The sequence below is a fragment of the Bacillus sp. FSL L8-0199 genome (assembly GCF_038005705.1).
GTDB classification, from domain to species: domain Bacteria; phylum Bacillota; class Bacilli; order Bacillales; family Bacillaceae_G; genus Bacillus_A; species Bacillus_A cereus.
Genome location: NZ_JBBOTS010000002.1, coordinates 403,700 through 461,370, shown reverse-complemented (window position 1 = coordinate 461,370; position 57,671 = coordinate 403,700). Strand labels below are relative to the sequence as shown.

Genomic DNA, 57,671 nt, shown 5'->3' with positions numbered 1-57,671 from the left:
TTTAGCGGAAAGGCGTAGAAAAAATGGATGGAGCAAAATTTAATAAAATCGTTAATTAAATAAAAAAAGTGGAGGGTAAATACATAAACATGAGTAATAGTAATATACATAAATTAGGTTATATCATACTTATATATTTTATAATGACTCAATTTGTTGGAATTATAGGTGTACAATTGCTAGCGAAGACGGGCTGGTATGATATTCAGGGAAACCAACAGCAAGCAATTCAACAACTTCTTGTGCATTGGGAACTAATTGGTTTTTCACTTATGCTGATAATCATTTTTCTTATATATAGAAAAGAATTAATAAATGATCCAAAGTTATCGATTAAATTATCAAGAAAATCATTCATATGGATTTTAGTTGGGATCATATTCGTATTTTTTGCGCAGGTGGTTGGTAGTGTATTAGATAAAAGTGTATTTCAGCTAACTACGCAATCAGCAAATACGTCTAATACAGTCGCTGCTGCAGCAATATCTCCTGTGGCACTTATTTCAATTGTTCTTCTTGCACCGTTAGTAGAAGAGTTTGTTTTTCGTTATGCGGCCATAAACATTTTAATGTCTAAGTTTAAGCAAACTTGGAGCATACTAATAAGCGCATTGTTCTTTTCTATCATGCATTTTGATTTTCCGTTTATATTTGGATATTTTTTAATTGGACTTGTACTTGCTGTAGTATATGTGCGTACCAATAGGTTACTAGTATCATTTGTTGTCCATGCTAGTATGAACTTAATTGTTGTTATACTCCAGATTTCTTGATGAAAAAGCAGCGGATTCGCGCAACTTACTAGTGATTTAGTTTTTTAATGTTTATGAATTTAAAATTATGGTAGACTTAATAAGACTATATTTGAAAATGTGGGTTCAAGTTGCTGTATTGACTGAATTGCACCAAAAAACCAATTCCATTACACGGGAATTGGTTTTTTGGTGTGTGTTGTTAGCATAATTATTGACGGCCTAAAGGAGATTTGTTTCTTTGTAGTTTAGTATAACTTAGATAAAAAGAAAATTCAAAAACAAAATGATGAATCTTTACATATTTTTAAATTACAACACAAAAATGTAAAGATATGGTTTATAATGAGTGGTGAAACACCCTCCTATGTTTCTAGTGATTGTATTTTTTATCTGTTTTTGGTGCGAAATCTGTTGATGGATTTTGCACTTTTTTATTTATTGTTTAATAGGTTTAATTTAATTATTTGAAAGGGGGAAATTAGTATGTTTGGGAATAAAGAAAATGAAATTAAAGAATACCTTATACAAGAAGGTTATGAGATTAAAGAATATTTAAGAAAAAATGGAGATTGGTACTATTTTAAAGTACATACTTTTTGGTCTGGAAAACATTTAGTAAAAGTAAAAGATGGAGTATTTGGTTTTAGAATAGAAAAAGCGTAAATAGAGGGATTTATTCTGTATAAGTGCACTTATACAGAATAAATCCCATAATAAAAATACTGTAACTAGCAAAATTAAAGTTTACTTTCATTTCTTTTATCTTTAACCCAATTAGTTCTATAAGGGGTCTTGCAAACAAAACGCGGATTTCGTACGCTAAGGAATTATTCGGTGTCTTTTTTTAATATATCAATTAATAAAATGAGCTATATAAATAATTTGTTATACTTCCGTGTACCCTAGCTGATATAAAGTATAAGGCAATTATTGGTTAATGAATAGCGTACATATATTAGGGAGGTACATAAGTCATGGAGTTAATAGTTTCTTCATTTGTATTAGTGGTAGTATTCTTTATTCTTTCGATAGTTTTAAGTGGTAAAGGTCAGCGAATAGCAAAAGAAGTTTTAAAAGAGCTTATTAATGGTCCTGAGGGGAAAATGTTGGTAGGTTTTTTTGGAACTTTAGCAGTTATAGGAGTAATTTTTGTCATTTGGCTTTTATTGAACTAAGCATTCCGGTTACTCAGGCTGATACAAGGTGCAAGAAAATTACTGGATAATTAAAGGTACATATATATTAGGAGGTACATAAACCATGTTAGAGTAAATTACAGCATTTTTCTTACTAATTCTCCATTCCATTGTTTATCTCTTTTCAAGTGGAGAAACAAAGCAAATAGCAAAAAAACATATAAAAGAAATTCTCAATAGTCCGGATGGAGTAATAATATTAATCGTTGCTGCGGCACTTTTAATCGGGGGGATATATTTATTATCATTATGATTTCAAATACCTTAGCTTAAATCGTATAAAGAAATTAATAGTATACATATAGTAGGGAGTTATAAATAATGATATTTATAATTGTGCTATTTTTCATATTTATAATCTCTATTATTCTTTCATTATTTTCAAAAGGTGAAACTCAGCAAGAAGCAAAAGAAGTTGTAAATGACATTGTTACCGGTCCTAATGGGAAAACACTCTTAATCGTTGCTGTGGTATTTGTAATCGGAGGGGTATTTATTGTTGGTAGTATTGTAAATAATGGCTATGAACCAAATACACATCCAAGTATACGAGACGATCGTAATCCTTTAGGATGTGCTCATTATGGTGGCGAATGGGACACTGGCGGTCTTTTTGGAGAAGCCAAATGTGTTTATAATAAAACTGATGAATCGGATAATAAATAATATACATAAAGAAAAGGCTCCCATATAAGGGTGCCTTTTCTAATAGTTTTTTAGCAGAAGCAAGCAGCTCCAACTATGATTAATAAAATAAATAATACGACTAATATGGTGACCCCTGGTAATTTGGGCTTTTATAGGTTGTTTACTTAATTATGTATGGACAATTCTCTAAATATGTTAGTTTTAAATATACTCTTAAGATAACAGAGCAAAATTGGAATTGATCAATTTTGTATTTAGAGAGGTGATAATTTATGCCAGGATATACAACTCAGGAGGATGTTATTGATTTTAAAATTTGTAATGAATGTTCACTAGCTAATACTCCATTTTATACTTATCCAGGAGTTCCTTTATTGGGAAGAATAAAACAAAGTACAGGATGTGGGGCTGCACATCCTGGAGCACTTGATTTGGAGGTTCCAAATATTAAAATAGGTACTCCTGTATATGCTGCAGAAGCAGGGTATATTAATGTGTTATCATCTGGTAATGAACCATGTGGATGTAAAAACGAGTGTAATAAGGGTAATTTAGTTTCGATAAGAAGTTTTAGTGATAAATTTATTACTCAATATGTTCATGTAACTCCGCTTCCTGGTCTTAAATTAAAGGATCAGGTATATGTAGGTCAACAAATTGGTACAGTTGATCAGTCAGGTAGTTCTTGTAATCCTCATGTTCATATGGCTAGGTATACTCCTACTGGCATTCCTACTTGTAATTGGCAATTAGGTGTAACGGCTCATACTGTTCCATCTCATCTTTATCCTTATCCTCATTTCCATCCTACTCATCCTAGCATGCCAACCAATCCAGGGGGAGTAACAGCTCATCCTTATTTGCCCCCTGCAGGGCCAGGTGGTTATCATCCTAGAGTTTATCTGATTCCTTCTCCGTATTTATATTGGTAAAGAATTTATATATGTAGTTATAATACATTTTTTGTTCTCTGCACATGGTGTAGGGATTTTTTTTATAAAGAAAGAGCACCTTTACAAGTGTTCTTAAAATAATGCTGTAATATATTCAGGGTTTTTAATTGCTATAACGATAAATGCAAATAGCAGTACCATAAAAACCAGTTGAATATATTGTCTAGTTTGATTAGGAATTATACTTCGAATCCAGTCTGAGAAAATCGCAAGTCCAACACATAACGCGATAAAAATCATTAAAATAATCCCTGCAATCTCAGGAACTCCTTGGAATGGATTAGGTATATTTATTTGGAAATCCATATTACTTTCCTTTCTAATAAAAATCATTTTATATTAATAATACATTATATCTTTTATAAAGAAAAGTCATCCCAAGGTGCCTTCCTCCGACTTGAACCACTTTAATTTTAATAATAGGGGTAGCACGCAGATTTTAACTTTTTTATACGTTAAGAAGTTTATAAAGATTTCAGATGTTTACAAAGGTATACGTTTATAAACAATCATAAAAATGCTTAGAGTAGTAAAATTAACGTTTTTTATGTCGAAATTTGTTTAGCGTATATTTTCGTTAAAATGTGGTCGGTACCCCATACAGAGAATGTTATAAAGAACCCTTCCATTTTACTAGAAGGGTTCTTCTGATGTTTTTTTGTTTTACCATCTACAATATTTAGGTGGTATGGAACCATGATATTCTACAGGTGCACTTAGATCTAATGGTGAAAAGTCTTCAGAAACTTCCATTTCGCAACTTCCGGGACTAAAAAAGTTTGCAGCTATTGTACTTTGGGTTGGATCTGTTGCATGACAATAAATATCTAAAGGTTGAAAAAGGAGTTTCCCCATATCTTTATGATGAACACGAAACCATTTATATTTTCTGCCATGCCATGGAGCGCAAGATGTACCACCAAAACCGTCTGCATCGCGATAATAAAAATCATATGGATTATGGTGGTAATATGGCGAGTAATACTGATTGTTTGGATTATAGGTATTGCTTGAATATGCCCGATAGTAGTTTGGAGTATTCGGAGGATATGGATTATACAATTAGCTCACCCTTTCATAAAATAGTTATTTAACTAAATTCATATTCATGGTATGTGTCTTTCATTTTGAACGTATAGACAAAACACTACCAGGAAGAGCCTTAATTGAGAACAATTATCGACAAAAACATTAAAATTTTATCTCTGGAGAATCTAAGGATATTTTTTCAAAAAGAAAAGACACCCAAAGGTGCCTTCTCTCGTTGTAGTAAATAAGAAGTAAGGTTTCCATTTTAATTGAAAAAAATAGAACAGGTGCTTAGATTTTATCACGATTTTTTGCTGAATGAACATGCATTATTACATATCATCATAAATTCCTCTATTTTCTATTTGATAAAGTATATTACCAAAATTTAAATGAATATTTCTAAAAATTCAAAATATTTACAAAAATCTCAAAAGTGATACATTTAAGGTGCAAGTTATAAAAACTATTTGAGGGGGATTTATTATGTTCAAGAAATTAGTAGTTGGAACATTAGCGGCTGGTATTGCATTGATTGGAGGAATTGGTGCTGCATCAGCACATTCAGAGACTTATGAACGTTGTTATAAACCGTTAGAAGACATTACATATAAAAATGGTATATACTACAAACAGGAATTTAATACCGAAAATGTATTCAGAAATGCATACACTGATAATGAAGGTATCACATGGTATTTTAAAAAATATGAAATTTCAAGGTACTGCGGAGGATATTTTGCCTATTATGAAGGTAGAAAATACTAAAAAGCCTCAATATTTGAGGCTTTTTTGTTTATTTATAATTATTTTTCATAAAGAAAAGACACCTTAAGGTGCCTTCCTCCGTCTTGGACTATCCTGTATTAATGTCGTATCTATTAATAAATTAAATTATAAAAATAATTCGTTATACTTCTATGTACCCTAGCTGATATAATGCATAAGGAAATTATTGGTTAATTAAAGGTACATAAGTAATGATAGATATAATATTCTCATTCTTCTTAGTGGTTACTTATTTCATTATTTATCTCTTTTCAAGCGGAAAAAAGAAACAACAAGCAAAAGAAAATCTAAAAGAAGTTATTACAGGTGCGGATGGTAAACTCCTATTAGTTACTGTTATGGGAATTCTAATCATGGTAATCTGGTTATATTTTTATGGTTTAGGTTTATGAATATAAACTAAAATCATATCCAAGTATACGAGATAATGGTTCACCTGGGAAGTATGCGTATTATGGTGGCGAATGGGACACAGGTGGTCTTTTTGGAGAAGCTAAATGTGTTTATAATAAAATTGATGAATCGGATAATAGGTAGTATATAAAGGTCTTATCTTTTTTATAGGAAGATAACGCTTTTTTATGCATAAAGAAAAGACACCCAAAGGTGCCTTTCTCTGACTTGAACCATTTTAAATTTAGTAACATTATTTTACGATCACAAATATATCTTTAATCATTCATATAATATTTTATCAATTTTTTCAGTTAATTGCATGTACTGATGAAAAATAGTCTATTTCTTGTAAACTCCTTTTCTCCATAACCACTCAATAGGACCATAGCGGAAATACTTACTCCAAATTTTGCTGAATATAATTTGTACAAATATAATTAAAAGCCCGAAGGTACATAGTTGCCAGTAATATACGTGTGAGACATCTTTCAAGTACAACGAAAGAATGACAAGAGTTATTATACTTTGGCTAATGTAATTCGTTAAAGCATATTTACCTACGTTCATAAAGGGCTGCAGCCACTCTCTATATTTTTTATTCTCACAAACTCTAAGTAGGGTACAAATATAGAATATGGCTAGCGTTTTCCCTCCAAATAGAATCCATAGTTGTATATCCTGAGAGTAATAGACATTCGTTTTTATAAAGTAGTAGATAATAGGATACGAGAGAAGACATGAAATACATAACGAACTCCACTGTAAAAATCTAATTTGCTGTATTAATTCTGGTACCCTTTTAAAAATATTTTTCTTGCCAGCCCATAAACCAATTAAAAATAACCCTATATATTCCGGAATTCCTATTAGTAGTTGCTGAAATTCCTGGGTCATTAGAAAGAAAAGACGTGTTTTTACTTGATGTGAATAATGTGTAAATAGATTTACCGTGTGATTGGTAGTGTTGCCTGTAAACATATATTGATAGTAGTTTGGCACTTCTAGAATAGAAGAACTTGTTCGTAAAAATACAATAATATGTAATACATAACTAACTAGTAGGAAACTAAAACCAGCTATAAAAATAAGCTTAGTAGATCGCTTATAAAAGAATAATAGAATAAATCCAGCTAAAGCATACGCATGTAAAATATCTCCGTACCATAGAAAGGTGAAGTGGAGTAAACCGAAGACTAGTAAGATACACAGTCTCCGTATAAATAGTCTATACATGGGATACCCTTTTGCTTCTGTATTTTTCATAAAGATGTAAAATCCTACTCCAAATAAGAATGCGAAAATAGTATAGAACTTTGATTGAATAAATAAATCTACTAAAAAGCGAATTACTTTATCTATACCAATATAACCCGCTTGATTAAAGGGATCTAGTCCCGTCATAGTGGGTAGATTCGCAAACAGGATACATAGTATGGCTATACCTCTTATTATGTCTAAAGAATGAATACGGGCGTTTTGTTGCATGTTAATTCTCCTTTCTTACAAAGAAAAACGAGCACTATACTAGCTAGCGCTCGAATTACGTCTTGCAAAGAATCCATCATATGTAGCAGCTGAAACGGCTCCTTCTAGACGTTCAACTTCTTCACCTCTGTTATAAGCTACAACAACTGGAGTACCTGGAATGTCGAACTCTTGAAAGGCACTTTGATTTTCTGGTGTAGAGATATCAATACGATAAATGGTTCTATCATGCTTTTTCGACATACTATTGATGTCTGGCGCAGCCTTTTTACAATAATGACAGGTTGGTTGATAGTAATACGCAATGAATTCTTCATGGGATTGTATTTTTTGCTTTAATTCATCTTTTGAAATATCTTTTATAATCTCAGGTGATACTTTTGCGTCTGCAGCATATACAATTGTTTTTTCTGGTGTTATAGTTTCTGTTTGGACTGATTCATTCTTAGTTAAAGTAAAAATCGCGATACAAGCAACGCATAAAGTTGTGATAACGGCTCCGATTTTATAGACTTTTTTCATAGTAAATTCCTCCTTGAAATAAAAAAGGACAAACCTCGCCCGAGTTAACAGGGCGTAAGGTTTGTCCTTCACGCTACGTACAATAGAGTATAAACAATGGAAACAAATTTTCTATCTATATAATACCATAAAATTTATATAGAATGCTATAAGAATTTTAAAAGAAAAACAAAGGAACAACTTAATCGTAAAATTTCATGTACCAGATTACATATTAAAAACAATAAACAGCACAACAAGGGGATTCTCTGTGGTGTATCCAACTGATAGGGACATCCAATAAGCATAAAATCATTCAACAAACACATCTCAAAAAGTGTGTGTACTTATGAAGTGTGTCTTAAGTACATTTTGATACCTTTTGAAGTAGTTTAAGCTGCATAGAATATACTATATCTAAAGGTGTACCTTTTGTTGCGTACGTTTTCTTTAAAATGTTGGCCGTACGCCTAATAAAAAAGAATGCACATTAAATGGAAGAAGGTCGTATTTCCTTTCAGCAAGGGTTTAAAGAATTTCTTATAATGATGCTCTGTTTTTGATTCATTATGTTTCTCGTGTATGGTGAAAGCCTGTTACAATAGTAAAGAATAACTTGGTTACAAATTGATAATGAAATGGGGAAATATGCTGGATGAAAGCAACCGGAGTAACTAGAAAAGTGGATGAATTAGGGCGTATAGTAATTCCAAAGGAACTTAGAAATACGCTTGGGATTAAAGAAAAATCACCATTAGAGATTTTTGTAGAAGGGGAAGACATCATTTTACAGAAGTATCAGCCTGGTGCTGTTTGTGTATTAACAGGAGAAGTGTCAAATCGTAACATAGCATTAGCAAATGGTAAGATCACATTAAGCCCAGAAGGTGCAGAACTATTAATAAAAGAAATAGAACAGTATCTTGTAAAATAAGTGCTCCTTTCAAGGGGCTTTTTTAGTAGAGATATTTAAAATTTCACGTACCGTAATATTTAATAAAAAACAAGATACATAATCAATAGTCTACATTGAATCTTATGTTGAACTCATCTGCTAAATGGAGTCCCTTCTCTTTTGTCCAGAATCCTGTAGACGTTTTTTTTAATTCCCACTCTTTAAAACGATTTGGATATAATTCATTCAACATATGATAAGGACGACTACCCAAAAATTATAGCGCATTTAACATAGCAAATGGACTTTATTTCCATAACTTTATACAAGGAGTTTGGAGTCGATGTTTTAACAACCATTTTTGTGAATATACATCATTAACTCTTCACGAGACAAGTAAACGGACCTTTATTTAATACTTAAATTATCATTCCGATTTTTACCACAAATTCTTTTTAATTGTATAGCAGGTGAGAATTTTCTGTACTTATTTCGTTTTAGCTTCCATACTTTATGTATGTAGTGCATTCTTATCAATTTTCCCCATTACTTTAACTCGTAGGGGCATTAACTTTAGAACTCTACTAATGGATAAGCAAGTTAATAATTATACTTGAAAATGGAGTGATACGATGAATAAGACGTATGATGTCATCATTACCGGTGCTAGATGTGCCGGCTCTACCCTTGCAATTTATCTTGCTAAGGCAGGTTTCCATGTGTTGTTAGTGGACCGAGCGAATTTTCCAAGGGACACATTATCAACTCATACCTTTTTCAATAATACTGTCGCTCTTCTTCGAGAAACCGGTGTCCTGGACAAGTTATTGGAAACAAAAGCACCGCCGGTACGGGATATTAAATTTCAATTTGAGGATACCGTGATAGAAGGTCTCATCCCTGAGGTTTACGGAGAGGAAAGTTGTTATTGTATTAGAAGAACTTATCTCGATCATATTCTACTTGAACAAGCCAAATCCCAAATGAATGTAACTGTTTTAGAAGGATTTCGTGTGACGGATGTCATCCGTGATGACGAAACAGTGATAGGCGTGAAAGGTTTAGACGGCGACAACGAGAAACAAGAATTTTTAGCTCGCCTGGTAGTCGGGGCAGACGGCCGATCCTCTATTATTCGCAAGCTGGTAAAAAGTGAACTCAAAATAAGTATTCCGGCAACAGTCGGCATCTATTTCGGGTATTTCTCTGGATTTCGCCACGATAATGTCCCTAAATTTGAAGTATACAAGATAAAAGATAACACAGCCATTCTCTTTCCGACGAATGATGATTTATATGTAATTGTCGGCATTTTCCCATTAGAAAATAAGGAATTGATAGAACGGTTGAAATTAAATCCGGAAAGCTGTTTACGCAATTTCTTTACAGATAACTTTCCGAATACAACAATTGGGGCGCGCTTGAAAAATGCAGAACTAGTAGAACCGGTCAAAGGCATTCTCGGATATGATAATTACTGGTATAAAGGAATGGGAAAAGGATGGGCGTTGGTTGGAGATGCAGTTTGTTTTAAAGATCCTGGCATGGCGCAGGGTATTCATGATGCTATATGTGGAGCACGTATATTATCCAATATTCTATCAAAATATAAGGGACAATCCGATCAATCAAATCAAATGTCTGAAGAATATCAAAAGGCAATAGAAGATGAGTTTATGGTTCGGTTTCACATGGGATGCCAAATTTCGAAGAATGAACGCATATCTGAACAACAGGATGCTGTCAACAAGCTAATCAGTTCCCATCCAGAGGCTATAGAGAAGTTTTTAGGGATTTACAATTATGCAAACGAGCCCGCTGCTTTAGAAAAAGAACTCGCACGAATTATGCAATCGATCTAGCAATGATTTTAGAGATTAAGTAATTTAAGTACAAAAATAATTCACTATGAACCTCCCCCACTTACTCGCTTCCGCTTGAAGTGGGGATTTCTTAGCATCAACAAAGACAAGGTCCCATGAGAAGCGGATTTTCCATCTCCTCTCTGCACCTATGCAGGGACTCCTTTTCTTCATTTGACTAAGCAACTTCTGCACATGCAGAAGGGTGGGACCACACCGTCTACTACTTTTTGCTTACGCAATCCACAAATACTTTCTCTTCGTTTCTTCCGGGATATGACACATCTTTCCGTACAGTTCTTTTACCAAAATGTTGCGGGCACCGTGAATGTCCCAGTGTTCTTCGTAGCCGCACACACAAACGTAGTTACGTGTCCACACTTTCTTCTTTGGCAACAAGGGCATGTTTGAGAAGTATATGCTTCGTCTACGAGAAACAATAGAGGTACCTTTAGCAATCTAACCTATTTCGATGCTGGAGCCAGAGTGACTTCGGGTGATGCTACAAAAGCCCTCAATAACCACCGTTTGGTAAATATTGTATCGCTGTGACCCATTTTTACACGTATCTCGGCTGAACCCCTATAGGGGTAGCTTCAGGAAAATGCAGATGCTTTGTGGGACTGTTTAACTGGATTTATAGGTCTTCCTATAACAATAGAATGGGAATTTTTCGAGAGTACTCAAAAAATGTTAGGACCTTATGCGGATTTAATTTTAAAAATATTTCAAGATGCACAAAATGAAATGCCAGGTAAGTTCTATATTGTTGTAAAATAATTAAAAGGATCTTAGGTAAAAATAAAAACCGTGGAAATATTTAATTTCTACGGTTTTTATTGTATCAATTAGGTTTTCTTTCATAGTGGCCCCTCATACCTCGAATCGTTTCCGTACCCCTACAATGTAAAACCAGAATCAATAACAAAAAAGCCATGCAAATGCATGACTTTGATTAATCAATATGTATCTCTGTTAAATCAAGACATTACGATTCTACGGGCACCGTATATACCTTCCCTAAGTTTCGTTAATAACATCGAATACAAACAAAAAGGTATATAGCTATAATTGATGAGAGGTCTGCTGAATAAACAGACCTTTTCATTTGAATTCTGCAAAAAATTTTGTGTCTATAATTCCGAATGCAACTTTACAGGGAAACGGATTTTTTCCTACTGAAGCAGCACGCATACAAGAAAGTACCCAATGTTCTAGTTCTAAAGGTAAGCGATATAATTGAATACTACCATCATTGTTTTTTACTGTTATAACAGGCGCAGTTACCCTGGTTGTAGCAAAACCATCCGTTGTTATCATTGCTACTGCATCATTAGCTTGAAAACCAGCGTTTAACACCTCATAAATGATCCCATCTTCCTTATTAATAATCATAGGTATATTTAGAATGTGATAGTTATTAATATTATTATGAATAATTGCTCCTGCGGCGTTCTTTCTTAACTGATTTCCTTGCATTTTTACACTCCTTTTTAATAATCCAAACGTAATTACGTTAATTCACTTCATTTAACATCTATTATATTAGAAAATTGCAGTTTCATCTTATTATAAAAAGCATCCGTACATATAACAGCGCTATTTGAAGGATCAATATCAACAACGGTCATATAACTAGTGAGTAAATAACCATCCTCATAATATGTAATCATTATTTCTTCTTCAGATACTAAGGAACATAATAACATGTTTTCAATTCGTTCTTTTTCCTCAGTTGTTAAGATCGGACGGGGTAATTTGTTTTGTTCCTTAATCATTTCACGTATCCCATCAAATTGAGATGTTAATGCAGCGAATGGAGTCCACTTGACCATTTTTCTTCCTTTTGGCATATTAGCGTTATTCATGATTTGTGTCCCCCTATTAGTGTATTTCTGTATCTAGCTGTGGCGCTATGCATGTAGGAAATTCCCCGCAATATACTGTTCTTCCCATACCTTGTGCGTATTTCATCCATTACTTTTGTTAGTTTTACTTCTTGTTCTCGTTGCAGGACATTATCGAAAAGAGAAATTTGTTCCTCCCCTTCTCGAATTAGATTCGTTAGAGAAATGTTTATGCTGCGAATGGGTTCTCCAGTATATTGCTGATGTAAAAAGTATGTACAGATCCTATAAATATCCATTGTTAGGTTAGTTGGACGACTTAAAGTATGTGTTTTTCTAATACCACCGTTATAAGTCTTGCTATAACCGACTGAAAAATGAACGGTTTGAGCAAGCTTATTTTGTCTTCTAAGCCGATAACAAACTTCTTCAATATGTTCCAGTAGAATAATCGAAAATTCCTCTATTGTGTAATCGCGCATGAGTATTTGGCTTTTCCCAACAGAAGTTGTGGCAGGAACATATTTTTCTGAAATGCGACTAAAGTCAATTCCGTAGCTATGTAAGTGTAATTCTTCTCCAATCTTACCGAAGCTCTGTTTTAAGTATTTAAGAGGGTAATTGGATAAATCTCCTATAGAATGCACTCCTTTTCGATTCAACTTTTCTTCCGTTTTGTACGAAATGCCCCAAAATGTATTAAGCGGTCGTATGCTCCATAATTTTGTTGGGACATCTTCATATTTCCAATAAGCAATGCCGTTTTGATTCTTCTTTGCTTCAATATCTAAAGCTACTTTGCTCATTAAAGGGTTAGGGCCAATTCCTATTGTGCATTCGATCCGTGTTTTCACATATATTTCACGTTTAAATTTCAACGCAAACTCATAGGGATCATTAGCAAATAAATGAATACTATCCGTAATATCCATGAAGAACTCGTCGATGGAATATTGGTGAAAATCCTCAATAGGAACGTACTGTAAAGCTAGCTTTGTTATGTAATTGGAGCAATTTATGTAAGTACCCATAATTGGATTTACAACAAGAATGTCTTTTCTGCGAGGAATCTCGTATAATCTGGCCATCTTTTTTACACCTAATGCTTTTAATGGTGAAGTGGCAGCTAAAACGATTGAACCGTTTCTATTTACATCACCGACTACTGCCAATTTTGTATACATAGGATCTAACCCCATTTTGATGCAACTTACTGAAGCGTAAAAGCTTCGTAAGTCCACACATAAGATGATTCTATTCGGTAAGATAGAATAGTCATACACTGTTATTCCTCCTTAAATGAAAAGAACGTTTGTTCTTATTATATACGAACTTGTGTTCTTTTATAAAGGGTTTTTTGTTTGAAAATATTTTTTTGCATAAAGAAAAGACACTCGTATACGAGTGTCTTTCCAGAGTGTTGGGAAACCCTTTAGGGGTTCCCAACACTCTGGAATCATTTTGATTTTAGCGAATAAAAACAACATAAAATAATAGAGTTTCAAAAAAATAGCCCTCCACCAGACCTTTTTTGGTCAGATGGAGGGCTATTTTTTTCATGTTTTGACAAGCTGCAGTGAGATAAGCCTGCATTTGGACAGACTTCAGCCCTCGAAATCGAGCATATCGATAGCCATGTAGTTCTTTGGCGTCTGCAAAGCTTCGCTCTATAGTTGAACAGCGTACTTTGTACAACTTTTTCCCTGTAACTGTTAGTTTGTTTTTTCTAGCGATATCCTTATATTTCTCCCATATATGATGAGTGATAACTTTTTGTTTTTGTTTCTTTGAAAAACATACCTCACGTAGCGGACAAACAGCGCAGTCTTCTGGCTTCGATTTATATTGACGATATCCTTCACGATCCGTTGTCGCATACTCTAAAATACACCCCATCGGACAAGCGAATGCATTCATTTCTTCTACATATTTAAATTGGCTTTTTGGTACTTCTTTATTTCTTTTTCCAAATCGGCGATACCCCATCACCATAAATATATTTCTCTCCGATAATTTCTTACAGATATAGCTCGTAAAATAGCCTGCATCAAGAGCTACAGCTTCTACTTTGAACCCGAATTTATCAATTTGAGCTTGGAGGCGTGCTAAATATGGCTCGGAATCTGCCATATTTCCAGCCGTTACATAGGTATCTGTAATAATATTGTACTTCGCATCAGTCGTACGATGGTCTAAGAAATGAAAACCGTTCGGTTTTCCATCTCTCATTAAAAATCCACTATCTGGATCCGTTGTACTTATACGAGTTTTTTTGGTAGGGGTATCACTTTCCTCTCTAGGTTTTAATTCTTTTTTCCATGTACCTTACGATCTTCGATTACCGAAGCTTCTAGCTCATCTATATAAAACTTTGCTTTTTCTTTTTTATATTTATGTACAAATTTATTTTTATTGGCATTGGCCTTAATGTGCGTAGAATCTGTCATTAGCGCACGTCCTCCCATCATCTGGTGCTCTGTCGCTTGCCTCACGATCTCATCAAAAATTTCTTCGAAAATATTTGTATGAATAAAGCGGGTACGGCGATTCCAACTGATTGTAGAATGATCTGGAATAGTATCTGATAGAGAAAATCCTAAAAACCAACGGTAGGCGATATTCGTTTTAATCTCTTTTTCCAATTGACGCTCCGAACGAATACCGTAAAAATATCCAATAAACATCATTTTAAATAAAACGATAGGATGGATTGACGGACGTCCATTGTTTTCACAGTAATAAGGGCGTAATTTCTCTTCAATAAAATCAAAACTAATTGTCGCTTCAATCGCACGAAGGAAATGATCTTGTGGAACCAACTCTTCTACAGAAACAGATACACGTTCATCACGATGATTTTTTAAAGCACCCATCATAAAAACTCTCTCCTTTTCCTCTTTTTTATCAGTGTTGACACATAAAAAGAGGTTCAGACACAAAAACAGGCTGTGGAGAAGACTTTCTCCACAGCCTGAAAAGACACTCGTATACGAGTGTCTTTCAGATATTCTGTAAATCATGTAAGTCAATATAGCCTAAACCTCGTATATACAAGTCTTTTGGTCGAATGGTTTGTAGGCTTGTTGAACCAAAGGTTTTATCATTTTCTCTTCCTTCTCCTACATAAACGTGCAGGAACTTCCCACTCAATAAGTCATACTCTAATTGAATTTTAACTCCTGCCGTATGGATACTTCCCCCCGCGCCTTGATAATGTAAAGAAAACTTATCTGGAAACTGAAATGTTGTAGACTCTAGAATCCGAATGTGCTTAAAGGTCGTGGTGTATTGATGAATTATTTCTTGTGTTGAATGAATTCTTTGAGTTAGAAGGTTAGCAAGAACTTGTTCAAGAAACTTGTACTGCGGAAGCATTAAATCGTTGGTTAAGCCCTTCATGGCTGATAAGAACACCTGTAGATACTTCAAGACAGCTACATAATTGTGTGAGTGATGTACTTACAACCTGTTGGCTAAGCCTTACATATAAATCAACTAATTCCTTTGCTTGATATTTACTCTTTCGATGAACAAATCCCATTTCTTTAGCTAAGTGCTCTAGAACATAGGAACACATATGTCGTTGTAATTCTTCAGCAATTAGTTGAAGTTCTTCAAGAATCGGAAAATCCATAATAAAACTCCATCCTTTCCTATAATTCTACAGAGAGATTAGCATATTTTTTCATTTTAGGAAGGGGACCTTGTTTTGTTAGGTTGATATGGATAGGACGGGACCTCCTTCTAGTTTTGGATACTCATTTGCTTTATCTATTGTAAATAATTTTGAGTCTGATGGATCTCTTATTCTTGACGTAAAATTAAATCCTAATAAATGAGTAAATCCGAAAATCTATTTTGTGTAACCGACTGTGTCTATATACAGAAATATGACTTTACTTGGTGTAATAGGTATGATAGGCTCGTTATTCAGAAAAGATTCCAATTGAAAAAAAGCACATCCATAGAGGAGGATTGGTAAACATGAGTGATAAAGTACTTATTGTGGAAGATGAACGCGAAATTGCGGATTTGGTTGAGCTATATTTGAAAAACGAGAATTATACGGTTTTCAAATACTATACCGCCAAAGAAGCATTGGAATGTATAGATAAGAATGTGCTTGACCTTGCAATATTGGATATCATGCTTCCCGACGTAAGTGGTCTCACTATCTGTCAAAAAATAAGGGACAAGCACACCTATCCAATTATCATGTTGACGGCGAAAGATACGGAAGTAGATAAAATTACAGGGCTAACAATTGGTGCGGACGATTATATTACAAAACCCTTTCGCCCACTAGAGTTAATTGCGCGAGTCAAGGCGCAGTTACGCCGATATAAAAAATACAATGGAGTAATGGCACAGAACGAGAATGTTATCGTTCACTCTGGTCTTGTCATTAATATAAGCACGCATGAGTGTTCTCTGAACGAGAAGCCGTTATCTCTCACTCCCACCGAGTTTTCAATCCTGCGTATCCTCTGTGAAAACAAGGGGAATGTGGTTAGCTCTGAGCAGCTGTTTCATGAGATATGGGGTGACGAATATTTCAGCAAGAGCAATAACACTATCACCGTGCATATCCGACATCTGCGAGAAAAGATGAACGACACGGTTGATAATCCGAAGTATATAAAAACGGTATGGGGGATCGGCTATAAAATTGAAAAATAAAAATAAAAAAATCGATTATTCAAAATTAAAACGAAAACTCTACCAATATATCCTTACGATTGTCATGGCAGCAGTTGTATTTGTGCTGTTTGTGCGTCTATTTATCCAAGGGACACTTGGGGAGTGGATCGTACGTTTTTTGGAAAACAGTTATCATTTAGAGCGTTGGGACGCAATGATAATATATCAGTATACTGTACGGAACAATATAGAAATTTTTATTTATGTGGCGGTTGCCATTAGTATTCTTATTCTATGCCGAGTTATGCTTTTAAAATTTGTAAAATACTTTGAAGAGATAAATACCGGTATTGATATACTTATTCAGAACGAAGATAAACAAATTGAGCTTTCTGCGGAAATGGAGTTCATAGAACAGAAGCTCAACACATTAAAGCGAACCCTTGAAAAGCGAGAGCATGATGCAAAGGTGGCCGAACAAAGGAAAAATGAAGTTGTTATGTACTTGGCACACGATATTAAAACACCCCTTACATCAGTTATCGGTTATCTGATCCTGCTTGACGAGGCACCAGACATGCCAAGAGAGCAAAAGGCAAAGTACGTGCATATCACGTTAGACAAAGCGTATCGCCTGGAACAGCTAATCGACGAGTTTTTTGAGATTACGCGATATAACCTTCAAACGATTACGCTCACGAAAAAGCACATAGACCTATACTATATGCTGGTGCAAATGACTGATGAATTTTATCCCCAGCTTGCTGCGAAGGGGAAACAGGTGGTACTCCATGCTTCTGAAGATTTGTCCGTATTTGGTGACCCTGATAAGCTAGCGAGGGTCTTTAACAATATTTTGAAAAATGCCGCTGCATACAGCGAGAACGACAGTGTAATTGACATTACGGCGGACCTCTCCGAGGATATGGTATCCATCGTTTTTGAGAACGCCGGAAACATCCCGAAAGATAAACTCGCTACCATATTTGAAAAGTTTTACAGATTGGATGATGCCCGTTCTTCTGATACGGGCGGCGTGGGACTTGGATTAGCGATTGCAAAAGAAATCATTGTTCAGCATGGCGGACAGATTTACGCGGAAAGTAATGATAACTCTACGACTTTCACGGTAGAACTTCCAGTCTTCCAAGACTCGGTTGATAAAGGGGATCCTTAGAAAATAATCATTATTTCTTAAGAAATTCTTAAGGTTATCTCTACTTTTTCTTAGGAAATTAACAATTTAATATTAAAAAATGGTTCGTTCTTATGCGGTAGACTTAAACCATAAGAACGAGCTTTTTTTATTTCGTCAAAGAAAGATATGATAACTTATGCGTGGATTAAAATAGCTCAAATGTTTAGAAAAAGAGTGACACAATATTTCTTTTCCTTTTAGCGAATTGTGCCAAATGAGCAATCTACTGTTTTGGATGTTCCTGCACACCACTGAACAGAGTATACACATCTAGATATAGCATCGCTTTGCAGAAAGTAATCGTTAAGAGTTTCATATCCGAAATCTTCAGCGTTTGAATCAGCGTGACATTATCATCAAGTCATTTACCTAAGGAGGAAGCTGAAAATGAAGAAGTGGTGTTTTTTTATTGTTATTTTTCTTAGGTTTTGCTTTCATGAATAAAGCACTGTTTTTGCAGAATAAAGTAGAGGTTCAAAAATATGATCAAAATCACAAAGATAACATAGATAATACAGGGACTACCTCAATTATTCAAAAGAAAGAGATTGTAAAAGAACACATCTATCAAGGGAATCTGCTCTTAATTAACAGTAAATATCCTATGCGCCAAGAGAGTGTGAAATCAGATATCGTAAATTTATCTAAACATAATGAATTGATAAACAGATACGGGTTGCTTAATACAAATATTTATTTATCAAAAGAAATAGTAAAAAATTTTTCAGAGATGATTAATAATGTTGTAAAGGAAGGCGTTAATCAATTGTTAATTAATAGTGGTTAATGTGACTTTGATGAGCAAAGTGGAGTTTACCATGAGATGGGGGCTGATTATGCCTTACCAGCAGGTTATAGTGAACATAATTCAGGTTTATCACTTGATATAGGATCAGGCTTAACGCAAATGGATCGAGCACCTGAAGGGAAGTGGATAGAAAAAAATGCTTGGAAATACGGCTTTATCTTACGCTATCCCTCGGATAAAATGGATGTTACAGGTATTCAATATGAACCTTGGCATATTCGCTATGCCGGTTTGCCTCACAGTACGATTATGCAAAAAATGAATTTAGCCTTGGAAGAATACCTGGATTATTTAAAAGAAGAAGAGAGCATTTCAGCAACAAGTATTGAGGGGGGAAAATATACGATGTCATATTATCCCTTTTTTCAAAGCAAGACAATTGACGTTGAAATACCTGTAAAAGATATGGGTGGGGTGATTATGACCACCCGTTCTTGAATTATATTCTAAAATGACAAAGTTATAGATTACAATGTAAAGTTAGGAGATTTTAAATGCATTCAGGAGTTTTGATTAATTATTTATATACTTATTTTTTTACTATTATTTTTTGTATAATGTTTCAAATTGGATTTTATTTTAAAACGAAAAAAAATATATCTATTCAGCATTTTCTATGGGTGTATGTTTTTCTATTCTACCTTTCACTAGTGTATAAGGTGACGCAGATAGGGACTATATGGGACATAGGTAGATACGAAACATTAATTCGTGCAAATCAAATTAACTTGATTCCATTTGCTTCTGAAGGTATGACTACTTATGTCTTAAACATTTTACTGTTTATGCCATTAGGTTTTTTATTGCCGGCTATTTGGCCGCAGTTTAGAAGAGTGAAAAGTACTGCCTATGCTGGATTCGGTTTTTCATTGGCTATTGAGTTAGGTCAATTGCTAGATAATAGAATTACAGATATTGATGATTTATCTATGAACACCCTGGGAGCAATTATTGGGTATTTATTATATAAAGTATTATTCAAAATGTTATATAAAAGAGATGAAAAAAAGATTGATAATAATATTTCTCTAGTAATAAAATACGAGGCTATTTTTTATTTGGTTTGCTCATTTGTAGGTATGATGTTAATTTATTATCCAGTTATATTTAGACGGCCTCTAATCCTTCAATAAGGTTATTAAGATGCTGTTAGATAATTATATACATATAGTAAATTGATTCTTAAATAATAGGATATTACAAATACTCATTTATATTAAATTCTCATAGAAATCTTTCAAAACTACTCTTATTGAAGGTTGGGTGGTTATTGAATTGATTTCTATTGCTCCCGTTTTATATCATAGTACCAGCCTTTAATTAACAATTATATCCATTGCGAAAAAATAAGATAGGCTTTAATATTTACCAGTATTTAAATGCTGAAAATTGTTTAAGGCATTTCAACCAAAATTTAAGAGGAGCATACAATGAACAAACTAAAAAGGTTATTGAAACGTAAAACGACTTGGATAATCCTTATCCTATTCGTATTTGTTTATGTAAATAACAGTTCTTTTTTTGCTAAGAGGGACGATGGAACTCCTCTTCTTCTTGCTCACCGAGGACTTTCGCAAACATTTAGCATGGAAGAGATTGAGAGCGATACATGTACAGCAGAACGTATAAATAAACCTGAACATTCTTATTTAGAAAATACAATCCCATCTATGGAAGCGGCATTTCAAGCTGGAGCTGATCTAGTAGAGTTTGATGTTCAACCAACTAAAGATAATAATTTTGTTATTTTTCATGACTGGACGCTTGATTGCCGTACTAATGGTAAAGGCGTTACAAGAGATTTTACAACAAAAGAATTACAAGCACTTGATATTGGTTACGGTTATACAGCTGATGGAGGTAAAACATTCCCGTTTCGTGGTAAAGGGATTAATCTTATGCCAACACTTGATGAAGTACTTAACCATTTTCCAGATCGTTCTTTTCTTATTCATATTAAAAGTGATGATAAAAATGAAGGAATCCAATTGGCTGCTCACCTTAAGAAATTACCAGCGAAACGCCTTGATCAACTAACTATATATGGTGGCGATAAACCAATTGCTGCGATAAAAGAGCGCATCCCTAGTTTACGAACAATGTCAAAAGCGACCATGAAAAAAGATCTTATTACTTATATGGTATTAGGGTGGACTGGCTACATACCTTCAAGCCTGAAGCATGGAGAGTTACATATACCAGACAAAGTAGCTCCTTGGCTTTGGGGATGGCCAAATCGTTTTCTTAATCGAATGGATAAAGCAGATACTCGAGTTATCGTTGTAGGAGGAAATGGGTTTGGATTTTCAAGTGGATTTGACTCATCTGAAGATATAAAACGCCTTCCTGACGATTATACAGGTGGAATTTGGACAAATCAAATTGATAAAGTAGCACCTTTATTTAAGAAATAAGGGAAAATATAACAATCGAAGTTTTTCATCTGTTTAACCATCTATATTTTAAAAGAAGACTTATTATTAATGTTGAAGTTTTATATACTGGAAAATGCCCTTAATTTCCTATACATAATGGAAATCAGGGGTGTTTTTGGATAAGTGGGACTTACTTTATTTATATTCAAACAGAAGTACAAAAACTATCAAAGAATAAACCGCTAGGTGTATAAACTGAGCTGATGCAGATAAGTACATTTTTCGTTTTGGGGTACCTTCAAGATCTTAAGCTTGATGGTGATGGGGTGGCACCACATCGCTATCAAGCTAAGGTTTTGAAGTACCCCCTAAACGAAAATTTCTTTTCTCTACAGGCAGTTACTTTGAGAAGTCAGCTCATTTTTTTCGTTTTAGGGCGTTTATTTTTCTTAAGCTGATGGGCATGTATGGTGATCCACATAATACAAATAGAAATCAAGAAAATGCCAAAAAAGTTGGCATTTTCTTGATTTCTATTTATCTTTTCACAAAACATTTACCATATTCAACAAAATCACAATCTACATAAAAATAATTATTTCCAGACCAAATTTGAACTCGTTGCTTTGCGCTATCAAAAACATAATTATCATATCCTGGATATGCATCTCTAACCCATACATATTCAGTAGCTGCGCTGACAGGTAATGCGGATGTAACTAAAGCAGTTGCTAAAGCAATCCCTCCTATAGCTTTCTTGATTTTAGATTTCATCATAATTTATATCCCCCTTTATTTTTTGCTATTAAACTTTTAATGTTTAATAGATTACTATCAATATAACACTCTTCTGATAATTGTAAATATTTAGGTAGTTTATAAAAAATATGCAGAATATTACAAATATATATATAATTACCATAAGGTAGTGCCCCTTAATATATAGAGGAGGGCGTTTATGAAATCTACGGGAGCCTATCTACATTAGGAAACTACTATTGATTAAAGGAACAAAGCATATAAAAAGACACTGTATAGTGTCTTTTTATATGTGGATATAGCTCTAAAGAAAATGTAGTGATTAATCAAAGAAACTTGGATGCTTATTAGTTAAACTTAGTATAATTTTAATATACATAAATTTTATTTTCCATTCGTTTCACCTGCATATCAAACTGAATTAAAACAATTTAATCATAATAACATGAAGTGTTCATATAATGGATGTTTTTTATTTTACAAAGAGAACCTGCAAACCTGCAGATTCTCCTGATAATGATTTATGGAGCAAGACCCGAAAATATAATACAATAATTCGAAAATGAGTTCAAGTAAATAAAAAGAACCCGCTGGAGTTCGGGTCCTTTCAGAAGTGATGATGTATTCTCGGCTTGGGAACTGAGAAAAACACAAAAATATAATACATCGAGTTTTAGAGAATTTCAATACTAAATTAGAGTAATTTCGGAGGAGGCTGAAGAATGGAGAATCAATGTGCGGTATTAGTGTAAAGAATTGATAAGCTAATTAAAACAGTTGCGGAACAACAAGACCAGATCAATAATTTATCGCGTGAAGTAGGAAATTTAAAGACTCATGTGAATTTTCTAGAAGTGCAGGTGAAATAAAGATGAAACTAAATAAACAAGAACAAACAGTTGTTGTCGGTCATTTAATCAACAAAGTTATTGGGGGTGGAATTAGTTAAACAACACATTGAGCCACAGAAATTAGAGAAGGCTATAGTTTTACATACAATGCTGTAACACATGGTTTCTTCCATAAATATTTTCCAGAAGATGTAGCTGATTTAGCTGCTGAGATCATAGATAAGAATCCGATTGATATATTATGGGAAAACATAACGATTCAATATACGGCTATTATCAGGGCACAGCAATTAATGTTCGTTAAATATCAAGAAGATACGACGAAAGAACTACGTAAGAATAAAGTTACTGAGAGTGGATTCGAAGAAGAATGGAAAATTCAATTCGGTTGGGACAAACATGCTACTTTTTTAAAGCCCAATCAAGGGCGATGAGCACTTTATCTTCTCTTATTAGGGGTACCACCCCATCGCTATCAAGCTAAGAAAATACAACTACCCCCAGAACAAGATTTTGTGCTAATTTGTAATAAAAAAGCTCATTTTTTCGTTTTGGGGATACCTTAAAATTTTAAGTTGATGGGCATGGGATCCCGCCCACATTTTAACGAAAATATACGCTAAGCAAATTCCAACATAAAGCGAGCCGAATTTTCTACTCTTAAGAAAAATTTCGGTTCGTTTTATGGTTTCATGACAAGTTGTTTACTGAACAATAAAGTTCTTTATTGGAACAGGCTACTTTCTTCAACAATCGGGCCAGATTGTTGAAGAAGAAATATAATAAAAATGCTTATGATTGTTTTATTAAACGAATTAAACCGCAAAAAACAAGAAGAATTCCCCCCCCTTTTACTAGTACACTAAATCCTATAAAGGGGGGAGATCATGAACAATAAAGCCATTGGATTATTTCAAGGAATTGCGTTATACATTTCAGCTATTCTAGGATCAGGTGTCCTTTTTTTATCGGGGGTAACGGCCTCAATAGCGGGCCCTGCATCTATTGTATCCTGGTTTATCGTTATTATAATTAGTTTTCCGCTTGCTTATTCCTTTGCTAGTTTGGCACGGATATATCCTGATTCCGGTGGAGCAGCAACCTTTGTTAGAAATTCTTTTGGATATCATCTTGGCAATATCGTTGGGTGGTTTTACTTTGTAACAGCAGCAGTTGGTCAAACGATTGTATCTTTAACTGGTGCTTTTTACGTCAGTCAGGCATTTGGATTTTCGCATTTTGAAACAATTTTAATTGCCGTCTTTATTTTGGTAATTGCAGGTGTTTCCAATTATTACGGCGTAAATGTTAGTGGTAAAGTTGCATTGATTTTAAGTTCCTTATTACTGATTCTTTTAGCGTCAGCTGTATTTGTGGCGTTTCCAAGAATACAATGGGGAAATTTTACTCCCTTTGTTCCAAATGGATGGTTTTCTGTCGGGAACGCTATAACGGTTATCTTTTGGTCATTTTTCGGTTGGGAGGCGATTTGTAATCTGGCTGAGCACTTTAAAAGGCCAGAAAAAGATATTGTCAAAGGAGCAGTTATTAGTGCAGTTGTCATTGGATTATTATTTTTAGCGCTAAGCCTTGTCACTATTGGAACGGCCACGTATGGCAGTCAAGAAAGCAACCTGTCTCCTATTGGTGTTATAATGGGAGATACAGTAGGCGGAGGTGCCAAAGTCGTTACAGCTGTTTTAGCTTTAATTATTTGTACAGGGACAGCGAATGCTTTTGTAGCCAGCCTAACGCAATTAGGATATTCATTAAGCAGAGATGGTGCTTTCCCAAAATTTTTCTCAAGGCTGCATGCAACTACTCAAATTCCAAGACAGATGGTATTGTTTGTTATCTGTTTTTCGGTAGCAGGTGTGTTAGTGACAAAAGCTTTGTCACTAACGTTTGATGATATTTTGTTTATACCGACTTCTCTTGGGATTCTAGTTTATGTTCTTTCAATGGCAGCAGGCGTTAAATTATTTAGGAAGAACACACGGGCATGGTGGGCATCGTTAATCTCTTTCATTTTATGTTTGCTGGTGATTCCATTTTTTCAATTGTATATATTTGTTCCGTTAATTGTCGTGGCTATATATGCGATTTATATGATTTTGAGTAATAAGATTTTCGCCTACAAGGGAGGATTAAATTCTAATGAAGGATCAAAATAACCTTTCCAGAGATACCATGTGGAAAGCAACAGTATCATGTGATTCAGCGTATGACGGGATATTCTTTTACGCAGTCAAGACAACTGGAATTTTCTGCCGGCCTTCTTGCAAGTCTAAGGTTCCTAATTATGAAAATGTATCCTTTTTTTCAAATGCGCACGAAGCTCAAAGGGCAGGCTATCGCCCATGCAAAAGATGCCGATCAGATCTAAATATAAAAATATACGACCCGTTCGAATGCGTTTTGGAAGATACTATGCGATTGATAAAAAATAATTATGTTCAAAACATGTCTTTAAATGAAATTGCATCAAGGGTAGGAGTTAGTCGTTTTCATTTAAATCGGATTTTCAAAGAAAGAACAGGGTATACTCCTCGAATATATTTAGAAAGGATCAGAGTTAAGAAAGCAAAGGAACTTCTCTTGACAACGGTCTTTAATAGTACAGAGATTGGTTATCAAACAGGCTATCAAAGTGTATCTAGCTTTTATAATGCATTTAAAAGAAATACAGGATTTTCACCGAGTCAATTCCGTGCTTTCCATAGTGGAAATACCGTAAACCAAGAACTTGACTGAATTCACGTTCTTTAACAAAAGATAGCATGAATTAACAAGAGTGCTTTGTACTCATCGTATTTTTTGATAAATCATTACTGATTGATTAAAAGTAAACAACTTTGTATTGAACAATAATAAGCCATTTTTTCTCTGTTATAGAATTGTAAGCTTTTTAATTCAATCCTCAACAAACGGGCAGGATTATTGAACAAGTTTTATGAACTTTAGTGGTAGCATCATTAGTGAAATGCTTTATAACAACTAATTAAGGAGGGATAGAATATGAGAAATAACTTTCAAATCGTTGCGTTACAAGAGAAGGAGTTTAATAACCTATTTCTAATGAATGAAGAAGTATTAAAAAGTATCGGGGCAGTCAAAATAATAGCAAACAAAAATCCTGGATATCCTTGCAGGATAAGTTTGAAGGATGCAGAGGTAGGAGAAGAGGTAATTTTACTGAATTACCAATATCATAGTGTTAATTCGCCTTATAAAGCAAGTGGTCCTATATTTATACGAAAGGGAGCAACTACTGCTAAGCTAGATGTAAATGAAATTCCGCATATGTTACATCATAGGTATCTATCTGTACGCGGCTACAATGCTGACTCAATGATTGTAGAAGCAAGGGTTACAGAAGGTGTAAATTTAAGAGAAAATATAGATGAAATTTTTGATAATAAAGAAGTAGAATATATTCACATTCTTAACGCTAAACCAGGATGCTATAACTGCCTTGTTAATAGAGTGTGAAAAAATTGAAAATGCAAACTTCTATTATCCTATAAGGGGTACCACCAATCGCTATCAAGCTAATTCAACAAAATCCCCCCTAAAATGAAAAAATACGCTATTCTTTTTGTAGAATCATAGGAAAGGATGGCGTTTTTGTATGTCTATTTCTGTATCTGATGAATTACAACTATTTGCTCAAGAGATTCAAAGTTTTTTATCTCCAAATACCTTACGGGATCTTGCTAGAGATGTTGGTTTCGTACAACGAACCAGTAAATACCAAGCAAAAGATTTAGTCGCTTTATGTATATGGATGAGTCAAAATATCGCTACAACCTCTTTAGCCCAGTTATCTAGCTGTTTAGAAGCATCCACAGAAGTACTCATCAGTCCGGAAGGACTGAATCAAAGGTTTAATAAATCAGCCGTTCAATTTTTACAACATATATTAGCTGAACTACTAAACCAAAAATTAGCCTCATCTATGCCGATTTCTTCTCCATATACTTCTAATTTCAAATGTATTCGTATTTTAGATTCAGCTTGAGTATGATTTATTAAGTGGACAATTCCTTCATATTCATAAAGGACCAGGTAAACAACATGATCGAACCTACGGTTCCCTGTGTGTCCCAACTGTAATAGCGAATGATTTATCTATCCGAGATTTAGGCTATTTTCATTTGAAAAATTTTTAACATTTACAAGATCAAAAGGCTTATTATATCTCACGTATCAAATCGAATACACGTATTTATCAAAAAATCCTATCCTAATTATTTTTAAGATGGAAGACTTAGGGGTAGCATCACATCGCTATCAAGCTAAGAAAATACAACTTCTCCCGGAATGTAAATTTTATCCATTGTTGAATACTGATAAGATGGTTATGTTAACTGAAGGCAATAGATTTATATAAAAAGAATATTGTAATCGACTTAGCTCGTGAAGAGAAAAAATAAAGTATATGATAAAAAACGCAAACCCCTAATCAAAAGAGGCTTGCGTTTTTTAACTAACGTTTTTCCACTTTTCCTCATTAACCAATAGAAAGCAGACAATTTTTTCGTTTTTGGGTGTTATAAAATCCTTAAGTTGATGGGCATGTATGATGACCACTAACAGACCATTTGAAATGAAAAATTACTAAGTAAAAAAACTAGCGGTTTCTAATTGCGTTTCCTCTTTTTTATTTCAAATCAAGATTCTTAACAGTTTTTAAAGTGAATTACATGCATTCAAAGTTAATTGTATGGTTAAAAAGATTGATTAACAGGTTGATATATAGTAGCTAAAGTTTGCACTTCTGATTCTGGAGCTGTAGATAATGGATAATACCCTTTTTTGACCATATATTGCCATACATCGTATGCATGTCTACCACTATTTAAGAATGCATTTTCTAAGAATGTTCTTAAGTTAGGGTTTGCGCATTCTAATACAGAACCAGCATAATTTAAAGCTGCTGACTTTTGATTTAATAAGTATCCAGTTGCAATTGCTCGGTCATTAGGTGGTGCTCCGCTTACATCCGGAGTAACAGGCGGCAATTCTTCAACAGGTGTTCTTAAGTAAGAAGATAGTACAGGTGTTAACTTAGATGGCTGAAATTTTTCAATATTTGGTTCACTTAGACTCTGTACGAATTCAACTTTTAAATTATAATCCTGCACATGTAATGGAAAATGTTGTTGCAATAATTGTTTTAATTCGGGATCTTGTGCCTGCTTAATGTATGTACTCATCGTATTAATTGTATTGTAACAACCAGCAATTAATTCACTTAAATCACGTAATTCATGTGTAGCTAATTGCATATTTTATTCCTCCTTTTTCATATCAATTCTATGTTTTACTAAAACAATAGAAATTATGATTAAAACAAAAATAAATTTTTATGAATACATATTTTTCATAAATTTAAATTGATAGTAAAAAATCTTAGATTGATAATGATGTGCTCCTAAGGAAACTTGTAGTCTAAATAATAGCCATTCTCATGCGTTATTGAAGTGATTTATAAATGGGGTCGCACCACACATCCATCAACCTAACAGCACAGGTTGCCCCCAAAACGGTAAAAATGAACTTCATTGCTATAAAAGACTCTAATTTTTCGTTTTGGGGGCATTATAAAATTTTAACTTGATGGTGATGGGGTACCGCCACATCGCTATCAAGCTAAGCCCTTACAACGTCAAGTATAGTAGAACTTGTTTCTTTTTTCTAAAAGCTAGGTGTAGAGAATTTAAAGAGTTGCATGCGAAATAAACCCTATCGGGTTTCATTTTTTGAATTAGGCCGCTTGATCATCAGACATGGTACAATTGTAAACGACACCTAATATATCAAAGACGGTTTTTTTCTCATATCTATGGGATTTTCGCCCGTTCTGCTGTAGGAGGTTGAACAGGCGAATGAGAATCTTTGATAGTTCTTGGGTGTCTTTCTGTGTAGCTTGATAAATAAGAAGAAAATAATCTTTAATCATATATATGGCTTTATATTCACTCAGTTCTCGTTTCTTTTTCATAAGAAGTAAGTGTCGCATTTGAAACATAGTAGACGAACAGAGTAGAATGGCAATCAGTTGCCCATACAAATGACATTCCAATCTTTCTCGTTTTATCTTTTTACAATGCTGAATATGAAAGAATGATTTCCATGTTTTAAATAAAATCTCGATTTGCCAACGTAAAGAGTACCAATCATGTACTTGTCCCATCGGGACAATATCTGTAGAGGTATTGGTCATGTATACATTGATACCGCTAAGTCTTTTACTACGAGCAGAGTACTTCATTCCTTTCTTTTTTTCTCTTACAGTTTGATCTTGTAATCGTTTTTGTTGTTGTTCTTTTGTTAGCCGATGAACGATCACACGAGTTGGGATTTTATCAGTCATTCCTACATAAGCATCGGATATTTCATAGGTTTTTCCTGGTTGGAGAGAGTTCATTAATACCTCCATATCTATCTGTATATACTCTGTACCTTTCTTGATGCTTCCATCCTGAAAATAATCAGGTGTGAGATTTTTTTGATAAATACGTGTATTGGATTTAATACGAGAGATATAGTAAGCCTTTTTATCTTGTATATGTTGAAGATCTTTTAAATGAAAATACCCTAAATCACGGATACATAAATCATTTGGTGCTACAGTTGGAACACACAGAGAACCGTAGGTTCGATCATGTTGTTTCCCTGGACCTGTATGGATATGCAGGAATTGTCCGCTTAATAGGTCATATTCAAGTTGAATTTTCATCCCAGCAGTATGGCTACATCCTCCAGCCCCAGGATAAATGGTTGAAAATATATCTGGAAGCTGAAATGCAGTGGAATCTAAAATGCGAATACGCTTGAAAACAGAGGTGTATGGAGAAGAAAGTGGCATAGATGAAGTTAATTTTTTATTTAGAAGGTTAGTCAATATATGTTGTAAAAACTGAACGGCTGATGTATTAAACCGTTGATTCAGTCCTTCTGGACTGATAAGTACTTCTGTGGATGCTTCTAAACAGCTAGATAACTGAGCTAAAGAGGTTGTAGCGATATTTTGACTCATCCATATACATAAAGCGACTAAATCTTTTGCTTGGTATTTACTAGTTCGTTGTACAAAACCAACATCTCTAGCAAGATCCCGTAAGGTATTTGGAGATAAAAAACTTTGAATCTCTTGAGCAAATAGTTGTAATTCATCAGACACAGAAACAGACATAAAAAACGCCATCCTTTCCTATAATTCTACAGAAAGGATAACGCCTTTTTTGCTTTATGGATAGTGCAAAACCTTAGTTTTATATCGATGTAACGGTACCAAATAGCCGTTTAATAATTATTTATATCACCTTTATATATCTATATAATCAAACGTTATTAATTATTTTTAATTGCTCTAAAAGATAATCACAGACATTCACAAAAATACATTGTTTTTTTAAACTTAATAATAAGTATTTCAATTCAAATTCTTGATAAAAAATCTTAGTGATATATAGTTTAAACTCATCTAAATTAGGCTTTTCTGGGCTGTATAGCATATCTAAAGGAAGTTTAAATTTAGAAAATAAATGATCGTTTTGGGCAAAAATCGAAACTTCTTCTCTAGTTAATCGATCATGAAATGCAATTAAAATTTTTCTTAAGGCATTTACTTGTTCTTCTTCAAATTCATGATCTATAACAAATCTATAAAATGGGAATTCATCTGACTGAATCATACTTTGCATAAGTCTAAATTGATATCTTAATAAAGTCACTTCTTTGATTAAATCCATATTTCCCCTCCTTTATTTCCCTAAATTAACCAGTTTATCATAACAATTTATAACTCGAAATACAAATACTTATGATATATCACCCATACAATTTTTATTAACATAACCTATCATTATCAATAGTTAACGATGCATAAAATTTTCGTTATGGGGGTAATTAAAACTATTAGCTTGATGGGGATGGGGTACCGCCAGCATCTCGGAAAAAACCATGCTAAGAGCATGCAAGATTTTATACATTTTTTCGGCTCATTTAGTAACAAAGGAGAACCTGAAAACCGCACCATGATAGAAATATATATAAATATGAATAGGGTATAGAAAAAGGTGAATTCCTCTTGAAAGTAGGGGTTCGCCTTTTTCTTTGCTACCAATAATAGGACGTTATGTTAACTTAACTTGTATACAATATACAAGTTAAATCACAAAACATATTAGTTCTTCTAAATGGTACAATAAGGAAAAAAGGGGTTCTAAATAATGCCTTTAGAAACGACTATTTTTTGCATCATTATTGCAATAATCATTGGTGCACTATTTGGAGGAATTATACGTATAATTCAGCGTAACAGTAATCAAAAGAAACAAAATCAAGTTGAGCAAAAATTAGATAGAGTTATTCAACTGTTAGAAAAACAAAACAAAGATTGACCTTACCTCCAAACAGAAGTGGTTTGCTATAAAAAACATTAATAGGAGCTAAAACATGAATTTTACAGAGAAAGAAATTAAGAAAACCAAACAAAAAGTGTTAATTATATTATTTTGTATAGCTGGTTTGTTCGTATACGGAGTTTATTGGGCATTCTTCAGTATGGATCGACTACCTACAGGTGAAAAGATTGCTGAAAAACAATCTCCTGACGGAACATATACATTTAAAGCTTATGTAACAAATGGCGGAGCAACAACAAGTTTTGCTGTTAGGGGAGAGTTAGTATTTAATCATCGTGAATATTTCAAGACAAAGAATGTGTATTGGAATTACCGAGAAGATACGGCAAAGATTGTATGGAAAGACAATGATACAGTAATCATTAACGGACATATGTTAAATGTTCCTGAGGATACATACGATTTCAGAAACGAATAACTGTAGACTTATAGATACATTGACTACCGTTAACGAATTTTACGTAAACTAGCCTCTCTTGTAGGAGCCAGTTTTTTTTTAGTATGGATTTTTTCCAAAATGCTGGCGATATCCCAACAAGGCTATTAAAAAAAGGGCTTATATGAATATCAATCTCCTTTAATTATGTATAATTATTTCACTGCTTCTTTTAATTCTTTTCCAGCTTTAAAAGTAGATGCCTTTGAAGCGGCGATTTGCATTTCTTCACCTTTTGTGGGTTATGTCCTGTACGTACAGATTGTTCACGTACTTCAAATGTACCAAAACCAAGAATTTGTACTTTTTCTCCATTTGCTAGCGCATTTGTTATTGTATCTAAAACAGTTTGTGTTGCTGCAACTGGATCCTTTTGTATAAGTTCCGTTTTTTCTGCTACTACTTTTGTTATTTCTGTCTTATTTATTTTTTGCACCTCTTCATATGTAATTAGGTGACTATTATAATGTGTGTATAATATTATGCATAGAAAAAGTACTAGCAAGAGATAAGGGACAATTTCTGTATGGTAGTAAGAAGAAAAATCTGTTAATGAAACTTCAGGGTTTTAGCTTGATGGGCATAGGTTAGTGTCAAGAAAATGCGGATTTACAGCGTTAAAGAAATTTCAATATTAAAAAGCCTAACTTCTCAATTTAATATGAAGAAATTAGGCTTTTTTCATTTAGTGGTGAAACCCATTATCACATTTCGTATCATGTGGCATAGGTCCGTCAAGGGAATCCAGAAAGGAAACGGTCTGTTTGAGGTTCCTCAAAAATAAATGTGCAAGATCCATGGAAAATCCATTTCGAACCACAACGCGCATAATCGTCACCGCTTCCATATCTGGAGGCAATGGGTAGGCAGGTACTTGCCAGCCGAACACACGCAATTGTCGAGATAAATCATAAAGATTCCAATTTGATGTGTAACCTTCTTTTAGTCGCCAAGCGAAAACCGGAATATCCGAACCATCGGACAAAAGTTCGAACGGTTCCATCTTCTGAATGGCTTTGCTAAGAAAAAGAGCGACTTTCTGGGAAGCCCTTTGTACATCATAGTACCCACTTTTTCCTAGACGCAGGTAATTGTAATATTGTAGGAGCACTTGTGCACCAGGACGAGAGAAATTCAGGGCAAAGGTCGGCATGTTCCCGCCTAAATAGGAAACACGGAAGATTAGATCCTCAGGGAGATCTTCAGCTTCCCGCCAAATTATCCAACCCAATCCAGGATAGACTAATCCATATTTATGTCCGGATACATTGATGGACTTCACCCTCGGTAATTGAAAATCCCAGACTAAATCTGGTTGAAGAAACGGTGCTATAAATCCTCCCGAAGCTGCATCCACATGCATGGGAATGTCAAGACCCGTCCTCGCCTGTAAATCATCCAACGCTTTCGCAATTGTGGCAACCGGTTCGTAAAGACCGGTATAAGTTTCACCGAGAATCGGTACCACACCAATCGTATTTTCATCCACGGCTGCGAGGACTCCCTGAGGATCCAATTGGGGATGTTCTGGGCTAATCTTCACATAGCGTGGTTCAACCTCCCAATAATTCGCGAATTTTTCCCAAACGACCTGAACAGCCGAACTAAACACAATATTGGGACGATCCACTGGCTTCCCTTCGTTTTTACGTGCATTTTGCCAGCGTCGCTTTAAAGCAAGTCCACCGAGCATACATGCTTCCGACGATCCAGTTGTTGAAACGCCCATAGTTGTAAGGGGGCTGGGCGAATGCCAGAGGTTGGCTAAGATGCGGACACACCGCTCCTCAATTTCAGCTGTCTGTGGATATTCGTCCTTGTCAATCATGTTCTTGTTGAATGATTTTGCATATAATTGCTCTGCGGCAGGCTCCATCCATGTGCTAACGAATGTTGCAAGATTCAGGCGGGCGTTTCCATCAAGAGCAATTTCATCATGGACGATTTGATACGCTGTTTCTGGTAACATACCTTTATCAGGAATATGAAAGCGCGGAACGACGGATTCTCCTTCGCGGGCAAACAGAGGATTTACAGAAAATTCGTGAGGCAGCTCTTTTTGCATGTGACGCGGTAGAGATTGTGAATTATCTGGCATAATCTCTTTTCTTTCATATGCATCCTTTTGAACTTTTGCTTTTCGATCCTGTGGCATACAAGTCCCCCTTAATTAATTTTTTAACAAACATATTATTTACAAAAACTCATTTGTTAAAACAAGGGACAATTCTATTGAATAATTCACCATACTACCTACTTTAGCTTGGTTTTCGCAACTTCAGTAAGTGTGGGGTGATAGAACGTTGAAGATTTTACGGTTGCAACGTTTTTCTGCAACCAACCTCATATCCTCAGTTTTCGAAGAGCAATCTGTACAAGTAAATGATAGCAAACATGTTGGCCTATGCCAACTGACATGAATCTCCCACGTACTCACTTCGCGTTCCTTAAGGAAGGAGTCTTCTTGGCTAAAATGATAAATTATAAAAATATAGGTATAGGTAAATAGAGAAGAATATATCACTCTTTAAGAATGATATATATTTAAAGTTAATTAACTATAAGAAAAAGAATTTCATATTACAACTAAATATAATTAATTTACTTTACCTATGTGATGAAAAGAACAGTTGTAGAAAAATTAAACAATCATTTGTTAAAACATTTTTAGTTATGAATTAATGTTTGGGGATTATAGAGTTTTTTAGTTTTCTATTTAATAAATCTCTCATTTAATATATAAATTTTATACAACAATGAAAAAAGCATCTGCTATGGATACTTCCTCTAAAAATTTATCTCTACAAGTTCCTCTTAAGGATTTTTCTTCCTGAAAAGTAATTAATTCTTAAACTTTTTCTAATATTCGAAACCACTATTTGTAATCCAATCCATATTTTATTGATACCAATGTAGTTACAGGTATGTTAAGATTCACTTGAAACATTGCTTTTGGGAATACAATTGCTATCATAAACGCAATTTATTTTCTACAAACTGATTGGGTTTTAACCCAAATAGCGGTTTTATTCCGCAGTCCTTAATAAATTGTTAAGGACCTTTTTTATTTGTCTTTTAGCTGCGAAAAAATAAAATTTGCAAAGATATAAACTTATTCATAATGGGGGTAATTCATAACTTTATTTTGATAGCGATCTGCTGAGACTCCTTTTTATATGAATATAACAATGATATGATTAATTTTTATTCATAAAAAAACAAAAAAAGAAGAGGGATATCTCCCTCTCCACCAACAAAAATCAAACATATTTACAATTAAGGAAGGGCATACATTCATCAAGTGATGAAAGGAACAATAATAGTTCACCTAGTGAATTATAACATAAAACAACTCCCATTAATAGGCAATATTACCATTAATGTAATTTATGTGACAAATTTGTTAAATATCTTAATATTAAAAGGCTTTATATGTATGTAAATGGAATGTGGATAGTGTAGGGATAAAATATAAGGGGGATATATATTATGTTTAACAAAAAACAAAAATTAGTAACAACGGTAACAGCTTTAACATTAGGATGTGGATTTACCTTCGGATTAACACCAGCCTTTGCAGATTCTACTAAGGTTTCCGCAAACAATACTCATGTTCATTCTATTCAAAACCAAGAACAAGAACAAGAACCTTTTACTGGATATGTCATTTCAATAGAAAACAATTATTTAGTGGTTGCTGCTACTCCTACAAAAGATGAAGCACTTACTTATCAACATGATTGGTGGGATCTAGTTTCCCAAAACAAAATTTTAAGGGTTCCTGTTTCAGATAGTGAAAACTACAAATTAGGTGAAAAATTAAACGTATATGCAGTTGGGTGGACTGCATCATTACCACCAATTGCTGTTATGCCTACAATCGAAAAATTAACCCAATAGGTAATAGTGCTTACAATAATAAAGGGCATCGTTCTAATTAGAATGATGCCCTTTAGTTAATAACAATTCAAACGTGATCACTCAAATCTATTATATTCGAAAATTACAGTGTCAACTTATATAAAAAGCATTGGTACATATGACAACACTATTTAACGGGTCAATATTGAAAACAGTCATATAATTAGAGCGTGTATAACCGTCCTCATGATAGGTAATCATTATTTCTTCTTCAGACAATAAGGAACATACTAGCATGTTTTCAATTCGTTATTTTTTTCAATTGTTAAGATTGGACGGGTTACTTTGTGTTATTCCTTAATCATTTCACGTTTAAATTTCAACGCAAACTTATAGGGATTCTTAGCAAATAAATGAATACTATCCATAATATCCATGAAGAATTCGTCGATAGAATATTGGTGAAAATCCTCAATAGGAACGTACTGCAAAGCTAGCTTTGTTATGTAATTAGAGCATTTTGAATAATTTTATTTCGAGCGATTTTACTATGATATTCAATACTCCCTAACTATATATATTAATTTATTTTGATATAATAACATTATAAAATTGATCTTTGAAATACATATCATACATCTATTAGTTAGTAAAAAAGACTAAATCTTTCTACCTCATTTTCATTATATAAAAGACAGTGAATATCTGCTTTTAAAAATGGTCTAAGCATAAAGAACTACCATAATAGGACAAAAGGTGATAATTTCGGAAAATTGGTAAATAGCCTGAAGAAAGTAAAGGAGAAGTTGAAGGACAACAAGAAAGATTTTAACACAAGGAGTGGAACAAACAGAGATGAGTAAGCAGACATTAAAAGAATTCATGATCTTATTAGGGCTTATAGTTGTTGTTTTAGGTGTCATCATCTACAACGGAATAAGAGAAAGAGAGCGAGATCCATATAAACCATTGTACCGGGAGCAAACAGAGAAGAATCAAACCGAGAAGGACAACCCTTATTTGAACGATAAGAAGCGCCAACAGATTAACGAATTGTACAATTCTAGGGATGAGATTGAAAGTAGAATGAAATAGTATAATTCGGTTAGAAGGTTCTCACATCAATTGTGAGAGCTTTTTCTATTATAGGTATAAACATACATTAGTAGAATTATAGAAATGCTTATACTTATCAGGTATTTGCAATTTGGAGTATTGCCACATCACTATTTTGCTAAAATTTCACAGAATTTAAACCAGAAAAATTGTAGATTTTCAACTTTAGATGTTAATTTTCTTGTTTTGGAGTATTTGCTTTTATTAGCTTGATAGCGATGTAGCTCTACCTCGTTGTACACATTGACAGTATTTCTTGTATTAAAACCTAAGATACTAAAACAAACAAAAGTTTTTTCATTTATTTACAAAAAATTCAGTTAATAGTTTTTTATTCCTTTTAATGTATATATCTATTAAATTCAGTTGTTTATATGCATTTATAATAGTTTTATTCGCATATTTATTAATTTTTAGAGTATTAAAACTTTATTTTTTTTTCAATTAAATCATTTGCCTCTTCTGTATAAGGAATATATACTTTGAGGTGTAAGGATTAATACCTTATAAAAAATTTAAAGGAGGTTTTTTTATGAAAAAAATGAAAAAGTTAGTGAACATTGCTTTAGCCGGAACTATCGGTTTAGGAGGTTTGGGAGCGTTTGCGCCAACAGATGCAAGTGCAGCTGAGGTCTCTCCTGCTAAAACTAATATTCCTACTAATCTATCTACTGAATTACCTACTAATTTTGTAGAGTCTAAGTTACCAAATGCAGCAAAAGCTAGTGCGAATTTAGATGTAAGTATAGATGTATTAGGTATCGCTAATTTGATTAGGAATGCTATTAATAGTCAAACTAATCGTTCAGGATTTGTAAAAGGTGTAATGGAATCAACATTTTATTCTGCAGGTCAACGTTATAATGTTATGGTTTTTAACTTAAACCAAAACTATGAGGATCGTTTTAACGGTGTTAAATTCTTTGGAACAACAGTATATGATGGAATCACTTTTGGAATTTGGGTATTTGAGGATGGGGAATTCACGAATAAAGGTGATGGTGGATGGATTAACTGGGCATTTAGAGGTTGGTTCGATCGTGATGGTGGCCATGTTAAATTTTATCGCCCATAAAAATAAACCACAAAATCAGCCAATTTTGCGGTTTATTAAATAAAAAGTATTATCTAAGCCTAGGAGATCATATTCTAAAATCAACTCCTAGTAAAAACAGTATAGTTGATATTTGTTAAAAAGAAAAGCACTCTCGGGAGTGTTTTTCTTTTTTTATTTAAAAATTAAGATTTTTAGGAATGGAAACAACAAACCCTTTATCTTCTTTATTGACGTAATAAGCTGTAAATAAACAATAAGATTGTTAGTATTTTTTATCATTTTAGTTAAGGAGGCTCCTTCCTCAAGGAGCGTGAAGCGTTCAATTGTATATAAACCCATTTATGTTCAATTAATATTAGAGCATATAAAAAGACACTATATTATACATAGTGTCTTTTTATAAGTTGACTTATTCTGAAAGAAAATGTAGTGATTAATAATAATTTGTTGGATACTTCTTGGTTAATTATATGATAGCACTATCATATAAAAATGTAAATGCATTTATGTGTATATATAATTTTATTGTATTTTAGATGCGTTTGAATTTCATTCCATTTCCAAAAATTCCAGTTTCTTTGTTTTTATAAAAGTGATTTTGAACGTAAGGAATTTGTAAGGAAGAGGTAAGAAAAAAGAGATTTTCATTGTGTATGATTAAAATGTATAGAAGAGTGAGAGGAGGAACAAATACTGTAAATTTATATGAAAAAACAAATCAATTAATAAGACTTGTATGGAAGAAAAGAGACATTGCAAAGATTAACATACATGTAAAAAAGGATAGGCCATTTTCAGGTCAGAAATTTGTTTGTGAAATAATGGGCATAAGAATGATTACAAATTCAATAGCGCTCTTTTGTCTTTGGGTAAGATGTAAGCTGTGTGATTAGTTGAAAAACAGCAAAAAACATCTATACGATATAAATAGGGGAGAGGAATATTTTGATGAAAAAGCACCGTCAAATTACATTTACAGGTTTAGCCCTTTTAATAACTGGAGGTTCCCTGCTATATACAACTCCAACCTCAATTGTAAAAGCAGAGTCCATTCAAAATGTATCTAATTCGTTACAAAAAAACAGTCAAAGGAATCGTAATTCTGTCAAAGAGGCAATGCGGGATACATTGCAACTTGGATATCCAGGGATACTTGTTAAATCTTTTGAGGGTGGAAAAACATGGAGTCATGCAGCTGGGGTAGCAGATCTAAATACTAAGAAACCAATGAAAACAGATTTTCGTTTTCGAATTGGCAGCGTGACAAAAACGTTCACTGCAACAGTTGTACTTCAATTAGCAGGAGAAAGCCGCTTGAATTTAGACGATTCTATTGAAAAATGGTTGCCTGGTGTCATTCAAGGAAATGGATATGATGATAAACAGATTACTATCCGGCAATTATTGAATCACACAAGTGGTATCGCTAATTACACAAGGTCAAAGGATTTTAATATGATGGATACAAAAAGATCCTATACTGCTGAAGAATTAGTAAAGATGGGAATATCCATGCCTCCAGATTTTGCTCCAGGAAAGAGCTGGTCGTATTCAAATACAGGATACGTATTACTAGGGATCCTAATTGAAAAAATAACTGGGAGCAGCTATGCGGAAGAGATTGAAAAACGTATTATTGAACCACTTGAATTATCGAATACATTCTTACCTGGGAATTCAAGTGTGATTCCAGGAACCAAGCATGCCCGTGGATATATCCAATTAGACAGAGCAAGTGAGCCAAAAGATGTTACTTATTATAACCCAAGTATGGGGAGCTCTGCCGGTGACATGATTTCAACAGCTGATGATTTAAACAAATTCTTTTCTTACTTACTTGGGGGGAAATTACTAAAAGAACAGCAACTAAAGCAAATGCTTACAACAGTCCCTACAGGAGTAGATGAACTTGGTGATTCCGGGCTTGGAATTTTTAAAATGAAGCTTTCAAACGGTGAATCGATATGGGGGCATGGAGGAACCATTCCTGGCTTTTTAACTTTTGCTGGGGGCACACTTGGAGGCAAGCATACATTGGCCGTCAATTTAAACAGTATTAAAGCTGATAGTCCTGATCCTTTTAAAAATATTTTACTTGCTGAATTTAGCAAGTAGGTCAAAGGGGAGAATGGATAAAATTTATCATATTTTCATAGTGGAACAAACAAATGATGAAAACGGTCACTTATCTAAGGAGGTAATTCCGTGATGAAAAATAAGCTAACTGGTGTGTTAGCCACTGCATTAGCGGTAACTATGATTCTACCAACAGGAGCGAAAGCATTTTCTGAAAGTGAGACTACAATTGTAGCTGGTGAAGAATTAGCTAGTCAGGAACTGAAGAAGATTGCAGCAGAAAAGGCGGAGCTACTTACAAAGTCCCATGGAGCGAATAGCGTGCAGTATGCGCTAATTGATAATGGAAAACTTATTTTGTCGAGTCAGACTGGCAAGAACGATGTGGAAGGGAGACAGCAGCTAACCAAAGATACTCTATATGGGATTGGTTCAGTCAGTAAAATGTATGCAACAGCGGCTGTAATGAAATTGGTCGACGAAGGAAAAGTTGATTTGGATGCTCCCGTTGCCCGATATATTCCTGATTTTAAGATGAAAGACAGTCGGTACAAGCGTATTACACCGCGAATGTTATTGAATCATTCCTCTGGCTTGCAAGGTTCTACGTTAGGTAATGCATTTTTATTTAACGATAATGATACCTATGCCCATGATGCCTTGTTGCAGCAATTATCCAATCAGAACTTGAAGGCGGACCCTGGTGCTTTCTCGGTATACTGTAACGATGGCTTTACGTTAGCCGAAATTTTGGTGGAAAGAGTTAGTGGTATGGGCTTTACCGAATTTCTACATCAAAGCTTTACAGGACCTTTAAAGATGAATCATACGAAAACGCCGCAGGACAAATGGAGAGACGAAAATCGGGCCGGACTATATTTCCCGGCGTATCAAGGACAACTTCCAATTGAATCAGTGAATGTAATTGGTACGGGAGGCATATCTTCTACGGCAGAAGATATGGTACGATTCTCACAATTATTTATGGGACAGGGAAAAGGTATCCTTTCTGATAAGGTAGTAAAGGCGATGGAGCAAGAGGAATATAAAAAAGGAATGTGGCCGGGGACTGGAGATAATATTTTTAACTATGGTCTTGGCTGGGATAGTGTGAACCTATACCCATTCAGTGAATATGGGATTAAAGCTTTGGCCAAGGGCGGTGATACGGCATTGCAACATGCTATACTCGTCGTGCTTCCGGAACAGAAAATAGCAGCGGCTGTATTGTCATCTGGTGGACGGAGCTCTACAAATCAACTAATGGCAACTGAATTGCTGCTCGCCACGCTTAAAGAAAAAGGTACTATTAAGGACATCAAGCCAAATAAATCCTTTGGCAAGCCGGTCAAAGTCAAAATGCCTCAAGGTGTAGCAAAGAAAGCAGGATTTTATGGCAATAGCGAAACTCATTTTAAAATTGAAATTACGAAGAACGGAGAACTATCCTTACCATCTAGTAGAGAAGAAAAATATGTATATACTGCTGATGGAAGCTTTATTAATGAGAAGGGTACTTCTAAGCTCAATTTCGTAACCGAGAGGAATGGAAGAACTTATTTGAAGGAGAGCGCATATAAATCGTATCCAGGTTTAGGGCAAAATGTGATGACCCACTATTTAGCTGAGAAACTAGAAGACAACGTGCTATCGAAGAAAACCGCTGCTGCATGGGCAAAGAGGGAAGGCGTTAAATTCTATCTTGTAAACGAGAAATTTAGCTCTATTCAATATCTTGTTCAACCGAAACTTCTTACTACACAAATTAATCGTAAGGAAGGCCCAGCAGGCTATTGGGATGGTAGAAAAATTACAGGTCCGAATACCGCAACGCACCAACTCCAAATTCCCGTGATGAATGGCCGTGATACGACGGAAACGAACTTTTATACAGAAGGTGGAAATGAATATATGGAGATGGCTGGGTTGTTATACGTAAGTGAATCTAATGTAAAACCGATTGATATAGGCCAATCATCCAAAGTTACGTTGGGAGAAAATGGGCATGCGAAATGGTTTACAATCCCGCAAGCGGCAACAGAGAAAATGATTACCGTGACGTTGCCGTCAAAAGGTTCATTTGCGGTGTATGATGAGAAGGGAGTTTGCGTCAACTTTACCATCGTGAGTGGCAATAACAAGGTGAAACTGCCGAAGAACGGAACGATTGTATTCGCTGGGGCACCGAAATCAGAATTTGCAATCTCGGTGAAATAGCTATATTGAACTACTCACCACTTAACGTCCTTACGGACTTTTGGAAGTAGGAGATTCTTGCGAACACCGATGTATCCACCGGTTATCTTAGCAGGCTCTACCCGTAGTCCCTACGGTGAGAACATAAGTATCTTGTTACGTTGACGCACCACACTCCCTACTTTAGCTTGGCTTTCGCAACTTCGGCAAGCATGGGGCGATAGAACATTGAAGATTTTACGGTTGCAACGTTTTTCTGCAACCAGCCTCATATCTTCAGTTCTCGAAGAGCAATCTGTACAAGTAGATGATAGCAAACATGTTGGCTTATGCCAACCGACATTCATCTCCCACTTAAAATTGGTGTTTCACACCTTCACATTTTTGAGGAAAGAGTCTTCTGTCGAAAAACGATAAATTTGTGAAAAAAGAGGCATTCTATAGCAGGTATCATACTTGTGTAGAATGCCTCTTTTTTCTCTTGTACAGAAGAATCTATATACAATGATGAGGAAAGAGCAGGTAGGAATAATAAGATGGAATAGGAAGTAAAGTTAATGACAAATGAACCTAAATTCGAATCATGTGAGACGTACGGCACTGGTATAATGTATGGTTTCAGTATACATAATGACTGTTAAGATAAGAAGGAACCTGAATTTGAATAATGGGAGATGTGAGGAGTCGATGTTGTTTAACAAATTATCCGGTAATTGAATAAAAGAATATGAATAGAAAAGAGCCCCCATTAATTTATCGGAGGCTCTTATTTTTTACTTCAGTACAGAAGGAGTCGTCTTTTCTAACCATAGAATGCCATCATATTGTTCTGTCGGAATCATGATTTCTTCTTTTAATTTATTTCCCCAATAACTTGCTGCAGTAGGAGTAAACATCCATGAAGTTTCTGGTCGGTTACTTTCTCCTTTTAAGTTAACGAAAACATGGGGACTTCCTACAGTGCTGATGATTTTTTCAACACTTTGTTCTTCATGTTCATTATGTACAGGAATAACATTTTCATTAACATCATCCCAACTGCTTCCACTATACGCAAATACACCGATTGTGTACATTTGGTCTTTGATACGCTGTGGAAGATAATCCATCATATTTGGGCCAATATAATTGTATTGCTGCACCTTCGTAAAGTCTAATATCATTTTTGAATTTTGTTTTCGAATATGATAATTATGCCCCCACACAATAATTTTTTTATTTTTATATTGCATTTCAGTGAGCCATGCGAAATTTTGTGCCATTTTTTGATCTCGGATATAAAAAGAATAGTCTGTCAGGTTAGGTGAGGAGATGCCACCTCTGACTTTCATATCAGCATCTAGATGCGTTTTAATCGCATCAATCCGTATACTGATTGATTTCTCAAACAAATTCACATCATACGTAGGATGTGGTGCAACTTGAATCAATTCAGATTTATGATTCTGAATAAACATTCTAACCTTTTCAAACTTGTTAATTACGGGCTGTATTTCCATTTTAAATCGATCATAGGGATATGTTTTATTTTTATTGTAATACCTATCCAGTTCAATCAACTCTGACACTGCTGTATCAAATTCACTCGCCACTTCAGGATTTACTTTTTGCAACCATTCTTTTGCATAAGAGCGGAATGAAGATTTATAAAACAAATTCATATCAAAACCAGCTAATGTGAGTGGCTTCCCTTTTTCTTTTTGTTCTTTCATATAGGTAAATAATTGTTCAAGTTCCTCAGTTTTCCATACAGGGTATAAAGATTGTTTCATCGCTTCCGTAGCGGTTAAGTTATCAAAATTTTGCTGAACAGCTGCTGCTTCTCCAAGCCCTGTTTCAAATGCAATCACATCATATCCCATTTCCTCATGTAAGTACTTAATCATACGTATTTTGGATTGATTGATTTCCTTTGCACCATGCGTACTTTCACCAAGTACAACAATACGCTTGTCCTGTACGGCCTCTTTAAGAAATGATAAATCCTCACTTGTTTGGGAAGTTGGTTCATTTAATATTTTTGCATGTCCGTTTAACCATTCCTCCCATTTGGATTGATCGACTGGTTTTTCTGCTGCGAATGCAACAGATGTAAAGGTGGTACAGGCAAGAAGGGTACTCATTAGTCCAAGTTTCCATTTATTACGCACAACAACGCCTCCAAGTATCATAGTTTACAAGCTGGAAAAAATAATACCAAAATTTACTAATATAACATTATTTATAATAATATATATGATAATCTCTAACAATACTAATATTGCGAAAATTTAAAAGTCTCCTTCAGTGTAGTGAAGAAACCCTTCTTTCTATGTCACGTCTTGTAATCAAATATACACATTGCATGTACGTTTTCTGCATTCCTCTTGTGTGGAATCTGGAATGAGTACATGAATTTCAAAGTTCATTTTTATCCAAAAGGATCAAAAATCGCTAATTTACATAATATATTTATAGTAAACTTATTAGTTTGAACAAATGTATTAATCTATATATTAAATATATAGATATATTATGTTATAATGTGAAGTAGAAACTCGCGTGTTTCAAATACAACATTTTTATCTTCTTGATGGCCTCTTATCTTTCCGTAAGAGGTCCTTTTTTTATCCCTCCATATTGCATAGTCGTTAAAATACTATGAAAAGATACTAAAGACTACTACATTACTATATTCTCTAGTATTTTTTCTTTACCTAGATTATCTACTGTTGGGCAAACGATAATTTAAGGGTTTTTTGTATAATTTTCACAAAATTACTTTGATTCATTATTTATTTCACTATAAAATAATAAAAGGATATATATAGCCAAAGATTATAAGAATAGGTATGTCCTTTTTTGCAATGCTAATCCAAATTGAAGCCTAATACTGAAACGGTAAATGAGTAGAATTAGGGCTGAAACAGATAGTGAGGAAAGTAAAACAATAATAGCAAACAATACTTATAATGAAAACTTTCATAATGGACTGTCTATGGATGGAGAAAGAATACGAAAATATAAAGGGGTAAATGAATATGAATAGATCCTTCAAAGGTATTGCATTAGCAGGGTTAAGTGTTAGTTTCATGCTAGTAGGTTGTACATTAAATACATATGGACTTACACAGTCAGAGTATAGAAAAGTAGATAAGTATTATGATGCAGATAAAATGGTATCTGACCTAAAGAAATTGCACTATAGTGATGAACACATTGAAAACCAACTAAGAAACGTATTGTCTAGAATTGAGTATGAACAGGGAAGTAAGGAAGACGAATCAAGTAGTAAAGAAAGTAAATCAAATGTATCAGACACGGAAGGTGAAAAGAAGGTAAAGGTATCTGAAAAAGATTACCCTTATCGTTTGACTGAACTACACTTAGAATTCCAGTATCATTTAAAAAAACTAGAAAAGAAAACTGATAAATTATTTACAGAAGAGGGTGTCTACATAGGTGAGATAGATTCCTTAATTAGTCACATTAGTTTGGATATAAACCGTTTTGAAAAAATCAAGCCACCTAAAAAGTATGAAGATTACCAATTCTTAATACAAGAAGGGGTAGAAGAGATTAGAAAACACCTAATAAAAGTAGAAGATGCAGTTAGACAGTATGATGACCGTAAGTATGATGGTGAATATGATAAGGATAAAGCAAAAGAAATCATACAAAACGGTATGTTTGGGATAGATGATGGTGTTTCTAAATGGGAGACAGTATTTAATGGGATAAACGAAAAATACCCTGATGTAGAGCAAGAGGTAAAGGAAGAGAACCAGAAACATGCGAAAGAGGGTCATCGTGAGGATGATTTAAATGAAAAAGTTAGTGGTTCAGAAGTTGATAAATACAAAGCAGCCATCGTAGGAAATACAAATAAGATGGATGAAGTTATCAGACTGATACAAGATATAGGGCATTCAGATGTAAAGGATTATGAGTCAAAGAAAAGTGAAATCCAACTGAGTTTGGATATAGCAAAAACACACGTAAGAGACATGAAATACCTTGAGGCACCTAAAGAGTTAGAAGTTGAACAGGAAAAGATAAAACAGGCAATGGATAATTACTGGGATGCTCTGCGACTACTTTCAGAAGCATTAGAAGAACAAAATAATAGCAAGTTTGAACAAGCAAATAACAAAGCAGAACAGGCAATGAAACTTTTTAAAAAAGCAACTGACAGTATTGAAAGTAAAACGAACTAATCATGAAAATGGTCATGTGGTGGTATCCCTATTATAAATTAATAAATAAAAAAGATAAGATCGGATAGTAGGATCTTATCTTTTCACAAAGAGAAATATATTGCAAGATATCTTATTGTTCATAGTAGTATATGTAACTTTCGATTTCCATATACATTTCACAATTAACAATAATATCTATATTGAGAAATCGACCATAAAAATTCTAAAAGGGGGATCTTCATTATTCTGGAAAACCCCCACGCTAAGAAAAAAACTAGCCCCCACATGAGAGACTAATTGATGTGAAATTCGTTATTGGAATTTAATTATATTTCTCTACGTACTAAATAAAAAGCTAAGGAACCTATAAATAATAGGCGTAATCAAACTAGACGAATATGACCTAGTAATAGTAAAAAGAGAGAGTATAACTACATAGATAACAACTATTCCTATAAATACAGGAATTTCAAATTGAAACTTCCTACATTGTTTTATGTTCCTTTATAATAATCCTCCAATTAGGCAAACTACAAGATCTAGTATACTACCAAATATGATGAGAATTATAATGAATCCAAATAAGTTAGGCAAATCATTCTGGTAAAAATAAATAGGATCAAAAATATATGACATCAAGAGCAATATGATAATAAAAGTAAGCAGATTTGCAGCATAACTAATTGAAAATCTTCCCAACGTAAGTATCCTGACAAATATATACCCTTGATTAACTAATAACTGCCCTATACGTTATATAGGCTAAAATAACTGAAAGGTTTATTCTGATAAAATCCAAATGACTACAACAATTCCTGTAACTGCTGCACCTCCAAAAAAACCTACCAACATTTTCCCATCAGAACCAGTAACAATTTCTTTTAAATCTGCTTTTGCTTTTTTCTTGTCTTCTCCTGTTGAAAAGAGATAACTAATAAAATGTACGACTAGTGAAACTAGTGCCGCGATTATTTCTATCATTACTTATGTCCCCCTAATAATGTGTACTATTAATCAATAATTGCCTTATACATTATATCAGTTAAGGTACATGGAAAATATAATTAATTATTTATATAATCCATTTTATTAATTGATATCGCATTACTATAAGATGGCCCATATCAAAAAAGACATCTAATAATTCCTTAGCGTACGAAATTCGCGTTTTGTTGGCAGGCCCACATGCCCATCAAGCTAAGATTTTAAAATATTCTCTAAATGGAAAGTTTGTGTTTTTATCGTTTTGGAGGTAAAAGTTGTTGTAAGTCATTATAAATCGAAAAAACGAAGTTTGGTTGTTGCAAACTTCGTTTTCGCTTATATCTTTTTATTGTTTTAAAAATTCTCCCATTATTTCCATTACGTCCTCTGAATCGTTTACTTTATCTTTTGAAAAACGCCATTGTTCTTTTCCATATCGCTCCATCTCAACCTTTATTACTTTTTCTTTATCTGAAACTTTTGCTTCTGGCAAAATAGATATAAAGTAACCAAACGATTGGCTAAATAATTTAGGCTGTTCAATTCCTGGATTTTCTTTTAGCAATCTTTCATTTTCCTTATGTAATTTTGGTTGCAATTCGCTTAATAATAATGGTTTTACTTTTAATTCCACTTCAACTTTATCTTCCTCAGGAGAAGAACCTACTGATTTTACTTTAAATGTAACTTTTTCCTGCAATACAGATTTCAACTTTTTATAATAGTTTTCAAATTCCTGGTCACTAATTCCATTATGCGTACTGGACAGTGCATCTTTTTTAAATTCTTGTTGTATATTTTGAGTAAATTGTTTTCCATCTTCACCGGATAATTTATTAATTTTGTTTATATCCTTATCATAATAAATAGCATTTATATAGGATTTTAGAGCTTCAGCTGGCTTGTTTAAGTCTTTTGTATTCTTTTCTATTTCTTGCGTATCAATTTTGAAAGAAACTTTTTCTGTTTCATCGTCTCTTTTTTTTGTTTCTTCATTGGAATAAACGAGCTCATATGATGAGGCCTTATTCACTTCATAGTAGAGAATCCCCGATGTTTTTTTACCAGGTTCTAATTCTATTAAACGTAATTTATCTGAATCAGCCTTATCATATTTCTTCATTTTTTCATCACCTTGATATAGTGTAAAGAGATAAGGTGATATCTCTAACATTTCATCCCCTTTATTTTTCAAACTCACTTTGAATTTCAATACTGTATCTTTATTTATTCCTCCCATGGCCCCACTTAATGGTAATACGTACTCAGCATTTTCAACTTCAACTTCCACATTTTTTGAAGACGAAGATGCCTTTCCGTTTTTTACAGTTGTAGAACTTTGTGAAGAACTACAACCAGTCACAATAGTTAATGTGAATATAAACAAAAAACAAATCATAAAAATCTTTCTAAGTTTCACTTAAAACCCCTCCATCCCCTTGTTTAAAAACATTTACTATTTTACCATAAAATTCTATTCATATGTCTATTGAGCGACAAGATAGCCAAACTTAGAGATAGAAGGACTAGAGATCCTCCAAGCCATACTGGTGACATTGTGCACTTGTTACCTTGTGACTACAGAAACGATTGAAATTCCTATTTGTAGAACGAAATTATTAAAAATTTACATTTGATGTATTCGGATTAGCTTCAATTAAATAATTTTGTTGAGGTAGTGCAAGTCACCAACTCAATGCATCTCAAATTATCATAAAAGGAATGCAAAGATAAAAAGGACAATCCTATATATAGAAGAAGTTAGTTGATAAATCGAATTTGAAAATAAATGAAGCGGTATTAAAAGACATGTATAAAAAGAAAGAAGTGATTGAAAAAAGCTCACCAAAATAAGAAAGTCTTAAGCAGTATCAATCTATAGTTCATTATAAAAAATACCAAACAAGATGATATTGTTTTCCAATGAGATAAAATGTATAATGAGAGTGTAGAGATAAACCTTTTATTAAAGGTTTTAACTTACTAACTATGTGCATAATAATAAAAGACGAGATGCTGGTAACATCCCGTCTAACTTGTAACTGCTGCCGTTAGGTGGTAGATTGCAAAGTTTAATTATTTTTTCTTCGAACCACCTTTCTTACGTTTGGCAGACGTCTGGGTGGTTCTTTTACTTTTATTATTACGTTTTGCTACTAACTTGTTAGCACAAGCAGTTGCAAAAGTTGTTATGAACACTGTTACGAATAGTTTCGTAGCGTCCTGTAATAATTGTTGTAAAAATTCCATATCGGTTACACCTCCTTTCCCTCTAAATTAAGAGAAAGAAAGGTTGCAACCTCCCACCACACGCCTTCAGTTACTAGCAATATTATACCATAATTAGAATTAGTTATAGTTTATAATTTATTCCGTTTGAAAAACATATTAGGATTATATAATGAGATTAAGATTATATAAAACGCCACTATATATAACAAATTTGGAATGTTTAGGGCGTTAAGCTATCTTATAAATAGACTTCAATATAATAACTTTGACACCCAAATTTCTATGATTTTCTGATTGTTATTAAAACGCGTTTTTCGTGTGCCACAAATGAATCTAATCATTCAGCCGACATAGCTGAAAAGCCATAAAAAGTGAGCATGAAAAAATCAAATAGGTAACAGAAAAGAGATGCGAAAGAAGATGTGCCAGTAAAAGAAATACATACCACTATTAATGCAGGATCCTTTAAATATAGCATTAATTTAGATATAAAGTCGTACTGTTTATTAAAAAGTTGTACCGTTTTAAAGTTATTTAAACTGTTTACAAAAAAATTTACGGTCTTATTTCTTTAATAATAAATTAGAAAAAGTATGAATCCACATTAAGTAACTAAAAATAATTTAAATGTTATAATGAAAAGTTATAATTTTTGAAATGCACTCCCAATTGTTAGATACAGTCTAACAATTGGGAGTGCATTTTTTTTGACTAAATTTACTTCAGAAGACAAATTGAATGTAGTCATACGTTAATAAAATGGACGTGAAAATATAAAAGATATCGTTAAATTATGGGGAGTGAATCATGAAGTGGTTCGTATGTAGATAAAACAATTTAAATATTATGAAATCCAAGCATTTGAAAAAGTTTATACAACGTATTCTGCGCAGTATAAACTAGACGTATTAAATTATATGATCGAGAATAGGACGTCTCAAACGAAACATCATTTATTTTTAATATCCCATTTAAAAAAAGATAACAAAGTGGATATTTTATAAAAATATCCACTACTAATTAAATTTTTTATGTTGATGGACATAGGAAAGGATTCTATAAATATAAAAATAAGATTGACAACGAAAGATTACAAGTGTAATATTCAGTTACAGATTACAAGTGTAATCCGAGGAGGGTGTAATTTAAACTAATGAAAGAATTACCTAAAATTTCGGAAGCTGAATTAGAAGTAATGAAAGAATTGTGGTCAAAATCTCCACAAACGGCAAATGAAGTAATTGAAGTGTTGGAGGTGAAAATGGATTGGAAACCCAAAACGATTCGAACGTTGATTAATCGATTAGTTCACAAAGAAGCAGTTGCTTATCACCAAGATAAAGGGCGTTTGTACTCTTATTATCCTTTGGTTTCGCAAGATAGTTATTTACAAGTAGAAACAAAATCTTTACTTAAACGTTTCTATGGTGCAGCATTTAAACCTTTACTTGTGAATTTTTTAAAAGAAGAAAAACTGTCTTCAGAAGATATTAACGAACTTAAACGTATTCTAGATGAGAAAACTGAGGAAAATCAGAGGAAGGATAGATTATAGTTGTGGAAAAATTTGTTGATATTTATCTACCTGCATTTTTTGATTGGGTGATTGAGACCTCGGTTATGGCTAGTATATTAGTGGGCCTAATCTTGTGTATCAAGGTCTTGTTTAGAAATAAATTAACTCCACGCTGGCAATATATGCTATGGATCATATTAATTATAAGACTTGTATTACCTTGGTCGCCAGATAGTTCCTATAGTATCTATTCTGTTCTTACTTACAAGAGTGATGATGCATTCATTTCTAGCCAAAACCCTGTAGCTAGCTTTCTTACAAAAGAACGTATGCAAGAATTAAAAGATATAGACAATAAAAAGTTACTCACAAAAGAAGATACTTATACCACAAGTTCAACAAAAATTGGTCAGGTAAACAAGACACAAACACACAGTAATGAAGATGATGAGACGATTTTATTTTATACAATCTTTATATACATTTGGCTTACTGGCGTTATCCTTCTAAGTGTTGCTACTTTTGTAATGAACAGGCGTTTATTACTTTACATAAAAAAACAGCCTGTTATTACAGATGAGAAGATTGTTCAAATTTTTGAAAAGTGTAAGCAATCTATGTCTGTTCAAAGGAATATCCCATTGCTTGTATCTGGAAAGGTTTCCAGTCCGACAGTGTTGGGGTTTATTAAGCCAAAGTTGTTATTATCAACTGTACATATGAAAATATTAGATGAACAACAGTTACGATATATTTTTCATCATGAATTAGCTCACATCAAGCGAAGAGATGTTGGTGTAAATTGGCTTATGCATGGCTTACTAATTTTAAATTGGTTTAATCCCATTCTATGGTATGCCTACTCATGTATGCGAGAAGATCAAGAACTAGCATGCGATGCATTAGCCCTTACATATATAGATTCAGCGGAACAAATTGCGTATGGACATACTATTATTAGTCTTTTGGAACATTACTCAAGTTACTATAAAGTACCGAGTATGGCAAATTTCAGTAAAAACAAAAGGATGTTAAAAAGGAGAATTTTAATGATTAAAAAATTCCAAAAAAAATCGTATCGTTGGTCTGCACTAGGAGCTGTAGCAGTTATTGCTGTATCATCTGTATCCTTATTAAATGCCCGGGCTGATATGCCGACTAATTCTGAGAAACAACAAATAGAAGTGAAAAATAATATGAAAGAATCAAAAACGCAAACCGATATTCCTATACAACAAATTGTAGAAAAAATGATTGGTACAAAAAAACAGGCAGAAGCAGAATTTTTTGTTTCCGAAGGAGACTATAATACTTTACTTACAGAGATTGGAGTGGCGAGGAATCTGTTTACGAAAGAAGAATTTGATCGATTCATTACATTGGAAACAGAAGCACATATTTTAGATAAAAAAGTAAGGCAAGTAGGAAGTCCTGAAAAGTTAGACCCAGAAGAGGAAAAAAAATATGAGAAAAACAGTGAAGAAATTGGACCATTTAGAGAGAAAATTCATTCGCATTTTAGATTAACTAAAAAGGAAGCACAGAAATATGTTGATTTTCCAATTAACACCCCAAGTTATGTGGTAAAAGGGTTTAAATTAACTGGAGAAGGTGTTCAAACACCGATGACTACTGGAAAAATGAATCCCGATTTTATTTATGAATATCAAAATGAAAGTAAAGATAATGTATATATTGTGCACCAATCTGCAGTTACTGCTGAGGGAATAGAATTCTCGAATAAAAAAGCGGATTATAATGAAAAGGTAACAAATTATGAATTAGAAGGTACAAAAATAACCTTAGTTGAAAGTCTTGATACAGAGGAAACCTATAAAGTAATGCAAATGATTGTTCCTGCAAAAGGAAAGAATAGCGCTTTTCAAGTCATAATTCTTGCAGGTGATTTAAGTAAAGAAGAAACAGAGAAAGTTATGCTGTCCTTTCTAAAATAAAAATAGAGTCTCAGGATCCCGTTCTTGAGGCTATATTTTTTAGCTTAAACGAAACCTATAAGTGGGAAGAGAAATTAGTATAGTCTATATAATAAAAAAGTAAAATGATATTTAGTTTTGCTAGCTTGATTGAGGTGGATAAAAAATAACAATTTAAAACATAAATTGAATCTAGGTAGGTATATTGTATGGAGAACAGGAGGGAGTATAATTCAAAAAGAAGTAATGGAAGAATACTAGCAAATGGTGATGTATTTTACCGCTATCACCTGGATCTCAAGTAAAACCTCATCATTTAGATATAGTTTTACGTGCCCTTTTATAATAAATGCTATTTCTTCACCTTTATGTGCCACAGGCTCCATAGATGAAGCGGTTTGAGGTAGCTGATTGATTAAAGCCAATTCCAGTGATCCATCTAAATTAGGAGATAATAACTCATACGAAACATTACCGCTTTCAGGGAAAGTTATTTTTATCTTTGGTTAGCTCTTACAACTAATTCTTCTGTATTGGTATCTTCCAAGAAAAAATTTAATAAAAGAATATTTAATGCTACAGAAATTAACTTTAGTGTTTGTAAGGGTGGATTCGTGATCCATTGCTCAATCTTACTTAACATGGAAGGCGTTGTATCAGCTATTTCAGCTAAATGTTTACTAGTTAATCCTGCACCTTTTCGAAATGCCATAATTTTTTGAACAACATTAATATTGTTCATATAAATAATCTCCATTAAATAAGTGGAGTATATTAAATTTGAATTAATTTTATTTACTTATACTTAATGTAATGTTAATATATTTAATTAAAATAAATTAATATTAATTTTCAAACTGTCAACTGATGCGAAACCGTGGAAAAAAATCTACTTAGAAGTAAAGGGATTACTGTTATTGAATATACAACAGACTATAGTAAAGCGATAGAAAAAGAAGAATACAAGCTAATAATGTATTCTTGAGTTTTTAAAGGACGTGAAATGAACATGAAACCAGTTTTAAAATATATAATTATTTCCCTTGTTTTTTCAATAGTAGGGGTGTGTTGGGCGCTGTTTGACATCTTTATGTTAGATGCAGACTGGCTATTGATTTGGATAGGTGTATTAATGGCATATCTATCGTTGTATATTGTGATAGGTCTATATAGTAGAAAAACGTACGATTCAAAATTGGCTAAAGTGCTTCTAAAAACAATAATTACAACCTTTAGTTTTGGAGCATTAGGAATATCATTCGGAGTTGTACACGAGATATTAGGACCATTGAGTCTTACTTTAATGACATGGTATTGGTTTATAATGATATTTTTATATTTAATACCCATAATATTATTATCGATTTTAGTATTGGTAAATAGTAAAAATCATAATTTCCCTGGGGTATATAGTATACTTATAATTCTAAATATACTTCTTACGTTATGGCCGTTATTATGGCCATTATTTATTAATTTTATGGGATCTGGTATGAATGCAAGTGCAGGATGGTAGCAGCTCACAGATTATAAAAAGATTAAATGAAAAAGGTTATGAATTTGAAGCTTATAACCGAATAAAAAAAAGGATGAATAAGTTAAATGAATGGAATAAGAAATTAATATAGGGTTTAAATATTGGTAAGAGTGTGTTTAGCTAAATATATAACAACACGCTCTTTTAACTGGCTATTTTTTATTATTTGAATTTTTAAAAATAATATTGATTAAATGAAAAGAGAGTTTTGCTCTCTTTTTTTTGCATTTCAGCAAAACCTTATTAAATGTGAAGTGAAAATTCATTTGGAATTTATATTAGTAACGAAAGATATTCAAGAAGTATCTACTTTCGTGTCTAAAAAGTATCTACTTTCGTGTCTAAAAAGTATCCATTTTCATGTCTCAATAACGGGACATGAAAGTCTAAACTTTTTGAACATAGGACAAGAAACTCTAAACTACTTAGCCAATAATAATACAATAAAAAGAAAGTAAACTTTTACCCAAAAGTTTACTTTCTTTCAATCACTGTGTTTATAACATTTCTTCATATTTCGAATAAATATCCAAAAAGGATACATTCAAAACACTGTTATTTTGGTTGTTATGAACAATTGCTACTTTTACATAAAAAACAGTCGAACAGCTTAAGAATTATATTTACGTGTCCGATTAACTAAAATGATTTATCAAATCAAAAAAGAGAGTGAGGCAGATGAAAATAAAATTCAGAGTTGGTAAGTTGAAAGTGTATTTCGAGATTAACAGAGCTACATTTAAATTAATAGACGAGTTAATAATGAGGTCGCGCCAACTAAACGCGAACTTCGTATGCTAAGGAATTTCTAAGTTAAAAACCTGGGTTTTACCGTACGTTAACAAATTTCCATAAACGACATTTAATGTTTGTTATGGGATTTTGTTTTTAGTAATGAGTTTAAGAACTGGTTTTTGGCCGTATTTCTTTCAGATATCATCCTTTATTTATTATATATAGTTTGGAAAAATTACCATTTACACACAATCAGTATTAGTGTATTATTCATCTAGTACACTAATACTGAGGAGGGAATAAATGGGAATTGATTTTTCTCCTAATATCCCGATTTATATTCAGGTAATGGAATACATAAAAAAGGAAATTGTAACAGGTCGTTTAGCACCGGGTGATAAAATCCCAGCTGTACGTGAACTAGCCAGTGAATTACAAGTGAATCCCAATACGATTCAACGCACATTTCAAGAGCTAGAACGAGAAGGTATTGCTGTGACACGAAGAGGAACAGGGAGATTTGTAACGAGTGAAGGAGAAAAGATTACTGAACTACGCAAAGAAATGGCAACAGAGTTGCTTGATAATTTTATAAATGGAATGGACAATTTAGGATTTACGAAAGAAGAAATTCTTCCAATCCTCCATTCTTCATTAGAAAAGAAAAGGAAGGAAAACGAATGACAGAGTTATTAAAAGTTGAAAATCTGTGGAAAAGATATAACTTAAAAACAGTGCTTCAAGGTTTAAGTGTAACAATTTCTGAAGGGAAAATTATTGGTCTTGTTGGTGATAATGGTAGCGGAAAAACGACATTATTAAAAATGATTGCTGGTTTGCGTTATCCTTCTAAAGGAACTGTCACAATTGAAGGTCAGAAGGTAGGAATAGAAACAAAGAAAACTGTTTCATTTATGCCTGATAGTCCTGTTTTTGACGAGTGGATGACGATAAAAGATGCTGTAGTTTTCTATCGGGATTTTTATAGTGATTTTGATTTTCATCAAACAATGGACTTAATAGCTGAGTTTAAAATGCCATTAGAAGAGCATATAGTTGCTTTATCAAAAGGTGAAGTGGAAAAATTACAACTTATCTTAACTTTCTCCAGGAAGGCAAAGTTATATATATTAGATGAGCCATTGGGTGGAATTGATCTTGTTTCTAGAAAACATGTACTAGATTTAATTCTTAAATTTTACCGAGAAGATTGTACCATTCTCATTTCAACTCATTTAATAGAAGAAATCGAAAATATATTTGATGAAGTAATCTTTTTAAAAGACGGAACTATTATATTACATGAAAACGTAGAGGAAATTCGTTTTCATCACGGGAAAGCAGTACATGAGTTATTTAGGGAGGTATTTGAGCAATGAACCCACTTTTTCTCTATTTATATAAGTGCAATAGAAAAAAATAGCAGTCTTTTATTCTGGTTTTATTATCATTTCTTTACTCCTTTTATTTAGTACGATAGGACTCTCAAGGGTACTACCTCCGTTTATAAAGGATTTAGTATTACTCATATACCTAATAATAATTGGTATAGCTGCATTTTTACTTCTTCTAATAGCGCTGCCTTCTTTCAATAAAATATTAAAAAATTCTATGATTCGTTATACAGCCTTCCCAACCCGAAAATATATATATACGAATTTATTATTTTTTACATTAATGTTTATTATTTTATTAGGTATAGGCTTAATTTTTTCATATTATTTTTCACAAAGTCTTTATGATGGAAAAGTAATTGATTATAATCCGAGTCTTTATGGTGGGGAAGTAACCGGAGAATTTCGACAAGAATATCACAAGTTGTATAGTTACGGAATCTTCCACCACATATTTGCTTTTCTTTTATGGGGAATCGATTTCATGAGTATCCTTATTTCTTGTTATTTTATCATAGCCATTATAAGGCTGTTTCCAGTGAAGTCATGGATGAGTAAAATAATTTTATTCATCATTTTCGTTGCTATCTTTTCAACAATACAAACAATAGTAATGAATGTGTTAAGTAAATTAGAGAAATATGCAGTTACTATTAAAAGTTCTGGGTTCATGGATAAGAATGATTTTTTTGATACATCATTTTACCCTATTGAAGATTTCACTATTTTGGGTCTATGTTTTACTTGCTTGTTAATAATTGTACTCGTAGCGATTACAGGTCGCATTATCAATAAGAAATTAGAGATATAAAAAATCACTTTATAAGTAAAAGATATTTTGGGAGGAAAGCATGAGAACATCTAATCCAATGTTAAAAAAAGACAAATTCCATGAAGAGAAGACAAGTGCTTCTACGATGACAATAGGTGGAACGATAGGAAAAACATTCATTTTGCTTATCTTACTTCTTGGAGCGTCTGTCTATTCCTACGTAC

At 33.5% G+C, this 57,671-nt stretch carries 49 protein-coding genes and 13 pseudogenes (1 of these 62 cut by a window edge); 36 read left to right on the top strand and 26 right to left on the bottom strand.

The genetic code is table 11. The features are described 5' to 3' along the window. Positions 1-89: 89 nt before the first annotated feature. The 4 genes from NST86_RS30040 to NST86_RS30025 all read left to right on the top strand — a co-directional run bounded on the left by NST86_RS30040 (position 90) and on the right by NST86_RS30025 (position 2,617). A complete protein-coding gene (locus NST86_RS30040; protein WP_097877832.1) occupies positions 90-773 on the top strand; it encodes a CPBP family intramembrane glutamic endopeptidase in 684 nt (227 codons plus the stop codon). Positions 774-1,238: 465 nt separating this feature from the next. Next, positions 1,239-1,418, top strand: coding sequence for a hypothetical protein (locus NST86_RS30035; RefSeq protein ID WP_000467736.1), 180 nt, complete (start codon positions 1,239-1,241; stop codon positions 1,416-1,418). A gap of 311 nt (positions 1,419-1,729) precedes the next feature. Next, a complete protein-coding gene (locus NST86_RS30030) occupies positions 1,730-1,930 on the top strand; it encodes a hypothetical protein (RefSeq protein ID WP_000420484.1) in 201 nt (66 codons plus the stop codon). Positions 1,931-2,272: 342 nt separating this feature from the next. Then, a complete protein-coding gene (locus tag NST86_RS30025) occupies positions 2,273-2,617 on the top strand; it encodes a hypothetical protein (protein ID WP_000576237.1) in 345 nt (114 codons plus the stop codon). Positions 2,618-2,667: 50 nt separating this feature from the next. Here NST86_RS30025 and NST86_RS30020 read toward each other — a convergent pair. Next, positions 2,668-2,733 (bottom strand): annotated as a pseudogene (locus NST86_RS30020) (YjcZ family sporulation protein); the annotation flags it as partial. A gap of 138 nt (positions 2,734-2,871) precedes the next feature. Between NST86_RS30020 and NST86_RS30015 the strand changes: the two are divergent. Continuing rightward, entirely contained in the window at positions 2,872-3,531 is a 660-nt protein-coding gene (locus NST86_RS30015; protein ID WP_086423464.1) for a M23 family metallopeptidase, read from the top strand. A gap of 93 nt (positions 3,532-3,624) precedes the next feature. Here NST86_RS30015 and NST86_RS30010 read toward each other — a convergent pair whose 3' ends face one another. Both NST86_RS30010 and NST86_RS30005 read right to left on the bottom strand, forming a co-directional pair. Beyond that, entirely contained in the window at positions 3,625-3,858 is a 234-nt protein-coding gene (locus NST86_RS30010) for a hypothetical protein (RefSeq protein ID WP_086423463.1), read from the bottom strand. 357 nt (positions 3,859-4,215) lie between these two features. Beyond that, positions 4,216-4,614 (bottom strand): hypothetical protein, encoded by a 399-nt coding sequence (locus NST86_RS30005; RefSeq protein WP_086423462.1) that lies wholly within the window; start codon positions 4,612-4,614, stop codon positions 4,216-4,218. A gap of 453 nt (positions 4,615-5,067) precedes the next feature. Here NST86_RS30005 and NST86_RS30000 point away from each other — a divergent pair, with 453 nt between their 5' ends. Then, positions 5,068-5,349, top strand: a complete 282-nt coding sequence (locus tag NST86_RS30000; RefSeq protein WP_086423461.1) for a hypothetical protein — start codon at positions 5,068-5,070, stop codon at positions 5,347-5,349. A 212-nt stretch (positions 5,350-5,561) separates the two neighbouring features. After that, positions 5,562-5,762, top strand: coding sequence for a hypothetical protein (locus tag NST86_RS29995; RefSeq protein WP_086423460.1), 201 nt, complete (start codon positions 5,562-5,564; stop codon positions 5,760-5,762). A gap of 343 nt (positions 5,763-6,105) precedes the next feature. Here NST86_RS29995 and NST86_RS29990 read toward each other — a convergent pair whose 3' ends face one another. Together NST86_RS29990 and NST86_RS29985 are read right to left on the bottom strand one after the other, a co-directional pair. Then, positions 6,106-7,251 (bottom strand): DUF418 domain-containing protein, encoded by a 1,146-nt coding sequence (locus tag NST86_RS29990; RefSeq protein ID WP_086423459.1) that lies wholly within the window; start codon positions 7,249-7,251, stop codon positions 6,106-6,108. A 39-nt stretch (positions 7,252-7,290) separates the two neighbouring features. Beyond that, positions 7,291-7,773 carry a thioredoxin family protein gene (locus tag NST86_RS29985; RefSeq protein ID WP_000758638.1) on the bottom strand — a complete coding sequence of 161 codons (483 nt, stop codon included), beginning with the start codon at positions 7,771-7,773 and terminating at the stop codon, positions 7,291-7,293. A gap of 634 nt (positions 7,774-8,407) precedes the next feature. On the opposite strand from NST86_RS29985, the gene NST86_RS29980 reads away from it, so the two are divergent. Then, positions 8,408-8,686, top strand: coding sequence for an AbrB/MazE/SpoVT family DNA-binding domain-containing protein (locus NST86_RS29980; RefSeq protein WP_000648342.1), 279 nt, complete (start codon positions 8,408-8,410; stop codon positions 8,684-8,686). A 593-nt stretch (positions 8,687-9,279) separates the two neighbouring features. After that, a complete protein-coding gene (locus NST86_RS29975) occupies positions 9,280-10,509 on the top strand; it encodes an NAD(P)/FAD-dependent oxidoreductase (protein ID WP_001044754.1) in 1,230 nt (409 codons plus the stop codon). Positions 10,510-10,811: 302 nt separating this feature from the next. Here the strand turns inward: NST86_RS29975 and NST86_RS29970 are convergent, their stop codons facing one another. Further along, positions 10,812-10,949 (bottom strand): zinc ribbon domain-containing protein, encoded by a 138-nt coding sequence (locus NST86_RS29970; RefSeq protein ID WP_198284614.1) that lies wholly within the window; start codon positions 10,947-10,949, stop codon positions 10,812-10,814. Between the two features lie 160 nt (positions 10,950-11,109). On the opposite strand from NST86_RS29970, the pseudogene NST86_RS29965 reads away from it, so the two are divergent. Further along, positions 11,110-11,289 (top strand): annotated as a pseudogene (locus NST86_RS29965) (barstar family protein); the annotation flags it as partial. 324 nt (positions 11,290-11,613) lie between these two features. Here NST86_RS29965 and NST86_RS29960 read toward each other — a convergent pair. The 6 genes and pseudogenes from NST86_RS29960 to NST86_RS34960 all read right to left on the bottom strand — a co-directional run bounded on the left by NST86_RS29960 (position 11,614) and on the right by NST86_RS34960 (position 16,164). After that, positions 11,614-11,988: a hypothetical protein gene (locus NST86_RS29960; protein ID WP_086423602.1), complete on the bottom strand. Its 375-nt coding sequence runs from the start codon at positions 11,986-11,988 to the stop codon at positions 11,614-11,616. A 47-nt stretch (positions 11,989-12,035) separates the two neighbouring features. After that, positions 12,036-12,377: a YolD-like family protein gene (locus NST86_RS29955; RefSeq protein WP_074790875.1), complete on the bottom strand. Its 342-nt coding sequence runs from the start codon at positions 12,375-12,377 to the stop codon at positions 12,036-12,038. Next, a complete protein-coding gene (locus NST86_RS29950) occupies positions 12,374-13,639 on the bottom strand; it encodes a Y-family DNA polymerase (protein WP_227593450.1) in 1,266 nt (421 codons plus the stop codon). Before NST86_RS29950 ends, NST86_RS29955 begins: the two co-directional genes overlap by 4 nt. A gap of 184 nt (positions 13,640-13,823) precedes the next feature. Next, positions 13,824-15,232, bottom strand: a protein-coding gene (locus NST86_RS29945) for an IS1182 family transposase (protein WP_140159006.1) whose coding sequence is annotated in 2 segments (ribosomal slippage) — positions 13,824-14,671 and positions 14,671-15,232 — 1,410 coding nt in all. Because the reading frame shifts where the segments join, the coding sequence is not laid out codon by codon here. A gap of 127 nt (positions 15,233-15,359) precedes the next feature. Beyond that, positions 15,360-15,990 (bottom strand): annotated as a pseudogene (locus NST86_RS29940) (IS4 family transposase); the annotation flags it as partial. Between the two features lie 78 nt (positions 15,991-16,068). Further along, complete coding sequence (locus NST86_RS34960; RefSeq protein ID WP_372584817.1) at positions 16,069-16,164, bottom strand: hypothetical protein; 96 nt, start codon at positions 16,162-16,164, stop codon at positions 16,069-16,071. Between the two features lie 176 nt (positions 16,165-16,340). On the opposite strand from NST86_RS34960, the gene vanR-A reads away from it, so the two are divergent. The 5 genes and pseudogenes from vanR-A (at position 16,341) to NST86_RS29915 (ending at position 21,417) form a co-directional block, all read left to right on the top strand. Further along, positions 16,341-17,036, top strand: a complete 696-nt coding sequence (gene vanR-A / locus NST86_RS29935; protein WP_086423111.1) for a vancomycin resistance response regulator transcription factor VanR-A — start codon at positions 16,341-16,343, stop codon at positions 17,034-17,036. Then, on the top strand, positions 17,020-18,174 hold the full coding sequence (vanS, locus tag NST86_RS29930; RefSeq protein ID WP_340935150.1) for a vancomycin resistance histidine kinase VanS: 1,155 nt from the start codon (positions 17,020-17,022) through the stop codon (positions 18,172-18,174). Before vanR-A ends, vanS begins: the two co-directional genes overlap by 17 nt. A gap of 457 nt (positions 18,175-18,631) precedes the next feature. Beyond that, positions 18,632-19,441 (top strand): annotated as a pseudogene (gene vanY / locus NST86_RS29925) (VanY-A/VanY-F/VanY-M family D-Ala-D-Ala carboxypeptidase). 56 nt (positions 19,442-19,497) lie between these two features. Further along, complete coding sequence (locus NST86_RS29920; RefSeq protein ID WP_086423108.1) at positions 19,498-20,136, top strand: VanZ family protein; 639 nt, start codon at positions 19,498-19,500, stop codon at positions 20,134-20,136. Between the two features lie 297 nt (positions 20,137-20,433). After that, on the top strand, positions 20,434-21,417 hold the full coding sequence (locus NST86_RS29915; protein WP_086423107.1) for a glycerophosphodiester phosphodiesterase family protein: 984 nt from the start codon (positions 20,434-20,436) through the stop codon (positions 21,415-21,417). A 498-nt stretch (positions 21,418-21,915) separates the two neighbouring features. Here NST86_RS29915 and NST86_RS29910 read toward each other — a convergent pair whose 3' ends face one another. Further along, positions 21,916-22,155 (bottom strand): hypothetical protein, encoded by a 240-nt coding sequence (locus NST86_RS29910; RefSeq protein ID WP_000978065.1) that lies wholly within the window; start codon positions 22,153-22,155, stop codon positions 21,916-21,918. Positions 22,156-23,131: 976 nt separating this feature from the next. Between NST86_RS29910 and NST86_RS29905 the strand changes: the two are divergent. The 5 genes and pseudogenes from NST86_RS29905 to NST86_RS29885 form a co-directional block, all read left to right on the top strand. After that, positions 23,132-23,442: pseudogene (locus tag NST86_RS29905) on the top strand (phage terminase small subunit); the annotation flags it as partial. A 433-nt stretch (positions 23,443-23,875) separates the two neighbouring features. Then, on the top strand, positions 23,876-25,162 hold the full coding sequence (locus NST86_RS29900; RefSeq protein ID WP_001060118.1) for an APC family permease: 1,287 nt from the start codon (positions 23,876-23,878) through the stop codon (positions 25,160-25,162). Then, entirely contained in the window at positions 25,146-25,742 is a 597-nt protein-coding gene (locus tag NST86_RS29895) for a bifunctional transcriptional activator/DNA repair enzyme AdaA (RefSeq protein ID WP_000654819.1), read from the top strand. The genes NST86_RS29900 and NST86_RS29895 overlap by 17 nt, the downstream gene beginning before the upstream one ends. Positions 25,743-26,006: 264 nt before the next feature. Next, positions 26,007-26,480 carry a DUF1203 domain-containing protein gene (locus NST86_RS29890; protein ID WP_001245414.1) on the top strand — a complete coding sequence of 158 codons (474 nt, stop codon included), beginning with the start codon at positions 26,007-26,009 and terminating at the stop codon, positions 26,478-26,480. A gap of 139 nt (positions 26,481-26,619) precedes the next feature. Continuing rightward, positions 26,620-27,226, top strand: a pseudogene (locus NST86_RS29885) (transposase); the annotation flags it as partial. Between the two features lie 492 nt (positions 27,227-27,718). Here NST86_RS29885 and NST86_RS29880 read toward each other — a convergent pair. The 3 genes from NST86_RS29880 to NST86_RS29870 all read right to left on the bottom strand — a co-directional run bounded on the left by NST86_RS29880 (position 27,719) and on the right by NST86_RS29870 (position 30,748). Then, complete coding sequence (locus tag NST86_RS29880) at positions 27,719-28,279, bottom strand: spore coat protein (protein ID WP_086423438.1); 561 nt, start codon at positions 28,277-28,279, stop codon at positions 27,719-27,721. A gap of 479 nt (positions 28,280-28,758) precedes the next feature. Continuing rightward, complete coding sequence (locus tag NST86_RS29875; RefSeq protein WP_086423312.1) at positions 28,759-30,189, bottom strand: IS4 family transposase; 1,431 nt, start codon at positions 30,187-30,189, stop codon at positions 28,759-28,761. A gap of 148 nt (positions 30,190-30,337) precedes the next feature. Continuing rightward, the gene (locus tag NST86_RS29870) at positions 30,338-30,748 is read right to left on the bottom strand and encodes a DUF1878 family protein (RefSeq protein WP_086423311.1); all 411 of its coding nucleotides are present in this window, start codon (positions 30,746-30,748) and stop codon (positions 30,338-30,340) included. A 480-nt stretch (positions 30,749-31,228) separates the two neighbouring features. On the opposite strand from NST86_RS29870, the gene NST86_RS29865 reads away from it, so the two are divergent. Further along, positions 31,229-31,399, top strand: a complete 171-nt coding sequence (locus NST86_RS29865) for a DUF4083 family protein (RefSeq protein WP_086423436.1) — start codon at positions 31,229-31,231, stop codon at positions 31,397-31,399. 55 nt (positions 31,400-31,454) lie between these two features. Then, positions 31,455-31,841 carry a DUF5412 domain-containing protein gene (locus NST86_RS29860; RefSeq protein WP_044585223.1) on the top strand — a complete coding sequence of 129 codons (387 nt, stop codon included), beginning with the start codon at positions 31,455-31,457 and terminating at the stop codon, positions 31,839-31,841. Between the two features lie 173 nt (positions 31,842-32,014). On the opposite strand, the pseudogene NST86_RS29855 reads toward NST86_RS29860, so the two are convergent. Both NST86_RS29855 and NST86_RS29850 read right to left on the bottom strand, forming a co-directional pair. Further along, positions 32,015-32,286: pseudogene (locus NST86_RS29855) on the bottom strand (HU family DNA-binding protein). 258 nt (positions 32,287-32,544) lie between these two features. Then, positions 32,545-34,014: a glutamate decarboxylase gene (locus NST86_RS29850; RefSeq protein ID WP_086423435.1), complete on the bottom strand. Its 1,470-nt coding sequence runs from the start codon at positions 34,012-34,014 to the stop codon at positions 32,545-32,547. Between the two features lie 1,334 nt (positions 34,015-35,348). Between NST86_RS29850 and NST86_RS29845 the strand changes: the two genes are divergently transcribed. Then, complete coding sequence (locus tag NST86_RS29845; RefSeq protein ID WP_086423434.1) at positions 35,349-35,759, top strand: DUF3221 domain-containing protein; 411 nt, start codon at positions 35,349-35,351, stop codon at positions 35,757-35,759. Positions 35,760-35,862: 103 nt separating this feature from the next. Here the strand turns inward: NST86_RS29845 and NST86_RS29840 are convergent. Both NST86_RS29840 and NST86_RS29835 read right to left on the bottom strand, forming a co-directional pair. Then, positions 35,863-36,085, bottom strand: a pseudogene (locus NST86_RS29840) (YolD-like family protein). Then, positions 36,083-36,247: pseudogene (locus NST86_RS29835) on the bottom strand (Y-family DNA polymerase); the annotation flags it as partial. The pseudogenes NST86_RS29835 and NST86_RS29840, both read right to left, overlap by 3 nt. 328 nt (positions 36,248-36,575) lie before the next feature. Here NST86_RS29835 and NST86_RS29830 point away from each other — a divergent pair. The 4 genes from NST86_RS29830 (at position 36,576) to NST86_RS29815 (ending at position 42,186) form a co-directional block, all read left to right on the top strand. Then, positions 36,576-36,815, top strand: coding sequence for a hypothetical protein (locus NST86_RS29830; RefSeq protein WP_086423433.1), 240 nt, complete (start codon positions 36,576-36,578; stop codon positions 36,813-36,815). Positions 36,816-37,368: 553 nt separating this feature from the next. Next, entirely contained in the window at positions 37,369-37,911 is a 543-nt protein-coding gene (locus NST86_RS34955) for a hypothetical protein (RefSeq protein WP_000738326.1), read from the top strand. A 930-nt stretch (positions 37,912-38,841) separates the two neighbouring features. Then, a complete protein-coding gene (locus NST86_RS29820; protein WP_086423431.1) occupies positions 38,842-40,008 on the top strand; it encodes a serine hydrolase domain-containing protein in 1,167 nt (388 codons plus the stop codon). A 93-nt stretch (positions 40,009-40,101) separates the two neighbouring features. Then, on the top strand, positions 40,102-42,186 hold the full coding sequence (locus NST86_RS29815; protein WP_098541670.1) for a serine hydrolase domain-containing protein: 2,085 nt from the start codon (positions 40,102-40,104) through the stop codon (positions 42,184-42,186). A 752-nt stretch (positions 42,187-42,938) separates the two neighbouring features. Here the strand turns inward: NST86_RS29815 and NST86_RS29810 are convergent. Further along, the gene (locus NST86_RS29810) at positions 42,939-44,315 is read right to left on the bottom strand and encodes an erythromycin esterase family protein (RefSeq protein WP_140159045.1); all 1,377 of its coding nucleotides are present in this window, start codon (positions 44,313-44,315) and stop codon (positions 42,939-42,941) included. Between the two features lie 864 nt (positions 44,316-45,179). Here NST86_RS29810 and NST86_RS29805 point away from each other — a divergent pair. Continuing rightward, positions 45,180-46,361, top strand: a complete 1,182-nt coding sequence (locus NST86_RS29805) for a DUF7018 domain-containing (lipo)protein (protein ID WP_086423428.1) — start codon at positions 45,180-45,182, stop codon at positions 46,359-46,361. Between the two features lie 308 nt (positions 46,362-46,669). On the opposite strand, the pseudogene NST86_RS29800 reads toward NST86_RS29805, so the two are convergent. The 4 genes and pseudogenes from NST86_RS29800 to NST86_RS29785 form a co-directional block, all read right to left on the bottom strand. Then, positions 46,670-47,042: pseudogene (locus tag NST86_RS29800) on the bottom strand (hypothetical protein). Between the two features lie 81 nt (positions 47,043-47,123). Next, positions 47,124-47,324: a hypothetical protein gene (locus NST86_RS29795; RefSeq protein WP_086423427.1), complete on the bottom strand. Its 201-nt coding sequence runs from the start codon at positions 47,322-47,324 to the stop codon at positions 47,124-47,126. A 349-nt stretch (positions 47,325-47,673) separates the two neighbouring features. Continuing rightward, complete coding sequence (locus NST86_RS29790; protein ID WP_086423426.1) at positions 47,674-48,747, bottom strand: DUF5105 domain-containing protein; 1,074 nt, start codon at positions 48,745-48,747, stop codon at positions 47,674-47,676. A gap of 656 nt (positions 48,748-49,403) precedes the next feature. After that, positions 49,404-49,577 (bottom strand): hypothetical protein, encoded by a 174-nt coding sequence (locus tag NST86_RS29785; RefSeq protein ID WP_000395068.1) that lies wholly within the window; start codon positions 49,575-49,577, stop codon positions 49,404-49,406. An 809-nt stretch (positions 49,578-50,386) separates the two neighbouring features. Here NST86_RS29785 and NST86_RS34950 point away from each other — a divergent pair. The 3 genes and pseudogenes from NST86_RS34950 to NST86_RS29775 form a co-directional block, all read left to right on the top strand. After that, positions 50,387-50,529, top strand: a pseudogene (locus NST86_RS34950) (IS3 family transposase); the annotation flags it as partial. A gap of 183 nt (positions 50,530-50,712) precedes the next feature. Beyond that, positions 50,713-51,114: a BlaI/MecI/CopY family transcriptional regulator gene (locus NST86_RS29780; RefSeq protein WP_000661419.1), complete on the top strand. Its 402-nt coding sequence runs from the start codon at positions 50,713-50,715 to the stop codon at positions 51,112-51,114. Then, positions 51,111-53,030 (top strand): M56 family metallopeptidase, encoded by a 1,920-nt coding sequence (locus NST86_RS29775; RefSeq protein WP_086423425.1) that lies wholly within the window; start codon positions 51,111-51,113, stop codon positions 53,028-53,030. Before NST86_RS29780 ends, NST86_RS29775 begins: the two co-directional genes overlap by 4 nt. A 252-nt stretch (positions 53,031-53,282) precedes the next feature. On the opposite strand, the pseudogene NST86_RS29770 reads toward NST86_RS29775, so the two are convergent. Beyond that, positions 53,283-53,751: pseudogene (locus tag NST86_RS29770) on the bottom strand (helix-turn-helix domain-containing protein); the annotation flags it as partial. A 267-nt stretch (positions 53,752-54,018) separates the two neighbouring features. Between NST86_RS29770 and NST86_RS29765 the strand changes: the two are divergent. The 5 genes and pseudogenes from NST86_RS29765 to NST86_RS29745 all read left to right on the top strand — a co-directional run. Continuing rightward, on the top strand, positions 54,019-54,525 hold the full coding sequence (locus NST86_RS29765; protein ID WP_061663971.1) for a DUF3902 family protein: 507 nt from the start codon (positions 54,019-54,021) through the stop codon (positions 54,523-54,525). Between the two features lie 1,059 nt (positions 54,526-55,584). Next, complete coding sequence (locus NST86_RS29760; protein WP_086423424.1) at positions 55,585-55,965, top strand: GntR family transcriptional regulator; 381 nt, start codon at positions 55,585-55,587, stop codon at positions 55,963-55,965. After that, entirely contained in the window at positions 55,962-56,660 is a 699-nt protein-coding gene (locus tag NST86_RS29755) for an ABC transporter ATP-binding protein (RefSeq protein ID WP_340935085.1), read from the top strand. Before NST86_RS29760 ends, NST86_RS29755 begins: the two co-directional genes overlap by 4 nt. Then, a pseudogene (locus NST86_RS29750) lies at positions 56,657-57,486 on the top strand (ABC transporter permease). The gene NST86_RS29755 and the pseudogene NST86_RS29750 overlap by 4 nt, the downstream one beginning before the upstream one ends. Positions 57,487-57,526: 40 nt before the next feature. Further along, positions 57,527-57,671 carry the 5' end (the start) of a Bax inhibitor-1/YccA family protein gene (locus NST86_RS29745; RefSeq protein ID WP_086423423.1) on the top strand. Its footprint extends 590 nt past the window's final position, so only the first 145 of its 735 coding nucleotides appear in the window; the start codon lies at positions 57,527-57,529; its stop codon lies off the right edge, out of view.

Excerpts from the sequence above, each read along its gene's own strand:
- NST86_RS30040 (WP_097877832.1), top strand. The coding sequence starts at position 90 with ATGAGTAATAGTAATATACATAAATTAGGTTATATCATACTTATATAT.
- NST86_RS29850 (WP_086423435.1), bottom strand. The coding sequence starts at position 34,014 with ATGCCACAGGATCGAAAAGCAAAAGTTCAAAAGGATGCATATGAAAGA.
- NST86_RS34955 (WP_000738326.1), top strand. The coding sequence starts at position 37,369 with ATGAAAAAAATGAAAAAGTTAGTGAACATTGCTTTAGCCGGAACTATC.
- NST86_RS29985 (WP_000758638.1), bottom strand. The coding sequence starts at position 7,773 with ATGAAAAAAGTCTATAAAATCGGAGCCGTTATCACAACTTTATGCGTT.
- NST86_RS29980 (WP_000648342.1), top strand. The coding sequence starts at position 8,408 with ATGAAAGCAACCGGAGTAACTAGAAAAGTGGATGAATTAGGGCGTATA.
- NST86_RS29765 (WP_061663971.1), top strand. The coding sequence starts at position 54,019 with ATGAAACCAGTTTTAAAATATATAATTATTTCCCTTGTTTTTTCAATA.
- NST86_RS29915 (WP_086423107.1), top strand. The coding sequence starts at position 20,434 with ATGAACAAACTAAAAAGGTTATTGAAACGTAAAACGACTTGGATAATC.
- NST86_RS29920 (WP_086423108.1), top strand. The coding sequence starts at position 19,498 with ATGCATTCAGGAGTTTTGATTAATTATTTATATACTTATTTTTTTACT.
- NST86_RS30015 (WP_086423464.1), top strand. The coding sequence starts at position 2,872 with ATGCCAGGATATACAACTCAGGAGGATGTTATTGATTTTAAAATTTGT.
- NST86_RS30030 (WP_000420484.1), top strand. The coding sequence starts at position 1,730 with ATGGAGTTAATAGTTTCTTCATTTGTATTAGTGGTAGTATTCTTTATT.
- NST86_RS29755 (WP_340935085.1), top strand. The coding sequence starts at position 55,962 with ATGACAGAGTTATTAAAAGTTGAAAATCTGTGGAAAAGATATAACTTA.
- NST86_RS29900 (WP_001060118.1), top strand. The coding sequence starts at position 23,876 with ATGAACAATAAAGCCATTGGATTATTTCAAGGAATTGCGTTATACATT.
- NST86_RS29805 (WP_086423428.1), top strand. The coding sequence starts at position 45,180 with ATGAATATGAATAGATCCTTCAAAGGTATTGCATTAGCAGGGTTAAGT.
- vanR-A (WP_086423111.1), top strand. The coding sequence starts at position 16,341 with ATGAGTGATAAAGTACTTATTGTGGAAGATGAACGCGAAATTGCGGAT.
- NST86_RS29910 (WP_000978065.1), bottom strand. The coding sequence starts at position 22,155 with ATGATGAAATCTAAAATCAAGAAAGCTATAGGAGGGATTGCTTTAGCA.
- NST86_RS29960 (WP_086423602.1), bottom strand. The coding sequence starts at position 11,988 with ATGCAAGGAAATCAGTTAAGAAAGAACGCCGCAGGAGCAATTATTCAT.
- NST86_RS29875 (WP_086423312.1), bottom strand. The coding sequence starts at position 30,189 with ATGTCTGTTTCTGTGTCTGATGAATTACAACTATTTGCTCAAGAGATT.
- NST86_RS30010 (WP_086423463.1), bottom strand. The coding sequence starts at position 3,858 with ATGGATTTCCAAATAAATATACCTAATCCATTCCAAGGAGTTCCTGAG.
- NST86_RS29830 (WP_086423433.1), top strand. The coding sequence starts at position 36,576 with ATGAGTAAGCAGACATTAAAAGAATTCATGATCTTATTAGGGCTTATA.
- NST86_RS29865 (WP_086423436.1), top strand. The coding sequence starts at position 31,229 with ATGCCTTTAGAAACGACTATTTTTTGCATCATTATTGCAATAATCATT.
- NST86_RS29995 (WP_086423460.1), top strand. The coding sequence starts at position 5,562 with ATGATAGATATAATATTCTCATTCTTCTTAGTGGTTACTTATTTCATT.
- NST86_RS29890 (WP_001245414.1), top strand. The coding sequence starts at position 26,007 with ATGAGAAATAACTTTCAAATCGTTGCGTTACAAGAGAAGGAGTTTAAT.
- NST86_RS29860 (WP_044585223.1), top strand. The coding sequence starts at position 31,455 with ATGAATTTTACAGAGAAAGAAATTAAGAAAACCAAACAAAAAGTGTTA.
- NST86_RS29795 (WP_086423427.1), bottom strand. The coding sequence starts at position 47,324 with ATGATAGAAATAATCGCGGCACTAGTTTCACTAGTCGTACATTTTATT.
- NST86_RS29760 (WP_086423424.1), top strand. The coding sequence starts at position 55,585 with ATGGGAATTGATTTTTCTCCTAATATCCCGATTTATATTCAGGTAATG.
- NST86_RS29880 (WP_086423438.1), bottom strand. The coding sequence starts at position 28,279 with ATGCAATTAGCTACACATGAATTACGTGATTTAAGTGAATTAATTGCT.
- NST86_RS29820 (WP_086423431.1), top strand. The coding sequence starts at position 38,842 with ATGAAAAAGCACCGTCAAATTACATTTACAGGTTTAGCCCTTTTAATA.
- NST86_RS29780 (WP_000661419.1), top strand. The coding sequence starts at position 50,713 with ATGAAAGAATTACCTAAAATTTCGGAAGCTGAATTAGAAGTAATGAAA.
- NST86_RS29870 (WP_086423311.1), bottom strand. The coding sequence starts at position 30,748 with ATGGATTTAATCAAAGAAGTGACTTTATTAAGATATCAATTTAGACTT.
- NST86_RS29815 (WP_098541670.1), top strand. The coding sequence starts at position 40,102 with ATGAAAAATAAGCTAACTGGTGTGTTAGCCACTGCATTAGCGGTAACT.
- NST86_RS30035 (WP_000467736.1), top strand. The coding sequence starts at position 1,239 with ATGTTTGGGAATAAAGAAAATGAAATTAAAGAATACCTTATACAAGAA.
- NST86_RS29975 (WP_001044754.1), top strand. The coding sequence starts at position 9,280 with ATGAATAAGACGTATGATGTCATCATTACCGGTGCTAGATGTGCCGGC.
- NST86_RS30000 (WP_086423461.1), top strand. The coding sequence starts at position 5,068 with ATGTTCAAGAAATTAGTAGTTGGAACATTAGCGGCTGGTATTGCATTG.
- NST86_RS29785 (WP_000395068.1), bottom strand. The coding sequence starts at position 49,577 with ATGGAATTTTTACAACAATTATTACAGGACGCTACGAAACTATTCGTA.
- NST86_RS29955 (WP_074790875.1), bottom strand. The coding sequence starts at position 12,377 with ATGAATAACGCTAATATGCCAAAAGGAAGAAAAATGGTCAAGTGGACT.
- NST86_RS29990 (WP_086423459.1), bottom strand. The coding sequence starts at position 7,251 with ATGCAACAAAACGCCCGTATTCATTCTTTAGACATAATAAGAGGTATA.
- NST86_RS29845 (WP_086423434.1), top strand. The coding sequence starts at position 35,349 with ATGTTTAACAAAAAACAAAAATTAGTAACAACGGTAACAGCTTTAACA.
- NST86_RS30025 (WP_000576237.1), top strand. The coding sequence starts at position 2,273 with ATGATATTTATAATTGTGCTATTTTTCATATTTATAATCTCTATTATT.
- NST86_RS29895 (WP_000654819.1), top strand. The coding sequence starts at position 25,146 with ATGAAGGATCAAAATAACCTTTCCAGAGATACCATGTGGAAAGCAACA.